This is a genomic window from Shewanella sp. Koi 1 (genome assembly GCF_052907445.1).
Window position 1 is genome coordinate 2245494 of record NZ_JBREJM010000001.1, and the last position, 57671, is coordinate 2303164.

The 57671-nt window shown below is 48.4% G+C and carries 45 protein-coding genes and 8 tRNA genes (1 of these 53 only partly in view); 28 read left to right on the top strand and 25 right to left on the bottom strand.

Features of this window, described 5'->3' with window-relative positions; genetic code table 11:
* The 6 genes from ACUZ8J_RS09920 to ACUZ8J_RS09945 form a co-directional block, all read left to right on the top strand.
* Positions 1-1281, top strand: partial view of a prolyl oligopeptidase family serine peptidase gene (locus ACUZ8J_RS09920; protein ID WP_446693727.1) — the 3' portion only. The gene continues 813 nt to the left of window position 1, outside the view; 1281 of the gene's 2094 nt are visible here — the last part of the coding sequence; its start codon lies off the left edge, out of view; the stop codon is at positions 1279-1281.
* Between the two features lie 253 nt (positions 1282-1534).
* Positions 1535-3160: a phosphoethanolamine transferase gene (locus ACUZ8J_RS09925; RefSeq protein WP_446693728.1), complete on the top strand. Its 1626-nt coding sequence runs from the start codon at positions 1535-1537 to the stop codon at positions 3158-3160.
* 155 nt (positions 3161-3315) lie between these two features.
* Complete coding sequence (locus ACUZ8J_RS09930) at positions 3316-4344, top strand: GGDEF domain-containing protein (RefSeq protein WP_109286116.1); 1029 nt, start codon at positions 3316-3318, stop codon at positions 4342-4344.
* A 428-nt stretch (positions 4345-4772) separates the two neighbouring features.
* Positions 4773-5207, top strand: coding sequence for a MarR family winged helix-turn-helix transcriptional regulator (locus ACUZ8J_RS09935; protein WP_446693729.1), 435 nt, complete (start codon positions 4773-4775; stop codon positions 5205-5207).
* Positions 5208-5263: 56 nt separating this feature from the next.
* Positions 5264-6319 carry an HlyD family secretion protein gene (locus tag ACUZ8J_RS09940; RefSeq protein ID WP_446693730.1) on the top strand — a complete coding sequence of 352 codons (1056 nt, stop codon included), beginning with the start codon at positions 5264-5266 and terminating at the stop codon, positions 6317-6319.
* Positions 6316-7899: a DHA2 family efflux MFS transporter permease subunit gene (locus ACUZ8J_RS09945; protein ID WP_446693731.1), complete on the top strand. Its 1584-nt coding sequence runs from the start codon at positions 6316-6318 to the stop codon at positions 7897-7899. Before ACUZ8J_RS09940 ends, ACUZ8J_RS09945 begins: the two co-directional genes overlap by 4 nt.
* Before the next feature lie 123 nt (positions 7900-8022).
* Here the strand turns inward: ACUZ8J_RS09945 and ACUZ8J_RS09950 are convergent, their stop codons facing one another.
* A complete protein-coding gene (locus ACUZ8J_RS09950; RefSeq protein WP_446693732.1) occupies positions 8023-10737 on the bottom strand; it encodes a GNAT family N-acetyltransferase in 2715 nt (904 codons plus the stop codon).
* Positions 10738-10990: 253 nt separating this feature from the next.
* On the opposite strand from ACUZ8J_RS09950, the gene ACUZ8J_RS09955 reads away from it, so the two are divergent.
* Genes ACUZ8J_RS09955 through ACUZ8J_RS10000 form a run of 10 tightly spaced genes read left to right on the top strand, consistent with a single transcriptional unit; the run spans position 10991 to position 21719 of the window.
* Positions 10991-12127 (top strand): methyl-accepting chemotaxis protein, encoded by a 1137-nt coding sequence (locus ACUZ8J_RS09955; RefSeq protein ID WP_374919166.1) that lies wholly within the window; start codon positions 10991-10993, stop codon positions 12125-12127.
* Positions 12128-12142: 15 nt separating this feature from the next.
* Complete coding sequence (locus ACUZ8J_RS09960) at positions 12143-12436, top strand: STAS domain-containing protein (RefSeq protein ID WP_086904268.1); 294 nt, start codon at positions 12143-12145, stop codon at positions 12434-12436.
* On the top strand, positions 12437-14134 hold the full coding sequence (locus tag ACUZ8J_RS09965) for a SpoIIE family protein phosphatase (RefSeq protein ID WP_446693733.1): 1698 nt from the start codon (positions 12437-12439) through the stop codon (positions 14132-14134).
* Positions 14135-14500 carry a response regulator gene (locus tag ACUZ8J_RS09970; RefSeq protein ID WP_011626096.1) on the top strand — a complete coding sequence of 122 codons (366 nt, stop codon included), beginning with the start codon at positions 14135-14137 and terminating at the stop codon, positions 14498-14500. It begins immediately after the preceding gene.
* Positions 14501-14518: 18 nt separating this feature from the next.
* Positions 14519-16702: a chemotaxis protein CheA gene (locus ACUZ8J_RS09975; protein ID WP_446693734.1), complete on the top strand. Its 2184-nt coding sequence runs from the start codon at positions 14519-14521 to the stop codon at positions 16700-16702.
* A gap of 14 nt (positions 16703-16716) precedes the next feature.
* Complete coding sequence (locus ACUZ8J_RS09980) at positions 16717-17229, top strand: chemotaxis protein CheW (RefSeq protein ID WP_446693735.1); 513 nt, start codon at positions 16717-16719, stop codon at positions 17227-17229.
* A 5-nt stretch (positions 17230-17234) separates the two neighbouring features.
* Complete coding sequence (locus tag ACUZ8J_RS09985) at positions 17235-19205, top strand: methyl-accepting chemotaxis protein (RefSeq protein ID WP_446693736.1); 1971 nt, start codon at positions 17235-17237, stop codon at positions 19203-19205.
* Complete coding sequence (locus ACUZ8J_RS09990; protein WP_446693737.1) at positions 19206-20036, top strand: CheR family methyltransferase; 831 nt, start codon at positions 19206-19208, stop codon at positions 20034-20036. It begins immediately after the preceding gene.
* A 3-nt stretch (positions 20037-20039) separates the two neighbouring features.
* Positions 20040-20660: a chemoreceptor glutamine deamidase CheD gene (cheD, locus tag ACUZ8J_RS09995; protein ID WP_086904262.1), complete on the top strand. Its 621-nt coding sequence runs from the start codon at positions 20040-20042 to the stop codon at positions 20658-20660.
* Positions 20661-20663: 3 nt separating this feature from the next.
* Complete coding sequence (locus tag ACUZ8J_RS10000; protein WP_374919162.1) at positions 20664-21719, top strand: protein-glutamate methylesterase/protein-glutamine glutaminase; 1056 nt, start codon at positions 20664-20666, stop codon at positions 21717-21719.
* Between the two features lie 231 nt (positions 21720-21950).
* On the opposite strand, the gene ACUZ8J_RS10005 is transcribed toward ACUZ8J_RS10000, so the two are convergent.
* Complete coding sequence (locus ACUZ8J_RS10005) at positions 21951-23585, bottom strand: diguanylate cyclase (protein ID WP_248968338.1); 1635 nt, start codon at positions 23583-23585, stop codon at positions 21951-21953.
* 312 nt (positions 23586-23897) lie between these two features.
* Here ACUZ8J_RS10005 and ACUZ8J_RS10010 point away from each other — a divergent pair, with 312 nt between their 5' ends.
* Both ACUZ8J_RS10010 and ACUZ8J_RS10015 read left to right on the top strand, forming a co-directional pair.
* Positions 23898-24977, top strand: coding sequence for a nuclease-related domain-containing protein (locus ACUZ8J_RS10010; RefSeq protein WP_446693738.1), 1080 nt, complete (start codon positions 23898-23900; stop codon positions 24975-24977).
* Positions 24978-25075: 98 nt separating this feature from the next.
* On the top strand, positions 25076-25525 hold the full coding sequence (locus ACUZ8J_RS10015) for an SRPBCC family protein (RefSeq protein ID WP_446693739.1): 450 nt from the start codon (positions 25076-25078) through the stop codon (positions 25523-25525).
* Between the two features lie 145 nt (positions 25526-25670).
* On the opposite strand, the gene ACUZ8J_RS10020 is transcribed toward ACUZ8J_RS10015, so the two are convergent.
* The 3 genes from ACUZ8J_RS10020 to ACUZ8J_RS10030 all read right to left on the bottom strand — a co-directional run bounded on the left by ACUZ8J_RS10020 (position 25671) and on the right by ACUZ8J_RS10030 (position 32286).
* On the bottom strand, positions 25671-27263 hold the full coding sequence (locus ACUZ8J_RS10020; RefSeq protein WP_446693740.1) for an ABC-F family ATPase: 1593 nt from the start codon (positions 27261-27263) through the stop codon (positions 25671-25673).
* Positions 27264-27495: 232 nt separating this feature from the next.
* Complete coding sequence (locus ACUZ8J_RS10025; RefSeq protein WP_446693741.1) at positions 27496-29433, bottom strand: phytase; 1938 nt, start codon at positions 29431-29433, stop codon at positions 27496-27498.
* Positions 29434-29457: 24 nt separating this feature from the next.
* Complete coding sequence (locus ACUZ8J_RS10030) at positions 29458-32286, bottom strand: TonB-dependent receptor (RefSeq protein WP_446693742.1); 2829 nt, start codon at positions 32284-32286, stop codon at positions 29458-29460.
* A gap of 646 nt (positions 32287-32932) precedes the next feature.
* Here ACUZ8J_RS10030 and ACUZ8J_RS10035 point away from each other — a divergent pair.
* The 3 genes from ACUZ8J_RS10035 (at position 32933) to ACUZ8J_RS10045 (ending at position 36267) form a co-directional block, all read left to right on the top strand.
* On the top strand, positions 32933-33898 hold the full coding sequence (locus tag ACUZ8J_RS10035; RefSeq protein WP_446693743.1) for a GGDEF domain-containing protein: 966 nt from the start codon (positions 32933-32935) through the stop codon (positions 33896-33898).
* The gene (locus tag ACUZ8J_RS10040; RefSeq protein WP_446693744.1) at positions 33898-35151 is read left to right on the top strand and encodes an AraC family transcriptional regulator ligand-binding domain-containing protein; all 1254 of its coding nucleotides are present in this window, start codon (positions 33898-33900) and stop codon (positions 35149-35151) included. The genes ACUZ8J_RS10035 and ACUZ8J_RS10040 overlap by 1 nt, the downstream gene beginning before the upstream one ends.
* A gap of 333 nt (positions 35152-35484) precedes the next feature.
* Positions 35485-36267, top strand: a complete 783-nt coding sequence (locus tag ACUZ8J_RS10045) for a CLCA_X family protein (protein ID WP_446693745.1) — start codon at positions 35485-35487, stop codon at positions 36265-36267.
* A gap of 10 nt (positions 36268-36277) precedes the next feature.
* Here the strand turns inward: ACUZ8J_RS10045 and ACUZ8J_RS10050 are convergent, their stop codons facing one another.
* A complete protein-coding gene (locus tag ACUZ8J_RS10050; protein WP_446693746.1) occupies positions 36278-37234 on the bottom strand; it encodes a hypothetical protein in 957 nt (318 codons plus the stop codon).
* Between the two features lie 254 nt (positions 37235-37488).
* On the bottom strand, positions 37489-38310 hold the full coding sequence (locus tag ACUZ8J_RS10055) for an MBL fold metallo-hydrolase (protein WP_446693747.1): 822 nt from the start codon (positions 38308-38310) through the stop codon (positions 37489-37491).
* Positions 38311-38539: 229 nt separating this feature from the next.
* Here ACUZ8J_RS10055 and ACUZ8J_RS10060 point away from each other — a divergent pair, with 229 nt between their 5' ends.
* From ACUZ8J_RS10060 to ACUZ8J_RS10070, 3 genes are all read left to right on the top strand, one after another.
* On the top strand, positions 38540-39709 hold the full coding sequence (locus ACUZ8J_RS10060) for a PepSY-associated TM helix domain-containing protein (protein WP_089067733.1): 1170 nt from the start codon (positions 38540-38542) through the stop codon (positions 39707-39709).
* Positions 39709-40173 carry a hypothetical protein gene (locus ACUZ8J_RS10065; protein WP_011622838.1) on the top strand — a complete coding sequence of 155 codons (465 nt, stop codon included), beginning with the start codon at positions 39709-39711 and terminating at the stop codon, positions 40171-40173. The genes ACUZ8J_RS10060 and ACUZ8J_RS10065 overlap by 1 nt, the downstream gene beginning before the upstream one ends.
* A 97-nt stretch (positions 40174-40270) precedes the next feature.
* On the top strand, positions 40271-40537 hold the full coding sequence (locus ACUZ8J_RS10070) for a hypothetical protein (protein ID WP_446693748.1): 267 nt from the start codon (positions 40271-40273) through the stop codon (positions 40535-40537).
* A gap of 177 nt (positions 40538-40714) precedes the next feature.
* On the opposite strand, the gene nth is transcribed toward ACUZ8J_RS10070, so the two are convergent.
* From nth to ACUZ8J_RS10135, 13 genes are all read right to left on the bottom strand, one after another.
* Positions 40715-41356, bottom strand: a complete 642-nt coding sequence (gene nth, locus ACUZ8J_RS10075) for an endonuclease III (RefSeq protein WP_011626118.1) — start codon at positions 41354-41356, stop codon at positions 40715-40717.
* 66 nt (positions 41357-41422) lie between these two features.
* Positions 41423-42121 carry an electron transport complex subunit E gene (locus tag ACUZ8J_RS10080; protein WP_011622832.1) on the bottom strand — a complete coding sequence of 233 codons (699 nt, stop codon included), beginning with the start codon at positions 42119-42121 and terminating at the stop codon, positions 41423-41425.
* Positions 42114-42752, bottom strand: coding sequence for an electron transport complex subunit RsxG (gene rsxG / locus ACUZ8J_RS10085; RefSeq protein WP_083757899.1), 639 nt, complete (start codon positions 42750-42752; stop codon positions 42114-42116). Before rsxG ends, ACUZ8J_RS10080 begins: the two co-directional genes overlap by 8 nt.
* 53 nt (positions 42753-42805) lie before the next feature.
* Positions 42806-43855 (bottom strand): electron transport complex subunit RsxD, encoded by a 1050-nt coding sequence (rsxD, locus tag ACUZ8J_RS10090; RefSeq protein WP_011622830.1) that lies wholly within the window; start codon positions 43853-43855, stop codon positions 42806-42808.
* Positions 43856-43935: 80 nt separating this feature from the next.
* A complete protein-coding gene (rsxC, locus tag ACUZ8J_RS10095; protein ID WP_446693749.1) occupies positions 43936-46584 on the bottom strand; it encodes an electron transport complex subunit RsxC in 2649 nt (882 codons plus the stop codon).
* Positions 46585-46587: 3 nt separating this feature from the next.
* The gene (rsxB, locus tag ACUZ8J_RS10100; RefSeq protein ID WP_011626120.1) at positions 46588-47169 is read right to left on the bottom strand and encodes an electron transport complex subunit RsxB; all 582 of its coding nucleotides are present in this window, start codon (positions 47167-47169) and stop codon (positions 46588-46590) included.
* A complete protein-coding gene (gene rsxA / locus ACUZ8J_RS10105; RefSeq protein WP_446693750.1) occupies positions 47170-47748 on the bottom strand; it encodes an electron transport complex subunit RsxA in 579 nt (192 codons plus the stop codon).
* A gap of 125 nt (positions 47749-47873) precedes the next feature.
* The gene (locus ACUZ8J_RS10110) at positions 47874-49778 is read right to left on the bottom strand and encodes an EAL domain-containing protein (protein WP_446693751.1); all 1905 of its coding nucleotides are present in this window, start codon (positions 49776-49778) and stop codon (positions 47874-47876) included.
* A gap of 203 nt (positions 49779-49981) precedes the next feature.
* Positions 49982-50057 (bottom strand) — tRNA-Asn (locus tag ACUZ8J_RS10115).
* 47 nt (positions 50058-50104) lie between these two features.
* Positions 50105-50180, bottom strand: a tRNA-Asn gene (locus ACUZ8J_RS10120).
* Positions 50181-50226: 46 nt separating this feature from the next.
* Positions 50227-50302, bottom strand: a tRNA-Asn gene (locus ACUZ8J_RS10125).
* 30 nt (positions 50303-50332) lie between these two features.
* A tRNA-Asn gene (locus ACUZ8J_RS10130) sits at positions 50333-50408 on the bottom strand.
* Positions 50409-50455: 47 nt separating this feature from the next.
* A tRNA-Asn gene (locus ACUZ8J_RS10135) sits at positions 50456-50531 on the bottom strand.
* Positions 50532-51118: 587 nt separating this feature from the next.
* Between ACUZ8J_RS10135 and ACUZ8J_RS10140 the strand changes: the two genes are divergently transcribed.
* Positions 51119-51322, top strand: a complete 204-nt coding sequence (locus ACUZ8J_RS10140) for a hypothetical protein (protein ID WP_446693752.1) — start codon at positions 51119-51121, stop codon at positions 51320-51322.
* Positions 51323-52033: 711 nt separating this feature from the next.
* On the top strand, positions 52034-54055 hold the full coding sequence (gene uvrB, locus ACUZ8J_RS10145; protein WP_248967993.1) for an excinuclease ABC subunit UvrB: 2022 nt from the start codon (positions 52034-52036) through the stop codon (positions 54053-54055).
* A 143-nt stretch (positions 54056-54198) separates the two neighbouring features.
* Here the strand turns inward: uvrB and rrtA are convergent, their stop codons facing one another.
* Both rrtA and queC read right to left on the bottom strand, forming a co-directional pair.
* On the bottom strand, positions 54199-54816 hold the full coding sequence (gene rrtA, locus ACUZ8J_RS10150; protein WP_446693753.1) for a rhombosortase: 618 nt from the start codon (positions 54814-54816) through the stop codon (positions 54199-54201).
* Positions 54813-55532 (bottom strand): 7-cyano-7-deazaguanine synthase QueC, encoded by a 720-nt coding sequence (gene queC, locus ACUZ8J_RS10155; protein ID WP_023267229.1) that lies wholly within the window; start codon positions 55530-55532, stop codon positions 54813-54815. Before queC ends, rrtA begins: the two co-directional genes overlap by 4 nt.
* A gap of 188 nt (positions 55533-55720) precedes the next feature.
* Here queC and queE point away from each other — a divergent pair, with 188 nt between their 5' ends.
* Positions 55721-56389: a 7-carboxy-7-deazaguanine synthase QueE gene (gene queE, locus ACUZ8J_RS10160; RefSeq protein WP_446693754.1), complete on the top strand. Its 669-nt coding sequence runs from the start codon at positions 55721-55723 to the stop codon at positions 56387-56389.
* Between the two features lie 181 nt (positions 56390-56570).
* On the opposite strand, the gene ACUZ8J_RS10165 is transcribed toward queE, so the two are convergent.
* The 3 genes from ACUZ8J_RS10165 to ACUZ8J_RS10175 form a co-directional block, all read right to left on the bottom strand.
* Positions 56571-56655, bottom strand: a tRNA-Tyr gene (locus ACUZ8J_RS10165).
* Between the two features lie 130 nt (positions 56656-56785).
* Positions 56786-56870: transfer RNA gene (locus tag ACUZ8J_RS10170), tRNA-Tyr, on the bottom strand.
* Between the two features lie 39 nt (positions 56871-56909).
* A tRNA-Tyr gene (locus ACUZ8J_RS10175) sits at positions 56910-56994 on the bottom strand.
* Between the two features lie 125 nt (positions 56995-57119).
* On the opposite strand from ACUZ8J_RS10175, the gene ACUZ8J_RS10180 reads away from it, so the two are divergent.
* The gene (locus tag ACUZ8J_RS10180) at positions 57120-57608 is read left to right on the top strand and encodes a VC2046/SO_2500 family protein (protein WP_109286090.1); all 489 of its coding nucleotides are present in this window, start codon (positions 57120-57122) and stop codon (positions 57606-57608) included.
* Positions 57609-57671: the final 63 nt, after the last annotated feature.

Here is a 57671-nt window from a genome sequence, read left to right on the forward strand (position 1 = left end):
CAAGACGGCAAACTCATAAAGCTGCCACTCCCACAGGATGCCGAGATTAAAGGCTATTTCCAGGGCAAGTTGTTTATTGAGCTTAAGAGTGAGTTAGCAACCCCTGCGGCGACATTCAGCCAAGGCGCAGTGGTGTACGCTAATGTGGCGGATTTGATTGCCCAAAAAGCCGCCTTTACTGAATTTGTCAGCCCAACGCCGACCGCATCAATCGCCCAGTTAACGTTCAGTAAGAGCGCGATTTTTGTTAATTGGCTCGATAACGTGAAGAGCAAACTGGTTCGCTATGAGCAAGACGCGAAAGGCGCATGGCAAAGCACGCCGGTACCCTTTGAGGCCAACGGCGCGCTTACCGTGATGGATATGGAGCGCGACAGTGATGATTTCTTTGTCAATTACACAAGCTTCCTTGAGCCATCGAGCCTGTATACAGTCAATGCTAAGGCGCTAAAACCGCAAAAAATGAAAGGTATGCCTCAGCAATTTGCGGCGGATGAATTTACCACCGAGCAGTATTTTGCGACCTCAAAGGATGGCACCAAAGTGCCGTATTTTGTGGTGATGGCAAAAGATCTTAAACTCGATGGCAGCAATCCAACACTGCTTTATGGTTATGGTGGTTTTGAAGTGTCACTGCGCCCAGCCTATTCTGCAACCATTGGTAAAAACTGGTTAGAGCAGGGCGGTGTGTATGTGCTGGCGAATATCCGTGGTGGTGGCGAGTATGGGCCTGCGTGGCATCAAGCGGCGCTTAAGCAAAATCGTCATAAGGCTTACGAGGACTTTGAAGCCATCGCCGAGGATCTCATTGCCCGTAAGATTACCTCAAGCAAGCATTTAGGTATTCAAGGTGGCAGTAATGGTGGTTTGCTGATGGGCGCCGCCTTTACCCGTCGTCCCGATCTCTACAATGCCGTGGTCTGCCAAGTGCCGTTACTCGACATGTACCGCTTCAATAAGTTACTCGCCGGCGCAAGTTGGATGGGGGAATACGGAAATCCCGATGTGCCTGAGGAATGGGCTTACATTAAAACCTATTCGCCATACCATAATCTGCACAAGGATACGCATTATCCAAAGGTGTTCTTCACCACCTCAACCCGTGATGACAGGGTTCACCCTGGGCATGCGCGTAAGATGGTGGCCAAGATGAAGGACATGGGTATCGATGTGCTTTACTATGAAAATATCGAAGGTGGGCATGCTGGGGCTGCAGATAATAACCAAGCTGCGGAACTAAATTCAATGGCGTTTGCCTACTTATTACAGCAGTTAAAATAATCGTGACCTTTTCACGCAAAAAGTGTCGCGATTAGCACCGAGCAAGTCCCTATAGGTTGGGGAGCAAAAAACGGTCGAATTCATTCAGGTTCGGCCGTTTTTTTAATCCGTATTTTAACTTGTTAATAATATTAATAATTTTATTGAGTGAGCCAAGGTCAGTTGCTAAGATGACATTCATTTTTAGGCATAAGATTACCTTAAGAAAACTAAGTTAGCTTCGGCCCACTATTTATTTGAGAGACCATTACCAGTGCTGACGAGATTTAAAACCCTAACTGTGAATCGCTTCACCTTCCTCACCGCATTATTTTACGTTTGCGTTTTTAATATCCCTCTCTTTGAAGTCATCAAAAAAGGCATTGAAAAACAACCCGATGTGGATCCGATCTTTATCGCCACTATGCCGCTGTTTTTAACCTTTGCACTGAGTTTTGTGTTTTCACTGTTTACGGTGAAGTATCTGGTAAAACCTTTTTTCATCATTCTTACGCTGCTCTCCTCGAGCGTGTTTTTTGCCGCACTCAAATACAATGTCGTCTTCGACTACGGCATGATTGAAAACACCTTTCAAACCAACAGCGCAGAAGCCTTGATGTATGTGAACTTTGCTTCCATTCTCAACATGCTGCTCACGGGGATTTTGCCCGCCTATTTAATTTATAAAGCCGATATCCAATACAAGCCATTTTTTAAAGAATTGCTGCATAAAGTCTTGTTTATGCTGGCGATGCTAGCGGGACTGGGGATTATCGCCTTCTTCTATTTTCAAGATTACGCCGCCTTTGGTCGCAATAATGATGAGATCAAGCGCTATATCGTGCCGACCTATTTTATTGGTGCAGCTTCTAAATACATTAACGTGCATTATTTGCAAACGCCGATGGAATATCAGCAACTGGGCTTAGATGCAAAAAATGTGACGACCAATGCCAACGGCAAACCTAACTTGTTAGTGCTGGTGGTGGGTGAGACTGCCCGTTCGATGAACTATCAATACTACGGTTACGATAAACCCACGAATGCTCATACTCAGGGCCAAGGCTTGATTGCCTTTAAAGATACCCATTCCTGCGGTACGGCTACAGCGGTCTCGTTGCCTTGCATGTTCTCGCGTATGGGGCGTGAGGATTACGATTCTCGCCGCGCCTATGCCCAAGACACGGCCATGGATGTACTGAATCACGGCGGGATTAAAGTGCAGTGGTTTGATAATGACTCGGGTTGTAAAGGGGTGTGCGATCAGGTTGAAAACATCACCATCGACCTTAATAGCGATCCTGAACTCTGCTCGGGCCAATATTGTTTCGATCAAGTGCTGCTCAATAAACTCGATGAAGCCTTAGCCAATGCGGAGCAGAAAGACACTGTGATTGCCCTGCATGTGATCGGCAGCCATGGGCCGACGTACTTCCTGCGTTATCCGCCAGAGCACCGTAAATTTACGCCGGATTGCCCACGCAGCGACATTCAAAACTGCAGCGCCGAAGAGCTGATGAACACCTATGACAACACGATTTTGTATACCGATTACATCATCAGTGAAGTGGTGAATAAGCTTAAACAGCAACAAGCTAAGTTTGATACTGCCATGTTCTATGTGTCGGACCACGGCGAATCTCTGGGTGAGAAAGGCATGTATCTGCATGGTGCGCCGTACAGCATCGCGCCGATTGAACAAACCAGTATTCCCATGCTGGCTTGGGTGTCTGAGGATTTCAGCCAAGACAACCATTTAAATATGGCGTGTTTGGCCAAAGAGGCCGAGAAGGGCGGCTTCTCCCACGACAATCTGTTCGACAGTCTGTTGGGATTAATGAACGTACAGACCCAAGTGTATCAGCCTAAGTTAGATATTTTTGCCCGCTGCCGCGGTTAAGTTCAGTAGGCTTGTGAATAGATGAAGGAGGATGGCGACATCCTCCTTTGTTTTTTGCGCGCCATCATAATAATCATTGTGCCCAGTATCCAAATTGAAGTAGTTGAGTTAACTTAAATGATACAAAAACATAACAACCATTGGGTGCGCGATTCATGTCTTCTTCTGCAGCAAATAAAGAGCTCGATTCGGCGGCGCAAATCCTGCGATTAGCCGTGCCACAAATGTCTGCGCTTGATATTCCCGTGACTCCCGAAAACTACACGGTTTGGTATGAGTATTTTGCCCAGTCAAACCTCGACTTAAATCGTGCCATTGATGGCTTTCTGGCAAACAAAGTGGTGTTTACTAAGGAGGTGAATACCAGCCTGTACAAGAATTTTATTCAAGAAAAATCCCCAGAAGTGATTGAGAATGTCCAAATTGAAACTCAAATATTGATCAACTCACTGATCAGTAAAATTTCTCAGTTAACCCAAGGGACGGAGGCTTTTTCTAGCACCTTGGCGGACTTTGGACTGCAATTGCAATCAACCCCCGATGTCTGCACCTTGAACCAATTAGTGGGTGGGGTGATAGATGAAATGCAAAATCTCTTAATCAACAACCAGAACATGGAGCAAAGCTTAACGGCCATGGGCCAAGAGGTGCAAAACTTAAAATCCGAGATGGAGAACCTAAGTTTAGCGGCCATGACGGATCAATTGACCTCACTGCATAACCGCCGCGCCTACGAGATTGCCATTCAAGATCATATTCACCGCGCCGAAGAGCAACAAACCCGTTGCAGCCTGTTACTCATCGATATTGACCGCTTTAAATTGTTTAACGACACCTATGGCCATCAAGTGGGGGATAAAGTGTTAGCCTATGTCGCGCTCGCCCTTAAACAATGTGTGCGGGGGGATGACTTTGTCGCCCGCTATGGCGGTGAAGAATTTGTGGTGGTGTTGCCTAACACCCATTTCCACGATGCGCTCCAAGTGGCCGAAACCTTAAGGGAGCGTATCTCTGAGCGGCGTTTAGCTATAGGCAAAGATAAAAAACTCTCACTGGGCGCGATTACTGTGTCTATCGGCCTAGCCTCGTTGCAAAAAGGGGATGATGCCGAAACCTTATTTAGCCGAGCGGATAAAGCCTTATATGAAGCCAAATCCGATGGCCGTAACTGCGTGCGCGGCTAGCAAATTGGGCAAGATAGTTTAGTGTGATGGCTTGGCAAACAGTTTCGTGAGAAGGCTTACTTATCGAGATAGTTTGGCTAGTTTTTTCAGCTGACAGGTCGCTCGAATGTAAACCGATAAGGTTGTTGATACGTGCGTGAGCTGAGGTGCAATATGAGGTGCAATAAACATATGAGCCGAGGTGCAAGTCTGTGCCATGTTGACTATTCGGCTAAGGCACTTTTGCTCTAAGGCTCTTTCGCTCAAAGACACTTTCGCTAATGACCCTGTATCAATCAATGAATAAAAATTAATCTCAACTCTTATCAATTAGTTATCAGGATCCTCCCGCAGCATTTGCATTTTGTTACCTATGTTGCCTAAATGGGCAATTGCTTTACATCGCATAGCATCCATATAATAAGCAATGCTTACTATATGGATAGCTTATGAAATCATCATCAAATACCCTAGGCGCACTCTTAAGTGATATTACCCGCATGATGCGCCGCGTATTCCAAGAAACCTACAGGCCCACGGCAGACTGCTCACTGACACTGTCTCAGGCGAGAGCCTTATTGCATATCGCGCGTAATGAAGGTCTTAAACAGATTGAACTGGCGGATCGCCTCGAGATTAAACCTATCACGGCCGCGAGATTAATTGATGTGCTGTGTGACGCAGGCTTGGTTGAACGTAGACCCGATGCCAAGGACAGACGCGCTTTTCAGTTATTTTTGACTGAAGCGGCTGCGCCCCATTTGGCCGAAATTGAACGCGCCGTAACCATAGTGTACGCCCAAGCCTTTAAAGGATTCGATGACGCCGAGTCACAAACGGTGATCCGCTTGTTGTCGCAAATTCATAAAAATTTTTCAGCCTAATCAAAGCTGATAACCCATCCCAGTGATAGAACGTGAGTGAAGTTGGAGTTGTTGTAATGAGTGACGCAAACCCTCAAGCCCCTCAAGGTAATATGCGTAAAAAACGCAGTGTGTTACTGATTGTGGTTCCCCTGTTATCTGTCTTGGCCATAGGTGCGGTTTATCTACATGGCGGCCGCTACATGGAAACCGATAACGCCTATGTGAAGGCGGATAAAGTCCCCGTGAGTGCTCAAGTGGCGGGGAATGTGGACAGCTTGTATGTGGTGGAAAACCAACGGGTTGAGAAGGGGCAAGTATTGTTTCGCCTCGACGATGCCATGTTTAAGGTGATGGTCGATAAGGCGAGCGCCAAACTGGCACAGGTCAAAACCGATTTAGCGGTACTCAAGGCGAGTTACCATGAGAAGCAAGCCGAAATTACCTTAGCTGAAACCAAATTAACCTTTGCCGAGAAAGAGCAAAAGCGCCAGGAGAATTTAATCGGTAAACACTTTGTGTCCGAATCTCAGCTTGAGGATGCAAAACAAAATACCGATATTGCGCGGCAGAATATTCAGACTCTGCAAAAAGATTTACACCGCATTGCCGAAAGCTTAGGTGGCAGCCCCGATTTTCCGATTGAACAACATCCAAGCTATTTAGAAGCTTTAGCCCAATTAAATGAAGCCAAGCTTGATTTAAGCCGCGTGGAGATTAAAGCCCCAGTATCAGGCGTCGTTAGCCAACTGCCTAAGTTGGGACAATATGTGAATGTTGGCGCCATCGCTTTAGCGCTGGTGGCCGATCATGCCCTCTGGATTGAGGCGAACTTCACCGAAACCGATTTAACCCACGTCAAACCCGGACAAAAGGTCAATATCCATATCGATACCTTTCCCGACAATCGCTGGCAAGGTACGGTCGAGAGTTTAAGTCCGGCAACGGGCGCTGAGTTCTCGCTGATCCCCGCGCAAAATGCCACGGGCAACTGGGTGAAAATCGCCCAGCGGGTTCCGGTGCGAATTGCCATTGATACTGTGTTACCCGAGGCGCCGCTGCGTGCTGGATTAAGCGCCGTGGTGGATATCGATACTGAATATCAACGCCAGTTGTTGGGTTTTAGTCTGTGAGTCAGCAAGTGATAGCAGGGCAAGACCATGCCCAATCTAAGGGCGTGAATTCGAGCGATGTTTTACACACCGATACTAAACCTAAGTCTGAGCAACACCTTGGGTTTATCACGCTTTCGGTAATGCTGGCGACCATTATGCAGGCGCTGGATACTACGATTGCCAACGTGGCCTTGCCCCATATGCAGGGCAGCATGGGGGCGACTCAGGATCAGATCTCTTGGGTGTTAACCTCCTATATTGTGGCCGCGGCGATTTTTATGCCGCTGACGGGATTTTTAACCGCCAGGCTTGGGCGTAAACGGGTATTTATGTGGGCCGTGGTTGGCTTTACGATTGCCTCCATGCTCTGCGGCGCTGCGCAAAACCTTGAGCAAATTGTGTTATTTCGCTTATTGCAAGGGGTGTTTGGTGCCAGCTTAGTACCTTTATCCCAATCGGTATTACTCGACAGTTACCCGCCAGAGCGCCATGGTTCGGCCATGGCCCTTTGGGGAGTGGGTGTGATGGTCGGGCCGATTTTGGGGCCATCCCTCGGTGGTTGGTTAACTGAGTATTACAACTGGCGCTGGGTGTTCTATATCAACCTGCCTTTTGGACTATTGGCCTGGTTTGGTCTTGCCGTCTATGTGAAAGAAACGCCGCTGGACCATAGTCGTAAGTTCGATTTACTCGGTTTTGCCATGTTGAGTCTGGCCATTGGCGCCTTGCAAATGTTGCTCGACAGGGGAGAATCCCTCGATTGGTTTTCTAGTCGCGAAATTGTTATCGAAGCCATTATTGCTGGCATGGCGTTTTATTTGTTTGTGGCCCATATCTTTACCCATAAACATCCCTTTATTGAACCCGGGCTGTTTAAGGACCGAAACTTCAGTGTGGGGCTTATCTTCATCTTTATCATTGGGATTATTCTGCTGGCGACCATGGCCTTACTGCCGCCGTTTATGCAGAACCTGTTAGGTTATCCTGTAATTGATGTGGGTTACTTGCTGGCGCCAAGGGGTGTCGGCACTATGATCGCCATGATGACTGTGGGTAAACTCGCGGGCAAAGTGGATGTTCGCTACCAAATCTTTTTAGGTTTGATGCTCACTATTTTGTCCCTATGGGAGATGACGGGTTTTAACACCAATATTACCGGCTGGGACATAGTGCGCACTGGGATTATCCAGGGCCTTGGCTTAGGGTTTATCTTTGTACCGCTCTCGACCATTACCTTTGCAACCTTAGCGGCGAAATACCGTAATGAGGGGACCGCGCTCTTTAGCCTGATGCGAAATATCGGCAGCAGCATAGGGATCTCCGTGGTGATCACCTATCTTGCCCAGCACACACAGATGAACCATGCGGTGTTTGCCGATTACATTCATCCCTTTAGTTTTGCGCTGCAACATGCTGTTGATGTTCATGCGGTAGATTTATCGACGACGCAGGGCATAGCCTTACTCAATGCCGAAGTGAATCGTCAGGCGGCTACCTTGGCCTATTTGCAGGACTTTAGGTTAATGATGTGGGTGACGTTATCCGCCGTGCCCTTAGTGTTTCTGCTTAAAGGCGTGCATAAAAAACCAAAGCTATAAAATGAGCAGTAAATCGGGGTTTAGTGGGTTCAGCTAAGCGTTAACTGCATGATAAATAAAAACGCCGCATCTTTTGAGTGCGGCGTTTTTTATTGTGTCCAGCGAAACGTAGACTGCTTCGCGCTATTGACTGCTATTGGCGTTGGGCGCCTTAAGATCCATATGCATTTTGATCAAATGTTCCTCCATATCGAAGGTGACCTTAAAGCCTAAGCTCTTGGCAAGGCTTGCCATATTACGGTTTTCAAACATGGTAAAGCCTGTCAGCACTGGAGTGTCGTTGGCTTGATAGTATTTAATCAATTTTTCGAGCAGTAATTTACCCAGCCCAATACCTTGGTGATCGCCTCGCACCGCCATGGCAAATTCGGCTTCGGTATTGTCGGGATCGATGGAGGCCCTGACCGCCCCTAAGGTAATGTCATCACCGTCCGGCCCCTTGGCGGTGGCGATAAACGCCATTTCGCGGGCGTAGTCGATTTGGGTCAGTACCGCCATTTCCTCGTGGGTCATCTTAGATCGCACGCCAAAGTAGCGTTTGTATCTATCTTCATCGGAGAGGGAATTATCGAAGGCCAAATGCTTGGGTTCATCCTCGGGCAGGATGGGGCGCAGCATAACTTTAAGGCCATTTTTAAGCTCGGCAAATTCCTCTAATTCCTTGGGATAAGGCATGATGGCAAGGCGCGAGGTGTTATCGGTATTGGCATCGTGCAGACGGATATTCACATCGAGTAGGGTGATGTTTTCCCCCGCCGCTAGCACAGGGTTAAGATCTAACGATGCTATCTCTGGGCAGTCGATGATGATGTGGGAAATTTGCGTCAGCATCACGCACAGAGCGTTCATATCCAGCCCCAGCGGTAAATGCCTGTCCTTTAACTTATGGGTCTTTAAAGCTTGGATCACCATGTAGCGGGCCAGCGCCATATTGAGTGGCGGCAAGGCGACCGCAGCATCTTGAGTCGGATCCCATTCCGAGCCACCTTCACCTAAACAGATGGCTGGGCCGAAGACGGGATCGCTTATCACGGCAACCCGAATTTCCTGCGCGCCGGCGGTCAATGCCATCTTCTGCACTATCATGCCCTCGATAATTGCGTCGGGATTGGCCTGATGCACCCGCTGGGTAATTGCATTGGCGGCATGGCGAATATCTTCTGCCGAGGTGAGGTTAAGCATGACGCCGTGGACATCGGATTTATGCAAAATATTCGGTGATTGCACCTTGAGCGCGAGGGGATAACCCGCCTCGTTAGCGATAGCGACGGCCTCATCGGCATCTTTGACAAACCAAGTGTCGATAGTATTGAGGCCATAGGCGCGTAAAATCGGGCTGGCTTCGTGGGTTTCGAGCACCGCTTTGCCCTTGGCCTGCGCCACTTGCAGCAGTTTTCGCGCCGTTTGGCTATCGGTTGGAATATTGTCGGGGATGGACTGCGGCACTTCCTGCAGCAGTTTTTGGTTACGACGATATTCCACCATATGCATAAAGGCACCGACCGCACCTTCGGGGGTGCGATAGGTGGAGATGCCACCTTTGGTAAAGCGTTTGCGGGCCTGATAGGCCGAGTCTTCACCGCTCCAATTGGTGAGGATATTTAAGCGGTTTTTCTTCGGATGCGCGTGGATCACTTTAATTAAGGCATCGGCAATTTCGACACTTTCGCCAAGGGCGGACGGCGAATGCAGCACTAAGATGGCGTCTAATTCTTCACAATCCATCAAGATATTAAGCGCGCTGGCGTAACGGCTGGCGTTGGCATCGCCGATAATATCAACGGGGTTTTGTTTCGACCAAGTATTGGGCAGCACGGCATCGAGTTTAGCTATGGTCTCTTGGGATAATTCCGCCAGTTTGCCACCGCGTAGGATCAGTTCATCGACGGCTAATACCGCAGGGCCGCCACCATTACTGATAATGCCTAATCGTTCGCCCTGCAATGGATTAGAATGGGCGAGACTTTCTACTGCGGCAAAAAGTTCAATCAAATCATTCACCCGCAGCATACCCGCGCGCCTAAAGGCGGCCTCATAGACGGCATCGTTGCCGCCAATCCCACCAGTATGTAACTTGGCGGCACGCACGCCTTCGGCGCTGCGGCCTGATTTAATCACTAATATGGGCTTATTGCGGGAAGCGGCGCGGGCGGCGGAGAGGAAATGGCGTTTTTCATTGACCGAATCGATATACAACATAATGGCGCTGGTACGGCTATCGCGGCCGAGGAAATCGAGTAACTCATCGAAGTTAATATCGGTGGCATCCCCAAGGGAGATAAAGGATGAGAAACCGATGCCTTTGTTGTTTGCCCAATCCAGCACTGTGGTACAAATGGCGGCAGATTGCGATACAAAGGCAATTTTACCGGGCAGGGCGCTGGCATGGGCCAAACTGGCATTGAGTCCTAGCGGCGGCAACAACATCCCCAAACTATTGGGGCCAAGAATGCGCATGCCATAGCGTTTAGCATGTTGCATGGCTAAGTCGAGTAGGCTGACACCTTCTTCATTGACTTCCTGTGCCATGCCGGAGGCCATGATAATCGCCACTTTACAGCCGAATTGGGCCAGAGTTTCGACGATGGCGGGCACGCGGCTGGCGCGGGTACAGATGACCGCTAAATCGGGCTTTATCGGCAAGGCTTCAATATTGGGATAGGCAAGTACCCCCATTACCGCGCGGTATTTTGGCGTCACGGGCATGATGGGGCCTGAAAATCCGCTCGAGAGCAGGTTTTTCATCAGCACATTACCGGCACGTTTCTCGCTATTGGAGGCGCCAATAATGGCTACGGATGTGGGTTTAAATAAGGAGTGTAATGTACGTTGACTCATAAATGATCCCATCCCAGTCGAAGACATCGCCAGTGTAACCTAGCCTGTGGTGGCTGCACAGCTAAGTTTATGTATCCACTAGACAAGTCTCTACATTAATCAGTCATTCGCCTGACTGCAGACCGAATGCCTGTATAGCGTAACCATTTTGCGCATGCCGTTCTGATTTTAGTGAAAAAAGTCGATTAGTTGTTTGAAAACCCCTGAATATGAAACTACTTTTTAATCACAAATCAATAATTGCGAAGTCTCTATGACATACAAGGATGGCATTGTTGCAGTGTTTGCTGCAGTAATAGGATATTTCATCGGCAGCCTAGTCAGTTTTATGCTGAGTACCTTAGTCGCCGTGATCATTATGCTTGCTTGGCAGTTTTATCGACAATCTTCAGTGTCTCAACCCATCTCCCATGCCTATGCCACATCTGGTACTCGCGCCGATTGGCAAGACCAACTGACGCTGTATCAAGAAGTGTCTGTGTCATTAAAAACCTGTGAGCAGAGTATCGATGATGTGCTGTCGGTGCAGTCGGATGCGGTCGAGCTATTGGGCGGCGCCTTTGATGGCCTAGGTAAGTTAATGCACGAGCAAAGCGAGTTTATTTCAGCCTTGGTGCATAGCACTGATGATGAAGAGATTTTCCATTCTGAGCAGATGAAGCTATTTGCCAATAACACCTCGACCACGCTGGAGCGTTTTATTCAATCGACCATTGAGATGTCAGCTTCTAATATCGATTTGCTCGAGAAAGTGAATGTGATTTATGAAGCCATGCCGCAGGCGATGAAGGCATTGAAGGATATCGACCAAATCTCTTCGCAAACCAATTTACTGGCATTGAACGCGGCAATTGAGGCCGCCCGTGCAGGGGATGCGGGTAGAGGCTTTGCGGTGGTGGCCGATGAGGTGCGTGCCCTCTCTAATCGCAGCGCTGGTTTTAGTGAAAGTATTCAAAAACAGCTCCATACAATTCAAGTACAAATTGAACAGTTAACCCATCAAGTGAGTAAAGTCGCCGCTCAGGATATGTCTTACATTATCGAGGCGAAAAAAGATCTCGATACGGCGCTAGAACAAATCATTGTAAAAGCTGAAAAAGACGCTGTGGTCATTGACCGCATCGACGCCTCCGCCCACGAATTAGAGAGCGCCATTGCCGACACGATTCGTGGCTTACAATTTAGCGATATCACCTCGCAAAGTTTAATTTATACCAATCAGAGTTTGCAGCACTTGCGTGAATCCTTAAATCGGGTCACGGCAATGTCGCCCGAAGAATTCGATGAGCAGTGTGATGGTCTAGTTTCGCAGATCAGTGGTCGGCGTACCAACACCCATAATCCAGTATCCGCAAGTCAAATCAGTTGTGGTGAGATTGAGCTTTTCTAAACAGGGAAGGTTGTGATGGCTAATATTTTTTATATCTCTTTGCCAGAACGTTTTGATTTTTATCATCATAAAAAATTCACCAGCGATTATCAAAAGGCCTTTCTCGAAGAGGACATTAAGCACTTAGTGCTGGATTTTAGCCGCGTGCTCTACATTGATAGCTCGGCACTGGGGATGATGGTACTGCTGCATCGTAAGGCGCTTGAGCGTCAGATCAGCACGGCGATTCGGGGACTGCATGGGCAAGCGGAAGAAATTATAACGATTGCCAATATGGGACGTTTGTATCTTGTTGAACGGGATGTGTAAGTGCCTAAAAGCCAACGTTATATTCTGGTCATTGATGATGACTTAGTCACAAACCAAATTATTACGGCGTTTATTCACAGTAAAGGTTGGGGGGTGATTACTTGCTGTAATCTGGAGGAAGCAAACGAAGAAATTAACCAGCAAAATATTGAGCTTATTTTATTAGACTATTATTTACCCGACGGTACCGCCCTGACGTTATTAGAAAGACTGCGATACCGAGAATCGCCCGTACCCGTAATCGTTATCAGCGCGGATAACGAATATCAAAAAATAATATCCTGCTTTAGATTAGGAGCCTTGGATTTTATTATTAAACCGATTAATTTAGAACTGTTCTGGCATAAAGTTGAAGGGTTATTAGCGCATTTTTCCTTAGAAAAACAAGTTAAGCAACAACGCTCAATATTAGAAAAAATGCTCTATCAAAAGGCCCGTGAAGAACAAATGGCAAGGCATTTATTCGAGCATCTGGTCAATATTCGCAATGTCAGTTTTGATTTCGTTAAATCCTTTACTCAAGCAAGTGCTAATTTTAGCGGCGATATTATTCTTAATACCGTTGGGCCCAACGGAAACTTTTTCTTAATTATTGCGGATTCTACCGGCCATGGATTAAGTGCGGCTGTGCCGATTTTGCGGGTAGCCAATACCTTCAGGGCCATGGTGGCGAAAGGCTTTAATCTCGTCAGTTTGATTTATGAACTTAATGCCAACGTGTATGAAGACAGCCCCGGCGATCGTTTTGTGGCGGCCGTGGTCTTAGAGATAGATTTCTTTAAAAATCAAATCAATCTATGGAATGGCGGCATGCCGGACGCATTGCTTTATCAAGATGAATTGGAAAGCGATTCGGCTTATGCCGAGCATGAGCACATACAGAAATACCGCTCTAAAAATATGGCACTAGGCATTTTGTCGCCCAGTGCGTTTATCGCGAATATTGCCTCGTTTCCCATTCCGCGGACGGGGCGGATCTGTTTACTCAGTGACGGATTAATTGAGCAACAGAGTAAAGGCGGCACATTTTTTGGCATGGACAGCGTGATTTCGTTGCTGAGTTTTTATGGTCGCGATTTAACTGAATACCTAAGAAAAAAGCTCAAAACCATTTTTGAACACGAGATCACCGATGATATTGCGGTGTGTGTACTCGATTTCGAGTTATTACATAACTGGTATCGAGAACGAGAACATAAATCGAGTCAAATTTGTATGAAAGGGGAGTTTACTTGGGCCATTAAAATGATGGGCGCCATGTTATTAAATGCCGACTATTTAAATTCACTGAATCAGTTTTTGAATATTTTTGGGTTTTCTACTACGTTTAGTCAGAGGGTATTTACTGTTGTTTCTGAGTTAGTTACTAACGCAGTTGACCATGGTGTGCTCAAGTTAGACTCTCGTCTTAAAAATGATCCTGAACGTTTTGAGTTATACCACAGCATACGTGAAAGCAGCATCGACAAGCTTAAGGCTGAAGATTGGGTCAAGGTTGAACTGGAATGGCATGCACAACTCAGTGAACTCAGGATCACTGTATCCGACAGTGGTGATGGGTATGTGCCGAAGGAGCAGGAGGAAATCGCAGATTGGTTTCAAATTTCGGGTCGTGGTCTTTTATTGGTTAAATCCCTCTCTAAGAGCTATGAGTTAGTGGCTCCAGGAAATAAAACTAAAGTCATAATGGAATGGTAAATGAGCAAAAAAATATTAATTGTTGATGACTCGGCCGCGATCAGACAGATGGTTGAGGCGACGTTAAAGTCGGCAAATTATCAAGTCGTGCTCGCAAAAGATGGTCGTGAAGCCCTGGATTTATGTGGCGGACAACGATTCGATTTTATTTTGACGGATCAAAATATGCCCCGTATGGACGGTTTGACGCTCATAAAATCCCTCAGAGCCATGACGGCGTTTATGCGTACGCCCATTGTCATGCTGACCACCGAAGCCGGTGAAGATATGAAGGCGCAAGGTCGAGCTGCTGGCGCTACGGGATGGATGGTCAAGCCCTTTGACCCGCAGAAGCTATTAGCTATCACAGCCAAAGTGCTGGGCTAACCTAGGTCGGGGTGTGCTATGTCCATTAATATGGCAGAGTTCCATCAGGTTTTTTTTGAAGAAAGCCACGAACATCTTGAAAATATGGAGCAATTGCTCCTTGCATTAGATTTAGACGCCCCCGATCCCGAAGAATTAAATACCATTTTCCGCGCTGCCCATTCGATTAAAGGGGGCAGTGGCATCTTTGGTTTTACCGCGCTTACTAGCGTGACCCACGTAATGGAGAATTTGCTCGATAAAACCCGAAAGGGCACGTTTGAGCTTTCCTCTTCTGTCATTGATCTCTTGCTTCGTACCGTAGATACCCTTTCACATATTTTAAACCTCTATCGGGAAGAGGAGCCCATCGATTGGCAGCAGGTGGAATTTGCCAAAAACCAGCTGGTGGCGGCCTTAAATGGTGAACCCTTTTCCACTCAAACCGCCAATGCGGCAAGCGCTAATGCCAATAATCAGAGCGAAGACAAACCTTTACCAGCAGCGGTTAAGCCAAGTGTAGCGACTCAATCAGTAGACGATAGCTTCGGTTTTTTTGAGGATGAAGTGGAGCTTGGGTTAGTCGATGAAACGGAACATTTCGGCTTTTTTGACGAGGCCTATACCGCAAAGGAAATCCGCGCCGAGGATATTCACGCATCTACCGCAACTGAGCAGAGTTCGACACCGCATGAACTGACGGTTGCTGATCTGGCTGCCAATCAAGTTGCGACTGTTAGCGACGATGCGCTAGATGATGAATTAGGCTACGGCTTTTTTGAATCATTAACGCCCGAAACATTCGCCACTGAAATTGATGCCTTAACGTCAACATCGGTCAAAGAGAAGTCCATCACTAATCAGGCGTCAGCGCCACGAGCAGAAGCGGACACTGCAAAGCCGCAATCGACTCGAGCCAAAAAGCCCGCACAAGAAGCCAGTAAACAGCCCGCTAAATCGGCAGCTAAAGCCGAGGCAATGCCGCCGCAATCTTCTACTTCAACCATAGGCTCGGCATCTAGCAGTAGTCAACCCGCAGCGAAAAAGGCCAGTGCCGCCAGCCAAGATGCCACGTTGAGGGTAGAAACCTCCAAGATAGATACTCTAGTTAATCTTGCGGGTGAATTGGTGATCACCCAATCTATGCTCACCCTTATCGGTAATGAACTGGGCGGCGAATTAGGTGAGCGGCTAAAAACCGCGCTTAATGAGTTAGAACGTAATACCCGGGAGATGCAGGAAGCTGTCATGTCGGTGCGCATGTTACCCGTGTCGTTCGTGTTTAACCGTTTTCATCGACTGGTGCGGGATTTATCGGATCAGCTTGGAAAAAATGTCAGTCTGGTGATTGAGGGTGGCAACACTGAAATTGATAAGGGGATGATTGAAAAGTTAGTCGATCCGCTCACCCACCTCGTTCGTAACAGTCTTGACCATGGTATTGAAAAACCAGAAAAAAGACTTGCAGCAGGCAAAAGTGAAGCCGGTGTCTTGTCCCTTAAAGCCAGTCAGCGCGGCGGCAGTATAGTGATCGCCGTCCACGATGATGGCGGCGGGTTAAACCGCGAGCGCATTTTACAAAAAGCCCGGGAAAATGGCATGGCGCTGCCCGAGAACATGACGGACAAACAAGTGTGGCAATTGATCTTTGCCGCAGGGTTCTCAACGGCGGCTGAGGTCACCGATGTCTCGGGGCGCGGTGTGGGTATGGATGTGGTGCGCAAGAATATTGAGGCCTTAGGTGGTCGGATTGATATTGATTCCGTTGCGGGTCAGGGCGCGACCTTCGAAATCCAGCTTCCCCTTACCTTAGCCATTGTCGATGGCATGAGCGTCAGCGTAGGCAATCAAATTTATATCTTACCTTTAGTACACATTATCGAATCGATACAACCGCAAACTGAGCAGCTTAAATTTTTGGCCAAAGAGCGGTTACTCAGGGTGCGGGAAGAATATTTACCCCTGCTAAACCTCTATCAATTAATGGAAATCGAACCCCAAGCCAAGACGCCAGAAGCCGGCATAGTGGTCTTGCTCGAAAGCAATAATAAACGCTTTGGCCTGTGTGTCGATGCTCTCGTCGGGCAGCAACAAGTGGTGATCAAGAGCCTTGAAAAACATTATCGGCGGATCCCCGGCGTATCGGGGGCGACCATCATGGGCGATGGCAGCGTGGCCTTGATCCTCGATGTTGAATCACTTGCACTGCATATCAAAAATTAACTAAGGATGTCGCAATGGATAACCGCACGAACACGGTGAGTAAGCAGGAGTACAGCGTCCACGATGTGGTCGAGTTTTTAAGCTTTGTGCTGGGTGAAGAACACTATGCGCTCGACATTATGTCGGTGAAGGAGATCCGTGGGTATGAACCCGTCACCAAAATCGCCAATGCGCCGAGTTTTATCAAAGGCGTACTGAATCTTAGGGGGGATATCGTACCGATTGTCGATTTAAGGATGAAGTTTGCCGTGGGCAGTGCGACCTACAACGAGTTCACCATCGTCATTATGTTGAATGTGTTTGATCGTATCGTCGGGATTGTCGTCGATGCGGTGTCGGATGTGATTAAACTCGCCGCCGAAGAAATTCTACCCGCCCCCGAATTTGGGGTGGCCTTCGATAGCCGTTACCTCAAGGGGCTGGCAACGGTAGAAGACAAGATGATCATTTTGGTAAATATACAGGCTCTGATCAGCAGTGATGAGCTGGGTCTAATTGATGCAAATAGTCTGTCTGATCAGGAGTAATCATAATGGGTATTTTCAATGTGTTTGGAAATGAAGAGGCGCGCCAGCAAAAGGAAGAAGAGCTGCAACGCTATTTCCAATTATTAGATAACAGCGGCAACAGTTTTATGATCGCCGACAGCAACCGCAATATTATCTACGCTAATAAAGCGGTATTGAATATGTTATCCGAGGCTGAGGCGGACATTCGCAAAGAGCTGCCGCAGTTCTCTGTGGCCAAGGTGGTGGGCAGTAATATCGATATTTTCCATAAAAATCCGGCCCATCAACGCAATATGCTCGAGCGCCTTACCCAATCCCATACGGCGCAAATCACCATTGGAAAACGGACTTTTAAGCTGATCCTGACGCCCATTATCACCCGTGAAAATAAACACTTAGGTACGGGGGTTGAATGGATTGATAGAACGGAGAGCATAGAGTCCGAGCGGGCGACGCAGCGCATTTTAGAGGCGCTGAATAATACCAGTACCAATGTGATGATCGCCGATGCCAACCGCACCATCATCTATATGAACCGCTCGGTGGAGTCGATGCTGCGCCAATCCGAGAGTGAGATCAGGCAAGCGCTGCCGCATTTCTCCGTCGATAAAATTCTTGGCAGCTCGATGGATATTTTCCATAAGAATCCAGCCCATCAAGCGAGTCTGTTAGACAAGCTCGACCGTAAATATGAATCGCAAATCAAAGTGGCCAGTTGTCACTTCCGCTTAACCGCAAGCCCGATTATTTCCAAAACGGGCGAGCGGTTAGGTTCTGTTGTCGAATGGCTCGACCGCACGGTCGAAGTGCAAATCGAGCAGGAAATCTCGCGTATCGTCAATGCGGCGGCGGCGGGGGATTTCTCCCAACGGGCTGAGACACAAGGTAAGCAGGGCTTCTTTTTAATGCTGGCGAACAGCCTCAATGCCTTGATTGAGACCTCGGATCGCGGTCTACAGGATGTGGCGCGGGTGTTGATGGCGCTCGCCGAAGGCGATTTAACCACGCGTATCTATAACGATTACGAAGGCACCTTTAATGATTTGAAAAACTATTCAAATCAAACCGCTGAAAAGCTCTCTTACATGATAAGAGACATTCAAAAGGCCGCCGATACCATTAATACCGCCTCTTCCGAAATCGCTCAGGGCAATGCTGATCTGTCGAGCCGCACCGAGGAGCAAGCCTCGAGTCTTGAACAAACCTCGGCGAGTATGGAAGAACTGACGGGCACAGTGAAGCTAAATGCCGACAACGCCAGCCAGGCCAATGCACTTGCCTCTAAGGCCGCCGATGTCGCCGTCGATGGGGGCGAACTTATTCAGCAAGTGGTGCAAACCATGGCATCGATTAACGAATCGGCACGTAAGATTGCGGATATTATCGGTGTTATTGATGGCATAGCCTTCCAAACCAATATCTTAGCGCTAAATGCGGCGGTCGAAGCGGCCAGAGCCGGTGAGCAAGGTCGTGGATTTGCGGTGGTGGCCTCAGAGGTGAGAAGTTTGGCCCAACGTTCAGCCAACGCAGCCAAGGACATTAAAGCCTTGATCTCCGACTCTGTGACCAAAATCGAAAGCGGTAACAGCTTAGTCGGCAAATCCGGCGACACCATGAAAGAAATCGTCATCGCTATTAAGCGGGTGAACGACATCATGGCCGAAATTGCCTCAGCCTCGAATGAGCAGGCGATCGGTATCGATGAGATCAGTAAAGCCGTAGTGCAAATGGATGAAATGACGCAGCAAAACGCGGCCTTAGTGGAAGAAGCCGCCGCCGCAGCCGAAAGCATGCAATCGCAGGCGCAGCAGTTAGCGGACAGTGTGGCCAACTTTACCGTGGACGAAGATACCACAGCTACGCCAAAACCCTTGGCGAGCCATAAGAAGTTAGCGGTTAAACCGCCATCGACTGTCACTCGCATGCCCGTTAAACCTAAGGCGATGGCGCCAAAGGTCAATAAAGCCGACCAAGATGAATGGGAAGATTTTTGATTGAGCGAACATCAACCTCTAGGAAAAGAGTTTGTTTTTACGGCGGTGCACTTTAATACGGTGAAAACCCGGCTGTACCAATTTGCCGGCATTAAGTTAGCCGACAGTAAAGACGCCATGGTGTACAGCCGTTTAGTCCGGCGGATAAGGGCGCTCAAGTTAGAGGGATTTACCGCGTATTTTGAGTATTTGCAGGCGCACGAGAGTGAACATCAGGAGTTTATTAATGCGCTAACCACTAATCAGACGGCGTTCTTTCGCGAGCCCCATCACTTTGAGATCTTAAAACAATATTTACAGGCCCATCCGCACACCAAAAGGATCTGGTGTGCGGCCAGTAGCACGGGGGAGGAGCCTTACTCCATTGCTATGGTGGTGGCCGAGCATTTTGGCCGCTTCAACACGCCCATCGAAATCATTGCTTCGGATATCGACAGCGGCGTACTGAAAAAGGCGCAGCTGGGTATTTATCCTATCGAGCGTATCGAGGCGGTAAGTGCCGAGCGCAAGAAGGCGTTTTTTCAGCGGGGGCGCGGGGCACAACAAGGCAATGTGCGCGTGGTGCCAGAGCTCAAACAGATGCTGCAGTTTACTCGGCTCAACTTAGTCGATGAGTTTTGGTCAATCAAGACGCCAATCGATGTGATTTTTTGTCGAAACGTGATGATTTATTTCGATAAAACTACGCAGGAAAGCATTCTTAAACACATGATGCTTTCCCTTGCCGATGATGGACTCTACATCGCAGGCCATTCGGAGAACTTTAATATGTTCCCCCAGATCATTAAGCCAGTGGGCCAGACAACCTACAAGGCGGTAAAGGGAGCTTGATGAGTGCCAAAGCCGAATATTGAATACCCCGTTATCGAGCCGAATCGCTATTATGACCATCATTTTGGCTGTGATGCGGTCAAAATTCTGCCGGGGGAGTTTTTCGCCACCCGCGACCAAACCATGATAGTCACAGTGCTAGGTTCATGTGTGTCCGTTTGCCTCTCCGATCCCGATTTAAAAATTGGTGGAATGAATCATTTTTTATTACCGAGTGATAATGGCAACAGTTCGGGGATCTTAACCGATTCAGCCCGTTACGGTGTGTACGCTATGGAGTTGCTGATCAATGAGTTGCTCAAACTCGGTGCGCGGCGTCGTGCCTTGGTCGCTAAAGTGTTCGGGGGCGGAAATATGCTCAATGGGATCACCGCCCATAATATCGGTGAGCGCAATGCGGAGTTTGTACTCGAATATTTACAGATGGAACAAATCCCCATTTTGGCCGCAGACTTACTCGATTATTATCCTCGGAAAGTGTATTTTTTTCCGGCGACAGGTTTAGTAAAAGTTAGAAAAATCAGAACAATGCATAATAGCACCATTATGGACAGGGAAAGTGAGTATCGCCTAAGGATCAGGAATTTGCCGAGTGGCGGAGATGTGGAACTCTTTGGTGACTAAGACATGACGATAAAAGTACTGGTGGTTGATGATTCGGCATTGATCCGTAACTTATTGGGCAAGATGATCGAAGCCGATAGCGAACTTTCCCTAGTTGGCATGGCCGCCGATGCCTATATGGCCAAGGATATGGTTAATCAGCATCGCCCCGATGTGATCACTTTAGATATTGAAATGCCTAAAGTGGATGGCTTGACCTTTTTAGACCGATTAATGAAGGCTAGACCCACGGCGGTGGTGATGATTTCGTCGTTAACCGAAGAAGGCGCTGACGCTACATTTAACGCGCTCGCCCTCGGGGCGGTGGACTTTATCCCTAAGCCGAAATTAGATTCGCCCCAGGATTTTAATGAATACCAAGATTTAATTTTGGAGAAAATTAAATCGGCCGCCCACGCGAAACTGAAAACCCAACGAGCAGCTCCTGCCGTCGTGGTGCAACCTAGCCATAAGCCCGCGCTGAGCAGCAGAGTAATCAACACCCAATTGGTGGCAATTGGCGCCTCCACTGGCGGTACCGAAGCCATTTTGTCGCTGTTACAGCAGTTTCCGGCGGTAATGCCACCGATTGTGATCACCCAACATATGCCACCGGGCTTTACTCGTACTTTTGCGGAGCGGCTAAATAAACTCACCCGTTTGAATGTCAAACAGGCCGAAGATGGCGAACGTTTGCTGCCCTGTTATGTGTATATTGCGCCGGGGGATCAGCACCTAGAAGTGATTAAGGTCGGCGGCAGTTTTAAGACCCGCTTGACCCAGGGCGACAAGGTGAGTGGCCATAGGCCGTCGGTCGATGTGCTATTTAACTCGGTTGCCGAGTGCGCGGGGGCCAATACCACTGCGGCGATCCTAACTGGCATGGGCAAAGATGGCGCCGATGGTATGGCGTTAATCGATGAACAGGGCGGTAAAACCTTTGCGCAGGGAGAGCAGAGCTGTGTGGTGTTCGGCATGCCAAGGGAAGCGATCAAACGCGGCGTTATCCATCATGTCGTCGAACTGCCGCAACTGGCGGATAAGATGCTCAATTATTTAGCCTCGCTTAAGCGAGACTAAAGCACTGACAACGTCTGTTAAGATTGCAGGCCTAGCGCGTCGACGCACTTTGTTCTTATCAATCGCAAACAATGGCAAATTACGCGCTACCTTGTCATTCCACACAACATTCTTATTTGTGCGCATTCGTGTAGTTAGTCATGCACACTACCATTGATCAATTATTTAAAGCCCTAACATAACGAGATTATCGCCGGAACATATGATCAGAGCATATCGCGAGAGTCGGGTTTATTTTATTAAGGTGGTGATTAAACGATTGCGCCCGGTACGTTTTGCCTCATACAGATTTTTATCCGCTAGCAATAGACAGTCTTGAAACTCGCTGCATTCGGTCGAGAAGGCTAAGCCCCCGCTTAAGGTGACTTTAAATTCGGCGCCTTCTTCGACAAACACAATATGGCTAAAGCTCTCGCGAATAGCATTAAGCTTGGCAATAGCTAAGGGCGCGGGGAGATCGGGCAAGACCAGCATAAATTCTTCGCCGCCGTATCGGCCCATAAAATCCACGGGACGCAGGGATTGCTGCAACAGATGGGCAAAGGCCAACAGCACTTTGTCGCCGCCAGAATGTCCGTAGGTATCATTCACTTGCTTAAAGTGATCTAAGTCCAGCATAGCAATGCACACCGAGGAGTTGATGCGTTTGGCGAGGTTAAAACAGCGGCGGGCGGCAACGAGGATCTGGGTGTGATTAAGCAGGCCCGTTAAGCTATCGCGGCTGGCGGAGCTTCGAATATCATGGCCACGCTGGGCGCGGGAAATCACTTGCGTCACAAACAGACTTGGCGCGGTTTGTTTCGAGATTAAATCGTCGGAGCCCGCCTGAATGATGCTGACCTTGTTCTGCATAGTGTCGTCGGAACTGAGCACTAGGATAGGGCTTGAGCTGTATTTATCTAATTGGCGGATCATTTTCGCCAGCTCTAAACCATTCACATCGGGCATATACAAATCGAAAATAAACAGATCTGGCTCAAATTGCTCTAGGGTCGGCAGCACTTGCTCGGGTTTGGTCATGCCTTTCACCATCAGCCCATGACTGCGAAGCAGACTGGAAAAATAATCGACCATGGATTGCTGATCGTCCACCAGCAAAATTTTAAGCGGCTGTTTTTCTGACATTTTGAGCCACTGGTGGATCTTGCGTACCAGTAGGGTGGTTTCGGCGGGTTTGACAAAATACTCGCTGACATTGGCACGGATCGCCAGCAGTCGCATCTCAAAATCACCGCGGGAAGAGAGAACAAACACTCGGGTATTGTGCTTCTCAAACTCGGTCGCCGCGGTAAATAAGGCTTCTTCGGTATAATCGGGCAAGATGAGATCTAATAAAATCAAATCGAAGGGCGAGGTATTTTGAATTTCGAGGAAGTCGGTGAAATTTAAAAAGTGCTGCACATTAAAACCAAATTCATGCAGCTGCTTCGTTATCATCGCCCCGACATTATTGTCATCCTCAATAATTGCTATTCGATACTCGTGCCGTGCTTTTGTCGGCTTATAGGGACTGTGCTGCATTTGCGCTTCAACCACGGGGGCCGCTGGCTCGCCACGGAGGTTATTTTGCAGCAGTTGGTGAAAGAGGGTATCTAAGCTTTTGATCACATTCAGCGCTGGTGCGGGCGAATCGAGTAAATTTTTTAACAGCAGTTCAAGCTTATCGACAATCTCTTTGGTGTCGGTCAAGCCAAAAGTTTCGCAGGAGCCTTTTAAGTTATGGACTTCACGGTAGACCGCCGACAGCATATGGCTCTGCCAGTTTTTCCGTAGCGAGATCCACAGGGTGATAATTTGTTTCTTCTTATCGGGTAGTGCATGTAAGTACTGACGTTTTAGTTGTTCTAAGGATTCTTCAAGACTCATAGGCTATCACCACCATCAGAATTTATAGGATAAGCTGGTGCACTGCGGGCGCGTATGCAATACCTCATAAGTATTAGTCGGCACAATTAGTGGGATTTTCTGCTTATTCGATACCCTAAGAGTGTAAACCAAGGTTGAGAAAATGCGGTGCTTGAGCTGTGATTTCACTCGATATTTATGTTGCGAGAGACCGATATGATACATTTCAGTCAAATGTAGCACTGGCTAAATCTTGTAAGATAAAAACACATGCCTATAAGTGTTCTATAACCGCCATGGGCATTAACAAAACCGTACAGGAGGACAGACAGAGTGAAGGGACGAGTAAAAGATAAGTGGGCTTATCCCGTGTTTTTTCGACCGTTAATCTTGTGGATGAGCGCTCTGAGTATCGGCTTATCTTGCTCAACGGCATGGGCGTTGGTAAAACAAGACTCTAAGGCCATCTGTATTCTTATCCAAAGTGAGATGCAAGATTGGCATCCCACTACGCCGCGCTACCAAGAGCTTAAGGCAAGATTTGACGAGCATTGCCAGCAGCCCGTCGCCAACGGTGTTAAATCCACGCTAAGGCAGCCAGCAACACCCACTACGGTTCGCCACGACGCGCCTAAACAGAAACCCAATATAATACCTGCCGTGGTAACTGCGAAACCTACGTCCGCGCCAAGCACCATTTCTCCCATCTCTTCAATGTTCGAGTCGTTGTCGATTATTTTGGTTATTCCAATCCTTTTGCTGCTGTTTGCGATAGTGACCTTGTTATTTCGTCCGTCACTTAGGCAATACAGAGATGAAAGATTAGGTCAACAGGGGGAAAAGCGAGTCGCTAAGTTACTGAAACAGGGACTCAAAGATGAGGACTACCGACTTTATCGCAATTTAATTTTGCCCATGGATGAGATAAATGAAGGTACGCCTGCTTTGACGGAAGTGGATTTAGTCTTGCTGACCCATTTCGGCGTGTTCGTCCTTGAAGTTAAAAATTACTCCGGCTGGATATTTGGCGGCGAGAAGCAATCGCAGTGGACGCAGAAAATCTATACCAAGCAAACCAGTTTTAAAAATCCTCTCCATCAGAACTATAAACATTGTTTGGCGGTTGCCCATTGCTTAGGGTTAGTCGAAGGGCTCCATTCGGTCGTCGTGTTTAGCGATGAGGCTAGCTTTAAAACGCCGTTGCCTAAAAATGTGGTGAATGAGTCGGGACTTTTGAGTTTAATCGCTCAATATAAAGGGCAAATAACGGAAACCTCTCACTGCACAAATCTGGCATTCACTGTCGCCGCAGAACGGCTGGATATTGCCCAGCAGCAGTCAGACTCTGATGCTAAATCATTGCACTTAATGCAGTTTAAGCATCGCCGTATTGAGCCAACCATCTCAAGTTAAGGGGATAATTAATATTCTCGCGCAGGTGATAACGAATGGGATTCTTGCGCTATCTTTAAGAACATCATTGGCCTAGAAGCAACTGGAAGGATAAGGATATGCCCAATAACACAGGTACAGTGAGGTTACATCGAGTGCTGCGTGCGCCAGCGGCGTTAGTCTACAAGGCATTTACCGATAAAGCGGCCCTAGAGCGTTGGTTACCACCTTACGGCTTTGTGGGAACGATTCATGAGTTTGAATTGGCCGTTGGGTCAGGGTATTCCATGAGCTTTACCCAATTAGCGACCGGACACAGTCACTCCTTTAAGGTGGTCTATACCGAGCTTATCCCCAACACACTTATTCGCCATACCGACCAATTTGATGATGAACATCTGCCTGGGGTGATGCAGGTGACTATCGAATTAACCGAGGTTTCCTGCGGCACCAATTTGCAGATCACTCAGGAGGGCATTCCTGCCGTGATCCCAGAGGAAATGTGTTACTTAGGTTGGCAGGAATCATTAACGCAACTTGCGGCTTTGGTGGAAGCGAAAACAGAATGAAGCCGTCAGTCACTGGGTGATATAAAAGGGGGATTTGAGAGGGGGATATAAAAAAGACGCTTATCTCGAGTAGAGTGAAGCGTCTTTTTATTGGGCTATTTGATAAAGCCTTTTACAAAAGGCTTATCGCACAACAGCAGCAGGATTATGCACTAGCAAGGTTTGCCAGATACTCATCAAAGGTCCCTTGGAAGTTCACCAATTTTTTATCCCGAATATCGATAATGCGGGTCGCTAACGAGGACACAAATTCGCGGTCGTGGCTGACGAAAATCAATGTGCCTTCAAAATCTTTGATGGCATTATTTAAGGATTCAATCGCTTCCATATCCATATGGTTAGTCGGTTCGTCCATAATGATGACGTTGATATCTTGCATCATTAACTTGCCGAAAATTAAACGGTTTTTCTCACCGCCTGAGCAGTTTTTCGCTTTTTTGTTGGCATCATCTTCGGTAAACAGCAAACGACCTAACATGGCTCGTACCATTAAATCGTTGTGTTTTGGCTGACGCCATTGGTCCATCCATTCAATAATAGTCAAATCATTATCAAAATCGCTGGTGCTGTCCTGCGGGCAGTAACCAATGGAAGCGTTTTCGGACCACTTAATCACGCCTTGATTATGGATTAACTCATTGACTAAACAGCGTAATAAAGTTGTTTTACCTACGCCGTTCTCGCCGATAATCGCAAGCTTTGCACCGGCTTCGAGGATTAAATCGCCGCCTTCGAATAATAATTCGCCATCAAAACCGTGGGCGAGGTTCTCAAGCACCAATGCCTGACGGTGCATTTTCTTACCCGGCGCGAAGCGAATCGATGGCGCGATACGGCTGGAGGATTTGACTTCGTCCAGTTTAATTTTGTCCATGCGCTTGGCGCGTGAGCTAGCCAGTTTTGCCTTAGAAGCGTTAGCGCCAAAGCGGTTAACGAAGTCCTGCAGCTCTTCAATCTCGGCGCTCTTCTTGGCGTTGCTCGACAGCAGTTGTTCGCGCTGCAGGGCCGATTGCTCGAGGAAGTATTCGTAGTTGCCGGGATAAATCCGCAGTTCACCGTAATCGATATCCGCCATATGGGTACAGACAGCATTTAAGAAGTGTCTGTCGTGGGAAATGATGATCATGGTGCATTTGCGCTTATTCAGCTCAGTTTCGAGCCAACTAATGGTGTGAATATCCAAGTTGTTGGTGGGTTCGTCCAGAAGCAAGATATCAGGATTAGCAAACAGGGCTTGGGCTAACAGCACGCGCAGTTTCCAACCAGGGGCGACCTGTGACATTGGGCCATAGTGGTAAGATTCTTCAATACCTGCTTCGATGAGGATTTCGCCCGCGCGGCTCTCGGCGCTGTAGCCGTCCATTTCGGCAAATTCACTCTCGAGATCGCCCACACGCATACCGTCTTCTTCGGTCATATCGGGTTTGGCATAAATCGCGTCACGCTCTTGCTTGATTTTCCACAGTTGGGTATCACCCATAATCACCGCATCGATTACCGTGTATTGCTCGAAGGCAAATTGATCTTGGCTTAGGGTGCCGACCTTCAAACCCGGCGTGATCGACACGTTGCCCGAGGTTGGGGCGAGGGCGCCGCTTAAGATCTTCATAAAAGTCGATTTGCCGCAGCCGTTTGCGCCAATCAAACCATAACGGTTGCCGTTGCCAAATTTTGCCGAGATATTTTCAAATAATGGCTCTGGGCCGAATTGCATGGTGATATTTGCGGTAGAGATCAAGGGTATGTCCTAGGAAAAAGTCGTTAATAACGGCTTAAAAAGCTGACAACCGCAAACAGTATTGCAATATCGAGCTAGTTATTGGCCAAATGATTTGGGCGCGGAGTATAGCGATTTCAGGCTCAAGATGCGAGTTTCAAGCAAAAAGGTTCAAGGCAAAAATAAACCGAGCCACTCGGACTCGGTTATCATTCCTCTCGCCAGATCATGCGGCATTCAACTGGCTCAATATTCAGTTAAGCGATAATTTCTCGATAATACTGCGCCAAGGCAGCCATTTAAAAGATTGATTATTATCGGGTAAATGATTATGCCCATCCTGTACCACTAGCATTCCCTGTTGCCAAGCTCCCGTGCCGACGCTTAAGTGAGTCACGGCTAGGCCATCGGTTTCACTGCTGCCATCGATACTGGTTTCACGGCCATTTTCCATGCCGTTAAGGTTTACCCCAAGGCGAAATTTGCCTAATTGGGCGTAGGGCGGCTGCGCCTGATACAGCAAGTAACTGTTATCGCCTTGGCTGGAGACCACCAGCAGATCCTGTTTTTTACCGTGAATAGTTGCGCCTTGGTAGAGTGAAATCCCTTCGACATCGGCGACTAAGTCGCCCTCGGCTTTAATGATGAGTTCGCCTTGAGTGCCGCCATTAGCCTTGGCATTAAAGCGCCAAATGCCTTTGTCTTCTTCACCAATAAACAGCGCGTGCTGAGCCTCATCGACCACACAACCTTCGACTTGGCTTGGGGTATGGATATCACGCACAAGCGCGATACTTGGGCCATTTGCCTGCCAATCGACGCGGTATTGGGCGATGCGGCCGGATTTTTCATTGGCGAACACATACAGGGTATCGGCATCTTGATACAGGCACATGCCATAAATATCCAGCATATTCGTGGCTTGATTGGGATACTCGTTGAGCTTCCCTTCAGCATCGATTTCATAGAAGGCGAGGCTGTCGTTATCCCTTAAGGTCGCCACGGCGATATCGCGTTTTTTACCGCCCAGCATCACTTGCTGGCGCAGATCGACGTTATTGATACGCCCCGACGGCAGGGCTTGAACCTGCTCACCACGCATATTAAAGCTCAAGAGTCCCCAACGTTTGTTGGTGCCAAGCACTAGGCTTTTTTCCGGTTGAGTTGGATGCACCCAAATCGCTGGGTCGTCCATGGTATCGCCGGGTCTATCGGATGGGGCGCTTTCAACCCAAGCAGGGATTTCGACAGTATTATCGCTGGACTCGTTATTTGACTGACTCTGGTCTATAGGTAAGACTGCTTGGCTAAATAAGTACTGATCGGTTTTATCATCATAGAGGGCAAACTGGATTGCCTTGTTGGTGCTGGTTCCGTTTAGATAACCACTGAAACCCTGTACCTTCCCTAAGTTGTAGTTTGCAATCGGCTGTTGATCTAAGGTCAGGGTACCTTTTTTATCGCTTAACAATAACTTGCCATCGATGACTTGCATGCCCGCGATATCATTATTGAGTGCGGCGAGAACCAACTTAGCGCTATTGTTGGCAAAGGGGCTGGCATCAAATTGCCAGACACCGGCTTCTGGCTCACTGACTAATAGTGTGTCGCCGTCGATGGCGCAGCTAGTACTATTGACGGGAATTGCCTGACTGCGCAGCTTTTTCGGCATAAAGTGTCCGGCATCGCCTAACAGCCATTGCTCGCTATAACCGTCTTCGCCGCCAAACCACGCGTAGATATTGCCATCCTGCGGCCTTGGTTGAATGCAGATCCAATTGATTTCAAACGATGTCATCGGCAGCAGTGGCAATACATTAGTCGCGACTTTGCCTTCTATCTGTTTGACCATGATAGGGCGAATGCGATCGGCGCGGCGATCCAGCGTTAAAGCATAGGGATCGCTAAAGGCGAACAATTCAAACTCGCCTTTGACTAAGGTTTTAGCTGCGGGCAGGGTCGTTTTATCCGCGCTTGGCATGCTTTGTAGCATCAAACCTTGCTTTTCACTCACCCACAGCCAATCGGCGGCAGGGAGTACTGCGTGGTTATCGTTGTTAAACAGCAAGGCTTGGGCTTGGCTGCCTTTATAAGCTTGGGCTGAGATGGGTTGAGCGAATGCGCTCAAGGGCGCACTGATAAGGCCTAAGGTCACAGCTATGGCACTAATTTGGGTAAATGGTGTTGTCATATCTTCGTTCTTTTCAATGGGTGATTAATAGTTGGTGTACTGCACGCCTAACTGGAAAGTGCGGCCATAGGCTTCGTATTGGGCGTTGTAGCTGCTGTCACCCGTGTAGCTGTAGTAGGGCTCGTCGGTCAGGTTCACCCCTTTGAAATACAAGGTTAAATTGCTGGTTAAATGGGCCTTGGCGACAAAGTCCCACTGCAAGTGATTGTCTTGATAGAGATCGTAGCGCTCATCACTGAGCTCTGTGACTTCCTGTAAATATTCGGATTTATAGGCCGCCGATAACCAGACACTGGCGTAGCTGTTTTCATAGCCAAGGGACAGGTTTGCGGTGAGATCCGATTGGCTTGGCATCGGAATATCACGGCTCAGTAATTGGCCATCCTCCAGCCAACTGATCTTGGCGCTGGAATCTGTGTAAGTGAGGTTAGAGTTGAGCACCAGCGCATTAAAGGGCTCGGGCAAAAAGTTAAACTCTTGCACATAACTGAGCTCGACGCCGTAGATGTCGGCGCTATCGCCATTAACAAAGGTGACGGCGCTATGGGCATCGATATAATCGCCACGGCCAGCTAAATCCGCCTGATAGATAAAGTTGTCGATATCTTTATAAAACAGCCCCGCCGAAATTAAGCCGATATTGCCAAAATAGTGCTCGAGGCTTAAGTCAAAGTTCATCGATTCGAGCGACTTTAGTTTTGGATTGCCAAAGGTTAAATCGATATCGCCATCATCCTCTTCGAGCAAATATCCCGGCGCCAATTGGCCGAATGTTGGGCGCACTAAGGTGTTGGTCCAAGCGGCGCGCAGCACGGTATTGTCGCTATAGCGGTAAGTGAGGTGCAGTGCGGGCAGCCAATGATCCTCATCGCGGGAATGCTTGATATCGATAAATTCGCCCTTGGCACCATCGTAACCGTAGCCACTAGAATCCCATTGATTTTGCTCGAAACGCAGCCCTGTTAGGATACGCAGTTTATCGATATCGATGTGGCCCATCAGGTAGGCGGCGTTGATATCTTCGCTGATATCAAAATCGTTAATGGTGGACTCGATATCATCGCGATTGCTGTCGGCATCTAGGCTGTCGATTAGCTGCCATAGCGGCGCAGCATTGATGCCGCTGCCAAAGCGGCCGAGGTCATAGTCAAGCTCATTGCCTGCATATTGACTCAATAACAAGTCTTCATCACTTACCCCTTGATCGCCTAAGTCGCTGTAGATCCAAATATCTTCGCGATTGGATTTATCGCGGCGGCTTAGCTTGACCCCAGTTTTTAGCTCGACACTGTAATCCGCAATAGTTAACTGGCGGGTAAGATCCAGTTGACCACTGTTGATGGTGTCTTCGGCCTTGGAGGCGGCGATTTCTATCTCATCTAATTCAAAATTGTCGTTTTGGTAATAGTCTTCGGGGGCGATAATTTGTGGCTGTTTGGTATTGCTAAAGCCCGTGTTATCAATCTTGGCGACAAAGTCGGCGCCGGCGATATCCCGCGGTTTGTCGGCGCTGGCGGTGCTGTGGCTCGCTTGATAGTCGAAGGTCCAGCGTTCGAAGCGGGTTTGGCCTCCGAGCACAAAGGAGGTGATGTTTTGGTTTTCGGTGCGTGATTTTAGTGAGCGAGTGGTTTTGCCTTGGCTGAGGGCATTTTCTTGCTGCGGCGATTTCCACTTGGTTTTAGCGCTGTTGCGGGTTTCGGTATCATCAAACTCACTGTAAAGGGTGCGTAGATATAGATCGGTATCATCGCTCGGCCGATAATCGAAGTTCACGCCTATGCCTAAACGCTCACGATTGATTTCATAATCCCGTGCATCGACGGATTCAAGCGCTGCATCCTCAAAGCCGTTATCCCCGGCAAATTCCCATTTACCGCCGGTTTCGACGTTGTCTGAGCCAAAGTCACGGTTATACCAACTGGCACCTATGGCTACCCCTAGCTTGTCGGCAAAGATATCGCTGTAGCTGGCGGCAAGTTTGGGATTGGTATTGTCGGTTAAGGTATCTTGGCTCGCCTCGGCGTTGAGGTTGAGATAAGTATCATCGCGATCGAAGGCCGACAGACTTTTGACCTCAATGGCGCCGCCCAGTGCATCGGCATCCATATCCGGTGTTAAGGTTTTACTCACTTCTACCGATTGCAATAGATCCGATGGCACCACATCGAGGGCAACCGCACGGCGATCGCTTTCGGGTGAGGGTAAGCGCGTGCCGTTCATCGACACTGAGTTATAGTCAGGCGCCATACCGCGCACGCGCACAAAGCGACCTTCGCCCTGATCCCGCTCGATAGACAGCCCTGGCACCCGTTGCAGTGATTCACTGATATTGCTGTCGGGGAAATTCCCCAGCACATCGGCACTGACCACGCTCAGCACGTTATCGGCGCCGCGTTGGCGGTTCATGGATTTACTTAATGCGCCTTGTTGGCCGACCACGCGGATATGCTCCACATCATCTTGGCTGCTTAAGTTGATATCTTGCAGTGTGGTTTGTTTATCGCGAATGCTGATCCTATGCTCGTTTGGCATCGCCCCTAGGTAGTTGACCACTAAGGTGTAATCGCCATCCTGCACACCGACAAAAAAGAAACGCCCATCACGGCCTGCCTGCTGGCTAAGGTTGAGCTCTTTTAAGGTGACGGTCGCACCTGCAAGGGGTTGTTGGCTGCTGTTATCGCGAATTTGCCCCTCAAGTTTGCCTATGGCCAGAGCATTGTGACTCAGTCCAGCGAGCACCAGGGCTAAGCTTAAGGCTGAGAGACGCGACGTGAGACGTTTGTGGACCCTAGCGACAGGATGCGCTTGTTGTGGCGGCAGAGAACCTAATTGTCGAGCGATTGGAGATTGCATCTTGAGTTCCGTTTCAGTTGTTTCAGTTGAGTGTTATTGCAAGCCTTGTGGGAAGGCTGATTTGTAATGGCGGCCAAGTTAGGGGAGCAAAATGTCAGATTTGTGACGGGATAGTTGAGCCGTACGGTTTGGCTCGCTTTTACCCACTGAAATGGCGATTTTGAGCTAAGGCTGAGCCAAAATGACGCTTACAGAATCAGCGTCATATAAGAAGGTGTTGGCTGTTATAGGGCGCTTGCATGATTCAATCATTCAATCCCGTTTGAAGTGAAAATAACGCAGTTTTAGAATGGGTTAGAGAGTGTTTGTTTAGATTTTGGCTCGTTACTTTATGGCGGGATGCGATGTTTTTGGGGCCGCGAATACGGCGTAGATTGAGTTCAAAGGGACTCAAATTAAGCGAAGATGGCACTTTTCTCGACTCAGCGGAAAACTGCCTGAGCTAATTTGCCGCAGTAGCAGTGCTTATTGTGAGCTGAAAAGGTTGTTTTTTGCTTTAAATTTAATTAGTTATAGATATATCCTGCATTTTCTATCGTAACGTCGCGACAAGTGACGTCACCGAGTTGTCATAAAAGCCCGCTAACTTGCGTCCCCATAGTATCAAGGCTTAATTCTCCCTTTAGGGCTAAACAAGGTGTGTATTTTGGAAACTCCTGCAAAATCATTACGACTCGCCAGCGTCTATGGCGTGAGTCTGCTGATCATCTTTATAGTGCCATTACTGCTTTGGCAGAGCACCACGGCCAAAACCGTAACGGGGGTGGATTGGTTTGATGTGGTCACCGAGGGCGCCTTATTCGTGCTCGGCATGTGCTGGCTGATGGTGATGGTCTCGGTGCGCCCCTCGGGTAGAGTGACAAATCTGTTGATCTCGGGCCTCTCAAGCTATTGTTTGGGGTGTTATTTGGATTTACTGGACGAGATTTTTATCGTCAAAACCATTCCTGTATATAACTGGTTTGAAAAAATGCCCACGCCTGTCGGGCTGCTGGTGCTGACCTACGGTTTATGGTTATGGCGCGATGAGCAGACCGTCGTGAATCGCCAGCTACAAACTCGGGAGCAGTTTCACCGCGAACATCAGTTAACCGACGGCTTGACCTTACTCAATGATGCCAAGGCATTTGAACAGCATCTCATTAGACAAATATCGCAAAATCAATCATTTGGTCTGATTATGCTTGATGTCGATAATTTTCATCAATACAACACATCAAACGGCGTCGAAGAGGGCGATAGGCTGTTGTCCCAGTTGGCATTGTGGCTAAGCGCGAGCCTAAGAAGTCAGGATTTAGTCTGCCGTTATGCTGGCGATCGCTTTATCATTCTGATGCGCGGCGCCATTCCGCCATTAGTGAGTGTGATGGCAGAGCAGATACAGCAAGGGGTGAGGGAGTTTGGCTGCTCTGTTTCTGTGGTTTGGACGCTGCCCTCTCCTAAAGCATTGGATAGGCAGGACAAGCAGAATAGTCCAAAGGCTGAGGCTGCAACGCTGTTGCAATCGTTGAATCAAAAAATATCACAGCAAAAAGCGGATCGCGCCTCAGCGGCGCCTATCACTCAGCCGTTTCATTCGAGCAGCACCTCGACTGAAAGCGGGCTTAACTGATGCGCGCGCTCGCCACATGGCAGGATAAATGTATCGATAGCCAATTGCTGGTGGCAAGTTTAGTGATGTTGTTTAAGCAGCGTGAACTGGATACTGATAAGTTACTGCGCGGGACAGGGATTTTTATCGCGGATATTCGTAAACCCGATCACCTTATTAGTCCCAAGCAATTATCACGACTGCTGGATAATGCGCTCTCCCTGTGGCCAAGCGGCGATTTAAGTTTTTTATTGGGTCAGCGTTGGTTGCCATCCCAAAGCGGCGCGCTGACGGCGGCCATGTTTTGCGCGCAGGATTTACAGGCATTAAGCCGCGTTTGGCATAAGTATCATTGGCTCACTCAGCCTTGGCTGCAAACTTGGTGCTGCCAAGGCGAGCATGAGTGGCATTATCTCTTGAGTCTCGACTTAGGTATGCAGCGCCATCGGCAATTTTTGATTGAGCTGAGTCTGTCGTCGCTCACCGCAGCCTGTAAGCAGCTGCTTGGGCAAGCTTGGCGCGGCAGTCTGTGTTTTCCCTACCGCGCGCCGGATAATTTGGCCCATTACTATAAATACTTTGGTACCGACTTAAGTTTCGATGCGCCCCTTTGCCGAATTTCAATGACTAAAGCCCAGTTACGCCAACCCTCATTATTTGCACGCCAGAGCGCGGCCTATGCCGTATCAACTGGGGAAGAGTGGGATGACAATCTCATTCATGATGGTGTCATCCATGATGAATCACACCATCATGGCGCTAGTCATTCTGTGGGTGACTCTCCGGCCATGGTATCTCAAGCCATAGCGCCGCAAACTATCGTAACTCAAGCTACATCGTCTCAACCTATCGTATCTCAACAGAATAGGTTGAGTGAGGCGCCAAACATAATGTCAGTGCCGAATATCGCTCCAGCGCCGAATATGACCCACGCGGCTCGCCAAGCGTTGTTAGCACATGAGTTTCGCCTTGGGTTGGCGGGAGGGATCCGCCTTAAACTGATGCGCAGCACTCTTTCCTTGCCAGAGATGGCACAATCGCTGGAGATGAGCCCTGCAACCTTAAAACGCCGCCTGACGGAGATGGGCTTAAGTTACGGGCAACTTGCCGACGAAACGCGTTTGATCCGGGCGCTGTATTTTTTAGCCGAACCCGAGCAAGATGCGCACACGATTGCTAATTCTCTATCCTTTAGTGATGCCAGTAATTTCAGGCGTTCCTTTAAACGTTGGACAGGTCAACTGCCTGCGTATTTCCGCTTTTGGTTAGCCTAGACCTCAATTAGCCTAGATCCCATAAGCCAGGTCCCAATTAGCTTAAACAACAGCTCCCCGCGATTTCCCTCCAGACTGATGATAAATAAGCCACCTCAATCCATTTCTGAATGACTATTCGTTGATTTGCATATTTGTTAGAAAATTCCCGGGGGTTATATTTTTATTTATGCAAATGCGCGAATAAATACTCAAAATGGATTTTGTGTCTGTGCCATTAGGTATGTGAGTATTAAAGCGCCTTGTATCGTTGAGGGGCTGGGCTATAAATGCTGTTTTGTTTCACTTAGAATAACCGTCCTCGACCTTTCACTTGCCGTTTTAAGGGATCGCGTGCTAATCCATAAGCAATACCATCGTCATGGCCCCGATTATCGCTTTGGGGAGCAAATGACCTTTCTCGATGTGAAGCAAACCTTTGGTTTTAGCCATGTACGTGTGGGACGTTGGGTCACGCGCGAGGAGTCATTAATTGCCGCGAATTTGGTATTTGATTCGCTGGCAGATCTTGCCTTTATCCTCAATTTACCGCCGTTGACCTTAGGGCTAAGGCAAACCTTAAGGCTTGCCTTTGGCCATGGTGGGCAAAAGGGTGTGCAGGCACACTATGCGCCAGGTGCGCGAGAATTGGCATTAGCGAAAAATGCGGGTGCTGGGGCGCTGGCCCATGAGTTTTGGCATGCGTTTGACCACTATGTTGCCCCTAAGGCGTTTTCGCGCGCCACAGGACGTTTTAAGTGCGCCAGCGATCTCTGGCTTGCGGATCAGCCACTTATCGAGCATCCCCTTAATCTCCGTTTAGCTGAGATCTTTCGGGTTACCTTGCTCTCCGAGGACAATTTGGAGCCAAGTGATTACGTGCGCCGCGCAATTGCCTTGGATAAGCGTTATGGCGCGCAGTATTTTGCTAAACCGACGGAAATGATGGCGAGGGCCTTTGAGGCCTGTATCGAATCCTATCAAGGGATCCAAAATCCCTATTTAGTCTCTGGCACGCGCTATTCAGCGCTGGCAAAGGAAGGGGCCTACCCCGATGAGCCACATAGACAACGTATCTTCAATGCCTTGATTGCCTACTTTGAGCCATTAGGTATGGCGTTAGGGAAAACCGGATAAACCTGAGGCGCTAGTCCGTGTGTTGCTGCTGGCAATAGGCGAGCTGGTGGCGAATGGCATCGAGGGTTTGCGAGGCGGCATAATCCATCAGATACCAAGGGCTGATTTGGCTCTCGGGCTGATGATTGAAAAACAGTGACTCCGATGCTTTAAGCCTCGATTTTTCAGCAAATTGTTGCCAAATCGCACTGGGTGTAAGGGCGAGTTTGGCTAACTGTTCACGTAGTTGTTGTTTTGTTTGCTCACTTACGTTTGGCGTAAGTGTGGATTGTCTGAGTAAATCCAGTTGGCCGAAGGGATCTTCAAATCGTTCGTTTCGGTCAGTGTGGCGAGTTGGTTTACTCTCTGCGCCATCAGTCTCACAGGCCTTAGGCATGCTCTCCCACGGCGTTAAGGTAAATTCAGGCCAATCGATACGCTCGCAAAGCAGCGTTTGGGCGATTCTTCTCTCTCCAAGCCAGTTGTGTACCATACAAGGCAAATGAATGTTGTCTGGCAGGTCCATACTGCGCTGTAAGCTCGGCAACAGCGACATCCGCTGAACTTGTACCTTTTGGGCTAATGACATCATTAGCACGACTGTGGTTAGGCCCGATGACGGCCAGCAGCCGAGGGAAGGGGTGAGATCGGTCGCGATTTGGGTCAGAGCCTTTGCCAGTTGTACGCCTTGGGGATGACCTTGCACTTCGAAGGCATATTGAGATTCGGCAAAGCCACCATTGGCAATATTGACCACTTGGCCATGGGCGGATACATCTTCGGGGCATTGGGTGCCATTAAAGATAAAGGTGAGTCCTTTGTTTGCGGGTTGCCAGTCGCCCGAAGCGTTACCGATAATGGTGGCCTGCTCAAGCTTGAGCTGCTCGGCTAATGCGCTTAAAGAAATCCTGGGTTGTGGCTCAGCCAATTGACGGTGCATATGCGTATGTGATTGAGGCGCATCGGCTAAGGGCTGTGGATAGGGCATACTCGCAAGGACTCTGTAAAACAAAGAGGCTAATTGTACTGGAACTTCCCCGCTGACTAAAGGGCTATTCCCTATCGATGCCCTGTAGATTCATGAATAAAATTTCACAATAACAGTACGTTAGACTGTTTTATTAAGGTTTGATGGGGAGCTTCAAGTTTAAACAGACACTTGCAACCTGATGCCATCGAACGCCTTTTTGAACTCATTATTTAGCGTTTTTAGTGAGTTAACTAAATGGCTCACTGAATGATTTAGTTGCTATTGGTTGGCGTGCTAAGACGCGCTTTTTCAATCACGCTAATGGTTCTTTCGATAAATTTCCTTAAAGCCTTTGGCGGTAGAAAAGGGGATTTATCCTCCTGATTAAAGCGTGCAATAAGAGTCGCGACCTGTTGATGTTGAATGATGTCCTCCACACTTTTACCCGCATCTAGCTGGGCTTCAATCAATTGTACCCACTCGTTGGTGTTTTGCTGAAAGCTGCGAAGTGATGCTTTATTACTTGGCTTACCATGTCCCGGCACGATAAGGCTGTCTTCATCGCCGAGACGTAAAATGTGGTTAATTGCCGCATTAAAGCCGCGTATGCCACCAGCATAAAATGTGGGGTGCCAGCTGTTATCGACAATATCGCCGACAAATAGGCTGTTGCTTTGCGGATGAAAATAGATCCTGTCGGCGGCAGAATGGGATGAAACTTGAATGGTCACTATCTCTGCCAAGAATGGCTGTGCTGCCGCGAGGCTTTGTGTTGGCGCTAAGCTGGCACCTTGTTGGATAAAATATTGATTACCGCCGGTATGATCGGCGTGTTCATGGGTATTCAGGATAAATTTAACGGGTTTGTCATAGAGGGATTGAACGGTGCGACTTAAGGCATCTAAGTACTCATCCCCAGGCATAGGGTCGATAAGCACTAAGCCCTCGCTCGTTGATAGCACACCGATATTGGTTCCGTAGTCCACACCTTTCAACAGCTGTAGTTGATCAGAGACTTTTTCAACACTGATAGTATCGGCGTTGGCTGTAAAACAGCATGTAACAAAGACGAGGGGAGCTAATGCTTTATACATGTAGGCAAGCCTATGATTAAGTGTGAGTGTTGAAAACTATGCGCATCAAATCTTTTCGCATTCAATCTATACGCATTATTAGCGTCAGTCAGCTGTCTCGCCAACTCTCACATCTGCTTAATTTGTGACAAATCTTATAAACCTATCGTATTATCAATATGTCGTATTGATAACAATTCGTATTAACCTTACACTATCGGGATTCAAAAAGAGGTAGGAACAATCCCCCATGGCGAAAATAAGTAATCGCTTCTGGTTTATGTTACACGGTTGGGTATCTTTGCCCATCTGGATTTTATTCAGTTTTATCTGCTTAACGGGCACGGTTGCCGTACTCAGTCATGAATTGACTTGGCTGACCAACCCAGCCGCCCGTGCGCTCAATCCAGATGAGCTACCCGCGAAACCCGTCGATGAATTAATGCTGGTGGTCGAAAAGGCCTATCCGAATGCGCAGGTGATGGGTGCTATGACCTTTGAGCCTTACTTAGTCAATGCGATTACCTTTACTGATGCCGATAAACCTTATGCTATCGCCTATGTGAATCAATATACGGGACAAATTCAGCAGATCAACGAAGGCCTAACTTTTATTGGCTTTATGCGTTCCTTACATGGTTGGTTATTGTTTCCTTGGCAGAGCGGTTACAGCGTCGGCTATTACCTTGTTTGCTCTATGGCACTCATGATGCTCGCCTCATTGATTACTGGGTTAATCGTTTATAAGCGTTTTTGGCGCAGCTTTTTTGCACCCAAACTTAGACTTACCCAAGGGAAGAAGACCTTACTCTCTGATTTGCATAAATTATCCGGCGTCTGGTCGATTTGGTTTATTGCGATTATGAGCCTGACTGGGCTGTGGTATTTAGTTCAAGCTATCTTCTGGCATGCGGATATTGATATCGAGCCCCATGCGCCTATGATTGCCTCCGAGCAAGTGCCGCTGATGCAAGCGGGTGATACGCAACTGCCAAGCGCCAATGTTTCTTTTACTGAGGCCTTAAGTTTAGCTAAGCAGCGCTTTCCCGATTTTCAACCAAGTTATGTGATGCTGCCTGAGCATCAACGGGATATGTACCATCTGAGCGGTAGTGGCGATCATATTTTCTACGATCAATATTCCTACAACCTCAGTATCAATCCGTGGACGGGTGAGATTGCTAGCGCGACCTCGCCAGACACCATGACAGGCATGCAAACCTTAATGCATATTGCCGATCCGCTGCATTACGGCACCTTAGGTGGGATTTGGACCAAATTGATTTGGTTCTTCTTTGGGTTAGTGCTTTCGGGGATGTCGATCACCGGTTTTATGATGTGGGGATTGCGCCATGTCCGTGCCTTTAAACAGGCCGAAAGCAAAGACTTAGCCGCAGATATGTTAGGGGAGGCACGCTAATGGCATCATCGGTATTTTGGTTAAAACATAAATACAAGCTCAGTGGTTTGATTTTGATCTTACCCTTAGTGTTTCTCTATCAGTCGCTTAACCCGAGTTTTCCCCCCGCGTGGCCGAGCCAGCAATTAGGTGAATTTAAAATCGCGCCAATGCCGTTAGATTTAAAGGCACCTTATAAGCACCACGATGATTACGTAAAAGATTTTATGTTGATCTTTGAACAGGGCAATGTGGCCCATATTCGCCAAGGTTATGCCAATATCGGCCCAGAGGCTCTGCCTTTAGAAGCCCTACAAAAAGGTGAAAACGGGGTTCTGCATGGCAGCAAACATGGCCAGCATGTGCATGCGATTACTGGCGCTAAGTTAGCGGCAACGGACAGCTTGTGGGTGTCGATTCAAAATTGGCAGGGCGAATGGTTAGTCAGCCAATGGCCCGTACCCGAGGCGGTGTTAGTTCAGTAATACCGCTCGTTAATTGTTTGCAGTAAAGTAGCCCTCAGGTGCAAACTGTGTCTGAGGGTTATTTTTTATCGGATAGGCTGACTGCAAAGGATTAGATATGGAATTTACGAATGCAGAACTTGCGCTAATCACTGCCGCGAAACAAAAAGTGCAAATGGCGCAGCGGGTGCGAGTTGGGGTGATTATTTTGCTTATCTTAGGCACGCTTACGCTGCTAGCAGGATTTTGGAGTCACTCTTACGCGATTTACATTGCCTTTGCGCTGGTGGTCTTTGCGGTCGCGCTACCTCAGTTTGGCCAAGGGCCCAAATATGAAGAATTGCTCGCCCTATTGCAGCAAAAAGCTGCTCAGCAAAACGATTAATCTGCACCACAGTGCTAATCACAGTGCTAATCACAGTGCTAATCACAGTGCTAATCACAGTGCTTAGAACGGTGCTAAAACAGCGCTAATAACAAAAGGGCTTTCAGCAAGACTGAAAGCCCTTGTTACTTGTTCATTCCGTTAGTTAAAGCGTTGAACGACAGTCTTGTGGCGCTTTTATTCTTCGGGATAGACCTTTTCCTTAAATTCGCAAAGGTCCTCAATAATGCAGCTACCACAACGGGGTTTGCGGGCCAGACAGGTATAGCGGCCATGCAGAATAAACCAGTGGTGCACATCGACTTTAAATTCGGCGGGAACAACCTTTAACATGCGCTCCTCGACTTCGACCACATTTTTACCGGGGGCAAATTTAGTGCGGTTTGCCATGCGAAAGATATGGGTGTCGACGGCGATGGTCGGCCAGCCAAAGGCGGTATTCAGCACCACGTTAGCGGTTTTACGGCCGACACCAGGAAGCGACTCTAGCGCTTCTCTGTCCTCTGGGACTTCGCCATTGTATTTTTCAATCAAGATCTCACAGGCTTTAATCACATTGATGGCCTTGTTGTTATACAGGCCAATGGTCTTAATATATTCCTTTAATCCATCCACGCCTAAGGCATAAATACTGTGGGCGGTATTGGCCACCGGAAACAGTTTATCGGTCGCCTTATTTACGCTCACATCGGTTGCCTGCGCCGATAAAGTCACCGCCACCAGTAATTCAAAGGGACTGGAGAAATTCAGCTCGGTTTCGGGTTTGGGATTGTTTTCGCGAAGGCGGGTGAGGATTTGGATGCGTTTTTCTTGATTCATAGTGATCCTTGTAAGTAGTGGGTTTAACGCTAAACCCACCACTTAAGCTGTTATCTCAATAAGGGCTTAACTCACTTTGGTGATCCGTGCCCGTGTCACGCTTGGTTGTACAGCCGCTTCGGGTTGACGCTCTTTAAGCTTTTTATCGATAACGTTTTTCAGGGCGATAAGTAGGCCCATCACAATAAAGGCGCCGGGCGGTAACATCGCCAGCAGGAAGGGGGTATCGACTTGCCATACCTGAATCGTTAAGGCTTTAGCCCATGGGCCGAGTAGTTGGTCGGCGCCATCAAACAGGGTGCCTTGGCCGAGAATTTCGCGCGTTGCGCCAAGAACCGCTAAGACTAAGGTAAAGCCAAGCCCCATCATCAGTCCATCGAAGGCGGCGCTAAAGGCATTATTACGGGAGGCAAACGCTTCGGCGCGGCCAATGATAATGCAGTTGGTCACAATCAGCGGCAAGAAGATCCCTAAGGACAAATACAGACCATAGGCGTAGGCGTTGATCAGTAGTTGCACCGCCGTCACCAGCGCCGCAATGATCATCACAAATACTGGGATACGGATTTCCTTAGGCACATAGTCACGTACCAACGAGACTAAAATGTTGGAGCCTATCAGCACCAACATAGTGGCGACCCCAAGCCCGAGGGCGTTGGTGAGGGTGGCCGTTACGGCTAACAGGGGGCACAGACCCAGTAATTGCACTAAGCCAGGGTTGTTTTTCCACAGTCCTTGCCAGGCAATTTCGCGATAATTAGTCATGGTTGGCCTCACAATTCAGAGGTTGGCTGAAAATCTCTGCTTGATGCTGAGTAAAGTACCATACGGCGCGCTTAACCGCTTTCACATAGGCGCGTGGTGTGATTGTCGCGCCGGTAAATTGGTCGAAATCACCCCCGTCTTTTTGCACTTGCCATTGCTTATCATCTTCTGATTTAAGCACTTTACCGACGAATTGCGTCACCCAGTCGGATTTACGTAAATCGATTTTATCCCCAAGGCCTGGGGTTTCTTGGTGGGCGAGTGTGCGCACGCCTAATACTTCACCTTGGGTATTGATGCCCACAATCAGCTTAATATTGCCGTTGTAACCATCGGGGGCAATGGCTTCTAGGGCGATAGCAACGGGTTTACCAGCAGCGGTAGCGATATAGGCAGGCATGGCATCTTCGGTGCCGAGCGCCTCTTTATCCTGCAACAGGGTACATTGCGCGGTCAGCTCATTGTCATGGAGCTCATCAGGGATCAGCTGATGCAGCACGCGCATCAATTCCTGCTGCTCTTGCTGCTTAATTTTGTCTAAGGTCTGTTGATTGACCACTGCGACTAAGCCCGTGCAGAGCAGGGCAAATAGGGCAAGTAGCAGACCATTTTTAATCATTGGATTATTCACTTTTATTCCTCAAGAATCTTTGTTCAAGCATGCTTGATTCTTTTGCCACAGGCCTAGGGCGCTGAATGGCCATAGGTGCGCGGACGCACATAGTAGTCAATAAATGGCGCGCACAGGTTTGCGAGCAGCACGGCAAAGGCGAAGGCATCGGGGTAGCCACCTTGGGTACGAATGACATAGACCAAGACGCCAATTAATGCGCCGAAAATCAAACGGCCGCGCGGACTGGTCGCCGCGGTGACAGGATCGGTTGCAATAAAGAAGGCGGCGAGCATGGTCGCGCCCGAGAATAAATGGAACAGTGGGCTTGCCTGAGTATCGGGCGACAGTAAAAAACCAATGCTCGATGCCACAAATAATCCCGCCAATACGCCGGTGCTGATATGCCAACGGATGGCTTTTAATTTAAGTAGCACTAAACCGCCAGCAAGATAAGCCAAATTGACCCAAAACCAACCAACGCCAGTGCCGCCATCGAATATGCTTTTAGCCATACTCTCAGTGGTGGTGAGCCCTAAGGACAGATCGGTTTTGAGGGTATCGAGTGGTGTCGCCATACTGATCCCATCGATACCGAGGCGGAATTGCTCCATGCCACCATGGGCGCCGACATTGAAGATCAATTGCAAACTATCGATCACACTTGGGGTATTGAGCGCAACCGTACTTGGCGCAATCCAACTGGTCATTTGCACAGGGAATGAAACCAGCAGTAACACATAGGCGGCCATCGCGGGGTTGAACAGGTTATGGCCTAGGCCACCGTAGAGGTGTTTGACGATAACAATCGCAAACACTGTGCCCATAACGATCATCCACCAAGGTGCCAGCGGCGGGATCGCAACCCCGATTAAGATCGCCGTTAACATAGCGCTGTTATCGCTTAAGCTCGCTTTGATGCTGCGGTTACGCAGTTTCATTACCGCGGCTTCACAGCTTAGGGCAACGATAATCGCAAGTAACACTTGAATAAGTGTGCCCCAGCCGAAAAAGGCGCATTGCACCACAAGGCCGGGTAACAAGCATAAAATGACCCTTTGCATAACCGTTGATGTATGCAAATTACGGGTAACATGGGGTGATGAGGCTATTTTAAACGCCATTGTGATCCCTTTTATCTAATCTTGAGTCACTGATTTTTAAGCTAATCATTTTTAAAGCACTGAGGTTAAAACCCGCAGTGCTATTCATTTGCGTCGCTGATCGCATTCGCTTCTCTGGCCGCTTTTTTGGCTTTCGCGCGGGCAACAGCAGCAGCGACCTTGGCTTTCTTCTCATCTTCAGGACTGAGTGGTGCGTTTGGTTCAGCGACTGAGCTTGATTCATTTCCTGATTCAGAGTCTGGTTCAGAGCCTGGTTCAGCGTCTGGTTCAGAGCCTGAATTAACGTCTGATTCAGGTTTAGCGTCTACGGCTAACTTGGGCTGAACTTCGGCAACCTCAGTCGATTCAGCCTGCTGCGTGGCGGCTTTTTTGGCTTTCGCGCGGGCAACGGCCGCAGCGATCTTGGCCTTTTTCTCATCTTCAGGGCTGAGTGGTGCGTTTGGTTCAGCGACTGAGCTTGATTCATTTCCTGATTGAGAGTCTGATTCAGAACCTGGCTTAACGTCTGATTCAGGCTTAGCCTCTGCTGCTAGCTTGGGCTGAACTTCGGCAACCTCACTCGAATCCGCTTGCTGTGCGGAGGCCTTTTTGGCTTTTGCGCGAGCGACCGCAGCTGCGACTTTGGCTTTCTTCTCATCTTCAGGACTGAGTGGCGCGCTAGGAATAGAGCCTGACTTTGATTCTGGCTTAGCGTCAGCTACTCGCTCGGGCTGAACTTCGGCAACCTCACTCGATTCAGCCTGCTGCGCGGCGGCTTTTTTGGGTTTAGCACGGGCAACGGCTGCAGCGACCTTGGCTTTTTTGTCATCGGCTTCTGCGTTAGCCGTAGTCTCTGTTGCTGACTTATCTGTGTTGCCTGTCGCGGCATCAGTGTCGTCATTGGCATCCGAGTCGGACTTTAACGCCGCTTTTTTCGCTTTGGCACGAGCGATGGCAGCGGCGACTTTATCTTTTTGCGATAACTTCTCAGCCTGCTCAGTTGGTTCGTTTTGCTCAGCAGATACCGTTTGTTCAGAAGAGACTGATTGCTTAGATGATTCGGCATCATCCGCACTTTGAGCTGCAGCGGCCGCTTTCTTGGCTTTAGCGCGGGCAATCGCGGCGGCTACGGCTGCTTTACCCTTAGGCGCCTCAGTGCTGTTTGCATCAGCATTCACGACTTCGGCTGGCGCGTTATCGGCTGTGTTTTCTGCCGCAGCTGCTTTTTTGGCCGCGATCCGCGCCATGGCTTCGGCAACGGCATTTTTATCCGTTGAGGTCATGGTCGCTTGACGACGCGCAGCGGCTTCCTTAGCCTTGGCTTCGCGGGCGAGCTTTTCTTCTTCGAGGCGTTGAATACGCGCCTCGAAACGCAGTTTGGCGCGCTCGGCTTGATGTTTCTCATCGGCGGCTTGTTTTAGTGCCGATTTAGCGATGCGGTAGTATTCCACCAGTGGAATATCACTGGGGCACACATAACTACAGCAACCGCATTCGATACAATCTTTAAGGTTGTAGCTGGCCGCCTTGTCATATTCTTCGGCTTTTGCATGCCAAAACAGCTGTTGTGGTAGCAAGAGTGCTGGGCAGGCATTGGCACATTCGCCGCAGCGGATACAGGCCTTTTCCTCTGGAGTGGTTCCAATCTCTTGACTGCTTGGCACCAAAATACAGTTTGTGCCCTTTAAAATCGGCACTTGGATGGTGGGTAACGCATGGCCCATCATAGGACCGCCAATAATCACTTTTTGATCGGCTTCGGCGTTAAATTCAGTGTGTTTGAGCACATGTTCAACGGGCGTGCCTATGGGTAACCAATAGTTGCCGGGCTTACCGACATTTTGCCCGGTAACGGTAACCACTCTCTCAATCAACGGCTTACCTTGGGTCACGGCTTGGTGAATTGCAAACGCGGTGCCCACGTTATGCACGACAATCCCAAGCTTAGCGGGGATGGAGCCAGAGGGTACTTCACGCCCCGTGATGATCTGAATAAGCTGCTTTTCGCCGCCAGAAGGATACTTGGTTGGTATCGCCGTCACCCGCGTGCTGCCCGCTGGGAGCGTGGATTGACTCACCGCCTGTTGCATGGCTTTGATGGCTTCGGGCTTGTTGTCTTCGATAGCAATCACAATACGCTTGGGCGCGAGGAGGCGATGGATAATCCCAATACCTGCCAGAATGTCTTGGCTGTATTCGCGCATTAAGCGATCGTCGGCGCTGATATAAGGCTCACATTCCACGCCGTTGATAATCACTAATTCGATTTCACTGACAGGATTCAGCTTGATATGGCTTGGGAAGGCGGCGCCGCCCATACCGGCAATGCCTGCACCATGGATTTTGGCAATCATCTCTTGATTGCTAAGCTCAATTGAGCCTGGCGTTAACTCGCACCAGCGATCTTCACCATCGGCGGCAATCACGCAGGTATTGACCGGCAAGGCCGAGGCGTGGTTGCTGGCTCTTGGCTCAATGGCGACGACAGTGCCAGAGGTTGGCGCATGCACGGGCAAATGCCAAATCGAGGTGCCTTGAGTTAATGGAGCGCCTTTTAATACTTTGTCACCCACTTTGACAGCAAGGGTGCAGTTTTCGCCCACCTGTGGCACAGGTACAAGGTATTCCTGCGCTAAGGGCAGTTGGCTAATCGGTGTGGTGTTGGAGAGGAATTTGACTTCAGGCGGATGAATGCCACCGGGTGAGCGCCAAAGGGTTCCTTTATCTAATTGATCTAATAAAGTCAGCACCGCTTATCCTCTCTTTTCTTCGTGCGGGGTCTCTTGGATAAGAGTTACGGGAATGGCATTTAAGCGCCAGTTCCAGTTTTTCAGATTTTGGCCCACAGGGATCATATCGATACAGTCAACGGGGCAGGGCTCGACACAGAGATCGCAACCTGTGCAGTCTGCCGTAAGCACGGTATGCATGAGTTTGCCCGCACCAATAATGGCATCGACTGGACAGGCCTGAATACATTTAGTGCAGCCAATACATTCATCTTCGCGAATGTAGGCGACTTTTTTGACTTGGGATTGGGCCTCTGCATTGAGCGGCTCTGGCTCTACACCCATTAAGCTGGCGAGCTTTTCCATGGTCGCAGTGCCGCCAGGCGGGCACTTGTTGACTTTATCGCCATTGGCTATTGCTTCAGCGTAAGGGCGACAACCGGGATAACCACATTGACCGCATTGGGTTTGTGGCAGAATCGCTTCGAGTTCATCGACAATGGGATTGCCTTCAACCTTAAATTTTAAGGCGGCAAATCCGAGTAATACCCCAAAGAACAATGCCAATAGGGTTAATAAAATAACGGCAATTAACATGGTGGACATCTATTTAACCAATCCTGTGAATCCCATAAAGGCCAAGGACATCAGCCCTGCGGTGATCATGGCAATCGCGCCACCTTTGAAAGGCATAGGCACGTCGGCCGCAGCTAAACGTTCACGCATCGCGGAAAACAGAATTAACACTAAGGAAAAACCCACCGCAGCACCAAAACCATAGATAGCAGATTGAATAAAATCGTGTTTTTCGTTCACGTTTAACAGGGCAACCCCGAGTACGGCGCAGTTAGTGGTGATGAGCGGCAGATAGATACCGAGGGCGCGGTGTAAAGCCGCACTGGTTTTTTGCACCACCATCTCAGTAAATTGCACCACCACGGCAATCACCAGAATAAAGCTCATGGTTCGCAGGTAACCTAATTCAAAGGGCAATAACAGATATTGGTTGACGAGGTAACTGAGGATCGACGCTAAGGTCAACACAAAGGTCGTGGCCATAGACATGCCGATAGCGGACTCCAACTTGCTGGAGACCCCCATAAATGGACATAAACCTAAGAATTTCACTAAAACGAAATTGTTAACCAGCACTGTGCTGATCAACAACAGGAGATATTCACTCATCTGAATACTTGTCTAAACGGATCTTGGCCGTATTATCGACTTTTCCGTTTGCATAAACAACATATAGAATGCAGGGTTAACTATCTTTACTGTAAATTTGCGCGCTCCGTTAACCCTGCGCTGGCTTAAATTTGGTCAGTTAAGGTAATGGCTTGCGGCTGGGCAATATAATAGCCCTGCAGCCCATCGACGAGGAGTTTTTCGAGGGTCAGTTTTTCCTCCTGACGTTCGACACTCGTCGCGATAACACGAATGCCGATACGTCTTGCCACATCCACCATCATCCGCACGAAGAACTTATTATTGCTGTCCTCATCGATTGATGAGGTGTAGCTGCCATCGAGCTTAATGTAGTCTGGGCGCACTTCGCTGAAGAATTTGAAGGAGGTAAAGCTCATCCCAAATCGCTCAATTGAGACCCGCGAACCGACACTGTGAACCTCACGGACGAACTTATAGCTGGCACCTAAATTGGCTTGCATACCGGACTCGTTGATCTCAAACACTAGACGTGAGGCGATATATCTGTGCTTGCCGAGAACATCTCGCAACCAGCCGACAAACAGTTCTTGATGGGCCGAAAAAGCGCTGATATTGATGCCAAAGTTACCGCTAATGGTCGGATTTTCTTTAAGCATTCTTAATGTGCTGATCACCACGAGTTTATCTAACTCGGTGCTCATGCCGTGGCGCTCGGCCATGGCGATAACTGTGGTGGTGGGTAAAAACTTGCCTTCGCTGTTGTAAAAGCGTGCCAGTAACTCGCGGTAGACCTCGACATCATTGCGGCAAGGTTGAATGGGTTGTTGAAAAAATTTCAGCGCTTGGCGGCTAATTAAGTCGTTGATTGCCACTTTCCAACGGTCGTCGCCAAACTGCTCGTCACCATTGAGTTTCTCTTGAATATGGAAACTGTTGGGGCCTAAGGTTTGCGCTATGCTCACGGCGGTGTCCGCCAAGGAGAGCAAGTTAATGGGATCTGTGCCCTGTTGGTAAGGCACTAAGCCAATGTGCGCCACGGATTCGGCTCTCGTCATCTGCTGGTATTCATCGAGGAATACTTTAAGTTGCTCTAAAAACTTGGGGCCGTCTTTTAACACTAAATCGGGTAAAAAGATCGCAAAATCGGCGCTGGAGACGCGGTAACATTCCGAATCGGGATATTTTGAACAGGCTTTACGAATGCAATTGGCGACACTGGCTAAATAATCATCACCGGCGGAGCGACCTTGTAATTGGTTCACATGGGAAAGCTCAGTCGCTTTAACCATGGCCAGCAGCCCAAGTTGCGGCACGCTGCGGTTACTAATACTTTCTAACTTTGTGGTAAAACGTGGGCGACTGCCAAATCCGGTGATCGGATCCTGATAAGCCACCTTATGCAGTTTCTGGTTTTCTTGGGTGAGGGTATCCATTTGCGATTTGAGCTGCAGCCGGCAGTCTTCGAGTGCCAATCTCACTGGCGTCATTTCACCATTGAGTTTGGAGGACTCAATGGCGGAAAAATTCATCTCTGGAATGTGGGAAATATACTCAGCCGCATAACGGATAGCCGATCTTAACTTGTTGTTAAGCAATACAAACACAACCAAGAGTATGATGTAGGTGAGTATCAATACTAAGCCGAGTTGCTGAGTGCTGCCGATAGCAGTCTCAATCGCTTGGTCGGCACTGAGTTTTACCTGCAAACGACCCGCGGCCAGTTTTTGCGTATGAGCTAAATCTAAGGCAAATAATCCAGACAGTGGATGCGAACCCTGGGAATTGAGCTCACCTTGGGTGTAATTGAGCTGTCCATCGGTATCATCAATATATTGAAAAAACTGCAGCGGGTAATGGGCAGAAATAGTTTGATAGAGCTCGGCGCCATTGCCTTGCCACTGGGAAAAATTACCCAAGTATTGTTTGAAGCTACTGAGCTCTTGTTGTTGCTGGACCTGGAGCTGGTTATTTTCGTTGTGATAAATCCAACCAAACAGCCCTAAAAAAATCAGCAATAAAAAGATGGGATATGATTTAGACATCGCCATAAAAATCCGCTCTCAAAGTGTCTCAGTATTACGGACAGAATATTAAATGAATGCTCAGTCAATATCCCTATCTGCGTGATGATACTCAAAATTTTGGTTAACAAGCAGATCACAGTGTAACTGTATTTGAGGCAAAACAGAAATGAAAAGCGATTAGTTTAACGGAGTCACAAAGGAGGGGATTGTGTATTGCGATAATAAAGTGGCTCCCCTGACTGGACTTGAACCAGTGACATACGGATTAACAGTCCGCCGTTCTACCGACTGAACTACAGGGGAGTAGAGGGTGCGATATTGCTATCGACTTGAGATATCATCTTTTAAAGTGGCTCCCCTGACTGGACTTGAACCAGTGACATACGGATTAACAGTCCGCCGTTCTACCGACTGAACTACAGGGGAGTAGATGATGCAATATTACTATCGACTTTAAGTTGTCTTGCGTTAGTGGCTCCCCTGACTGGACTTGAACCAGTGACATACGGATTAACAGTCCGCCGTTCTACCGACTGAACTACAGGGGAATCGTTTAACGCAACAGCTTGATAATTAAGTGGCTCCCCTGACTGGACTTGAACCAGTGACATACGGATTAACAGTCCGCCGTTCTACCGACTGAACTACAGGGGAATCGTTAGTTACCTAACTGCATCCTCACTTTTATCGAGATTGAAATTTGGCTCCCCTGACTGGACTTGAACCAGTGACATACGGATTAACAGTCCGCCGTTCTACCGACTGAACTACAGGGGAATCGTTTCTCTCGTCTCGATGACTCGTTGAGAACGGAGCGCATAGTAAAACGCTCTGTGGGATGAGTCAACTCGAGTTACTAAAAAAAGTGTAATTATGCTGTTAAGTGCTCATCTAATGTGCATCGTGGTGCCAAAATCAGCATTTTGATGAAGAAATAACTTATGTTTTCGTAAGATAGCGTGTCTTCATCTTAAAAACACTTGGGATTTTTAGCGGAGACAAAAAGCGCAAATAGACCTAGTTGGTTAAATTCTCAGCATTATTCTGGCGGGAGACCCATTTGATATTTCAAAAACCTCAGGCTTAAATAGATAAAGTTTATTTGAGTGGCAACGAATCGATGCTTTTGTGGTCAAAACCTTTACGCAGTCATGCTGCCACTCGCTTGGTAAGCCTTAACCTGATGCATTAATTACTGAGCTCACAATATAAGGTGCTAATAATGAGGTGCTGACAATTTATAAAGTGCACATTATGCGGTACGTATATTAGGCAGCACTGTAGCTTCCACTGGTTATCCCTAAAGCGACAGCGGGAAGCCCATCTCAGCCGAGTGGCAAAACACTTATCGAGAGGTGAAAACAATGGCAATGAGTCGATTAGAACAAGCAGAAGCGTTACTCGAGCAGCCCATAACCTTAGATGTACTGCGTCAGTACCGTGAGTTGTCCATGCATTTAGATGATCCTGATTTTCAAAAAATCCAAGATTTAGCCGAAATCCTCTTTGTGGTTGCCTCTACGGACGAAGCGCTTTTTGCGGCCGCGCTTGCAGAAGACTTAATTTAAGCGCTAATCAAGTTATCCCTCGGTCATGAATATTCACTTTCTACTATTTTCTGCGAACAGATAGCCCTAATTCTACTGACTGATACGGATAAAGCGGAAAACGCTGTCATTTTATGCTGTAAAACACGAATAAAGGCGTAACAGCAGGAGATCAATCAGATTTTGTGAATGTTATCGGTTGTAACAAGTAGTAACATTTATCAAATGTAATAAAATTACCAAACCCGACGAGCGCGCGGGCTAAGGGTGGAATAGTCCTCAATCCCGCATGGTTTCTCACTAATTTCGACTTATCAACAAATTCTGTGGATAACCCTGTGAGTTGCGGCTTGAAACAGGCGGCAAAGCCTTGCTGCACGTGCGATGGACTTAAATTGCACTATTTTGGCGATAAAAATTTAATAATATATTTATCAAATAGATATGAATTGCAAGCCTTATCTTTTTGGGTCTTCTTTGAGGTTGCAATTTTGTAAGCAAGTGAAAGTCAACTCTTGTGTATTAATTTGGCATTTCCCCTGTGTTTTTGGGCGTTTTATCGCCAATTTGAGCATTAAAAGCTCGTGGTCAAAAAGTTTCATTTTCTGTCCATCAAACTGTCATTCAGATAGTTTAGGGCTTAATACTCCCTTTGACTTCTAAAGGAGAACTGCTGGAGCTTAAAGGATGAGTTGATTAGAATGGGGCGACTAACCACAAGGATATGTTCGCGTGTCAGAATCTGTTTTTCAGCTTGAATCTCAATTTGCTCCCGCAGGGGATCAGCCCACGGCCATTGCCAAGTTGGTCGATGGCTTAGAATCGGGCCTAGCTTGCCAAACCCTATTGGGGGTCACAGGCTCGGGCAAGACATTCACTATCGCCAATGTGATCGCCCAACTGGGGCGCCCAACCATTATTATGGCGCCAAACAAGACGCTGGCGGCGCAGCTTTATGGCGAGATGAAAGAGTTTTTCCCCAATAATGCGGTGGAATACTTTGTTTCCTATTACGATTATTACCAGCCAGAAGCCTACGTGCCCGCATCGAACACCTTTATTGAAAAGGATGCGTCGGTTAACGCCCATATCGAGCAAATGCGACTCTCGGCGACGAAAGCCTTGTTGGAGCGTAAGGATGTCGTCTTGATTGCCTCTGTATCGGCAATTTACGGTCTGGGCGATCCCGATTCCTACATGAAGATGCTCTTGCATCTACGCCAGGGCGATACCATGGGGCAGCGGGATATTCTTAAGCGCTTGAGTGAGCTGCAATATACTCGCAACGATCTCGAGTTGCAGCGCGGTACTTTCCGCGCCCGTGGTGAAGTTATCGATATTTTCCCCGCCGATTCTGACCGCTACGGGATTCGAGTCGAACTCTTTGACGATGAAATTGAACGCTTAAGCGAGTTTGACCCGTTAACGGGGCAGATAGTTAAGCGTATCGCGCGCACCACAGTGTATCCGAAAACCCACTATGTGACGCCACGGGAAAAAATCCTCGAAGCGACCGAGTTAATTAAAGAAGAGCTGCGCGAGCGTAAGCAGTATCTGCTCGACAACAATAAGTTGATTGAAGCCCAGCGGATCCATGAGCGGGTGCAATACGATATCGAGATGATGGTTGAACTGGGCTATTGCTCCGGTATTGAAAACTACTCCCGCTATCTGTCGGGCCGAGCACCGGGTGAAGGACCGCCGACCTTGCTCGATTATTTACCCGCCGATGGTTTGTTGATTATCGACGAGTCCCACGTCACTGTGCCGCAAATTGGCGCCATGTATAAGGGTGACCGCTCCCGTAAAACCACGCTTGTGGAATATGGCTTCCGTTTACCCTCGGCGCTGGATAACCGGCCGCTGAAGTTTGAAGAATTTGAGCAATTGATGCCGCAGACCATTTATGTGTCGGCAACACCAAACCCGTACGAGCTGGATAAGAGTGGTGGTGAGATTGTTGAGCAAGTCGTGCGGCCAACGGGTTTGCTCGATCCAGAGTTAGAAGTGCGCCCGGTCAGCATTCAAGTGGATGATTTACTCTCAGAGGTGGCCAAACGCGTCGCCGTCAACGAGCGAGTGCTTGTCACCACCTTAACCAAGCGCATGTCGGAGGATTTAACTGAATACCTCGATGAGCATGGCGTCAAAGTCCGTTATTTGCACTCGGACATTGATACCGTGGAGCGGGTGGAGATCATTCGCGATTTGCGCCTCGGTAAGTTTGATGTGTTGGTCGGTATCAACTTGCTGCGTGAAGGTTTAGACATGCCCGAAGTTTCCTTAGTCTGTATTCTCGATGCGGATAAGGAAGGCTTTTTACGTTCGGAACGTTCGCTTATTCAGACCATTGGTCGCGCTGCGCGTAACGTCAATGGCAAGGTTATCCTCTATGCGGATAGGATCACCCAGTCGATGGCCAAGGCGATGGGTGAAACCGAGCGTCGCCGCGAGAAACAACACGCCTACAACCTTGAGCATGGCATAGTGCCAAAAGGCGTGGTCAAGCGCATTACCGATGTGATGGATATCGACGATGGCAGAGACACTGAAAAGGGCTATAGCCCATCGTCACTGGGTAAAGTGGCTGAACCTAAAGCCAAACGTTATCAAGCCGATGCGGCGCAGCTTAGCCATGATATCGATAAGCTCGAGAAGCAAATGCATGAACATGCGCGTAACTTGGAGTTTGAACAGGCTGCGGCCTTGCGTGATGAGGTGAAACGGTTACGGGAGTTGCTGATCACAGCCTAACAAAATCTAAGTCTTAGCTGAGGTAGACTCAGGACTTTGATGCTAATTAAACTGATCCCAAGCTTCTCTACCTAATAAAAAGCCGCCAATACAATAATGTAAGGCGGCTTTTTTATTGTATGGATTAATCAAACTTTGAGGTATTAGCGCTGCGTTTCCTTGGCGAATCTGCTTCGTTGGTACACAAACACCATAAGCGCGCAGACTAAGCCGCAGATCAGGCCGACTAAATGCGCCTCGGTGGCCACGCGTGCACCAATCATTGCGGTCACATCATCACTGGCGCCATAGAACTGTTCATGGCCGACTTTGACTATCACCCCGATCAGCAACAAATAACCCGAGCGCATTTTGCGGCGTATATCCTGCACTGCACCAAAGGTGAATAGGCCGTGTAACATGCCGCTCAGCCCGACATAGCCTAAGAGTTGCGGATAACCCAGATACAGGCCAATGCCTTCAAACAGACAAAGCAGGATAAACAGCGCGGTTACTCCGTTAAGTCGGTAATGAAAGTGGTGCAAAAACAACACTACCCATAATCCCGCTAGGTTCATCAGCAGGTGCCAATGATTGGTATGCAGCAGATTGCCTGTGATCAGACGCCACCACTGGCCGTCACTGATAGCGCTGCGGCGATAGGCGAGCAGGTTATCTATGCTCGGGGTAAAAAGTCCCGCAATATACAAGAGCGCGCAGAGCAGACTGACGATAAACGCCAGCCAATAGGGGCCGAGTTTTTTGAACGTCACCAGTCTCACGCCTGCGGTTTACCCGTTTCTGTTGCCTTGTCGAGCGAGGCCATCACCTCTGCTTTATTTTGCAGGTAATCCTCTAGGCCTCGTTTGCGTAGATGGCAGGCTGGGCAGTCACCACAACCATCGCCGACAATGCCGTTATAACAGGTTAGGGTATGGTGGCGAACTAAATCGAGTTGCTGGTATTTATCGGCCAGCGCCCAGGTTTGGGCCTTGTTGAGCCACATTAATGGGGTGATGATCTCAAGCTTTTTATCCATGCCTTGCACCAGTGCCGATTCCATCGCGCGCACAAAGTCGTGGCGACAGTCGGGATAACCGGAAAAATCGGTTTCGCAAACACCAGTGATAATCGCCTCGGCCCCTAATTGATAGGCGTAGATCCCCGCCAAAGTCAAAAATAGGATATTACGGCCGGGCACAAAGGTATTGGGTAAGCCATTTTCCATTAATTCGTGGGATACAGGGATCGCATCACGGGTGAGCGCAGAAATAGCTAACTCATTGAGTAAACTCACATCCATCACTTTATGGCTAGTGATCTTTAAGCGCTTGGCGAGGGATTTAGCAACTTCAATTTCTTCACGGTGACGCTGACCATAATCGAAGGTGATCCCGTGAACTTCATCAAACTGAGTTAAGGCTTGAATAAGACAAGTCGTCGAGTCTTGTCCGCCACTGAAAACCACTACCACCTTTGAAACTGATGCTGCTGACATAGGATCCACTTAAATTGACACATAAAATAGGGCGTAAGTGTAACTCAGGCGCTAGGGCTTGCAAACTCTTTGCTGGCGCGTGGCGACGGGGATGCGGCACTTGGTATCACAATGGCTGAGGCGGTAAAAACTTGCAGCTGCAGCTAAAATCCTCTATAAATGCCGCCCCAGAAAAACGGAACGCTAGCATGAATTACCCAGTCAACGAAGTCTTTGAAACCATTCAAGGTGAAGGTGTCTTTACCGGAGTGCCCGCCATTTTTGTACGTTTACAGGGTTGCCCTGTGGGATGTGCTTGGTGTGATACGAAACAGACTTGGGATCTGCTTGAGGAAAATAAGGTGTCACCCGAACAAGTGATCACCGTCGATGGCTCCGTGGGGCGCTGGGCTAATCATACGGCGCAGAGTCTTATTGAGGCGTTCAACGCTAAGGGATACACGGCGCGCCATGTGGTGATCACTGGTGGTGAGCCTTGTATGTACGATCTGAATGAACTAACTCACACGCTTCATGCTTCCGGTTTTGCCACTCAAATCGAGACCAGTGGCACCTTTGAGGTGAAGTGTGATGCTGATACTTGGGTGACAGTCTCGCCCAAGATCAATATGAAAGGTGGTTATAAGGTGTTAGCGCAAGCCTTGATCCGCGCCAACGAGATTAAGCACCCGATAGCGACCGAAAATCATATCGACGAACTCGATGAGTTACTCAAAGGGATTGATGTGTCAGCGAAAACGATTTGTCTGCAACCGATCAGCCAAAAACCAAGGGCGACGGAATTAGCCATGAAGGTGTGTATTGCCCGCAACTGGCGTTTATCGATTCAGACCCATAAGTACTTGAATATCGATTAATCGCCACTTAGCGCTATACACTCTTCTTGAACGCTCCGAATGGGGCGTTTTTTATCAGCTAAATCTACGGATTACAGACAATTGTTTTAAGTAAGCGATAAAAAATAACTTTGGATAAGCTGCAATGCTAGAAAGAAAACTTGGGGAATAAAGCGGTATAAAGAGTGAGATGAGAAAGAAGTGGTGGAGGGAGAAGGATTCGAACCTTCGAAGGCGGAGCCGTCAGATTTACAGTCTGATCCCTTTGGCCACTCGGGAACCCCTCCACATATTTTCTTCAACTTTTAAGTCCGACTCATCGAGTCTGATTTAAAAGTTATCTTAAATCTTGGCCGGATTTAAGGGTAAAGCAAGTCTACAGCGAACTAACGATTGACGAACCACATGAGATAAAAGTGGTGGAGGGAGAAGGATTCGAACCTTCGAAGGCGGAGCCGTCAGATTTACAGTCTGATCCCTTTGGCCACTCGGGAACCCCTCCACGAGTATCTTTTATAGCATCGCTAATTGTTAGTGCAAATGGTGGAGGGAGAAGGATTCGAACCTTCGAAGGCGGAGCCGTCAGATTTACAGTCTGATCCCTTTGGCCACTCGGGAACCCCTCCTCAATTGCGGCCGCCATAGTAGTCAGAAACGTTTGGCATGTAAAGTCTAAATATGAAAATTTTCCTAAAGTTCTGGTTCAACTGGTCGATTAACTAACAACGAGTTGTTTTAATGATGTTTTTTTATGCAGATCGATGTTCCTTTAATCAACGAAGCCCAAATTGGCTCCCGCTTAAATGCGGCAATCGAACACAACAGGCGAGGTGAGTTCGCCCTGTTGCTGTCGCTATTGTCTGCAGACGCGAGGGACATGGCGCAGTTTCAATGGAAAAAAGAGCTCGATAATGCTGAAAAATTACAACGCCAGTTTGAGTTACCCCCAAAGCAAGCGCTTGTGGCGGATTTATCGACGGATAACAAGGTTACCGACAATAGTGCTGTTTTTGCCGAGCAAGGGGCGAGGGCGTTTCAACTGCAACAGGCATTGCGCCCAGAGGCATTAGTGATCCGCGGTGGTGAGCCTATCGCGATGGCCGAAGCCTTAAGCAATTGCGATCTCACCACACGTCTGCGCCAACGTGGCCAGTTGCCATCCCCGAAAATGGACGTCATGCATTTTGCCGATCAACTGGCGATTCAACGTAACTTAGTGCCGTTATTGGCCAGCGCCTAACGAGTATGTCGTCTTGATTTCTAGTCGCTATCGGGCTATTAAGCAAGATGCTGTCTTTAAAAG

Bases quoted from the DNA above. Each gene is read 5' to 3' on its own strand.
- ACUZ8J_RS09930 (WP_109286116.1), top strand. From the start codon at position 3,316: ATGTCTTCTTCTGCAGCAAATAAAGAGCTCGATTCGGCGGCGCAAATC.
- ACUZ8J_RS09935 (WP_446693729.1), top strand. From the start codon at position 4,773: ATGAAATCATCATCAAATACCCTAGGCGCACTCTTAAGTGATATTACC.
- ACUZ8J_RS09940 (WP_446693730.1), top strand. From the start codon at position 5,264: ATGAGTGACGCAAACCCTCAAGCCCCTCAAGGTAATATGCGTAAAAAA.
- ACUZ8J_RS09950 (WP_446693732.1), bottom strand. From the start codon at position 10,737: ATGAGTCAACGTACATTACACTCCTTATTTAAACCCACATCCGTAGCC.
- ACUZ8J_RS09955 (WP_374919166.1), top strand. From the start codon at position 10,991: ATGACATACAAGGATGGCATTGTTGCAGTGTTTGCTGCAGTAATAGGA.
- ACUZ8J_RS09960 (WP_086904268.1), top strand. From the start codon at position 12,143: ATGGCTAATATTTTTTATATCTCTTTGCCAGAACGTTTTGATTTTTAT.
- ACUZ8J_RS09970 (WP_011626096.1), top strand. From the start codon at position 14,135: ATGAGCAAAAAAATATTAATTGTTGATGACTCGGCCGCGATCAGACAG.
- ACUZ8J_RS09975 (WP_446693734.1), top strand. From the start codon at position 14,519: ATGTCCATTAATATGGCAGAGTTCCATCAGGTTTTTTTTGAAGAAAGC.
- ACUZ8J_RS09980 (WP_446693735.1), top strand. From the start codon at position 16,717: ATGGATAACCGCACGAACACGGTGAGTAAGCAGGAGTACAGCGTCCAC.
- ACUZ8J_RS09985 (WP_446693736.1), top strand. From the start codon at position 17,235: ATGGGTATTTTCAATGTGTTTGGAAATGAAGAGGCGCGCCAGCAAAAG.
- ACUZ8J_RS10000 (WP_374919162.1), top strand. From the start codon at position 20,664: ATGACGATAAAAGTACTGGTGGTTGATGATTCGGCATTGATCCGTAAC.
- ACUZ8J_RS10005 (WP_248968338.1), bottom strand. From the start codon at position 23,585: ATGAGTCTTGAAGAATCCTTAGAACAACTAAAACGTCAGTACTTACAT.
- ACUZ8J_RS10015 (WP_446693739.1), top strand. From the start codon at position 25,076: ATGCCCAATAACACAGGTACAGTGAGGTTACATCGAGTGCTGCGTGCG.
- ACUZ8J_RS10025 (WP_446693741.1), bottom strand. From the start codon at position 29,433: ATGACAACACCATTTACCCAAATTAGTGCCATAGCTGTGACCTTAGGC.
- ACUZ8J_RS10030 (WP_446693742.1), bottom strand. From the start codon at position 32,286: ATGCAATCTCCAATCGCTCGACAATTAGGTTCTCTGCCGCCACAACAA.
- ACUZ8J_RS10040 (WP_446693744.1), top strand. From the start codon at position 33,898: ATGCGCGCGCTCGCCACATGGCAGGATAAATGTATCGATAGCCAATTG.
- ACUZ8J_RS10050 (WP_446693746.1), bottom strand. From the start codon at position 37,234: ATGCCCTATCCACAGCCCTTAGCCGATGCGCCTCAATCACATACGCAT.
- ACUZ8J_RS10055 (WP_446693747.1), bottom strand. From the start codon at position 38,310: ATGTATAAAGCATTAGCTCCCCTCGTCTTTGTTACATGCTGTTTTACA.
- ACUZ8J_RS10060 (WP_089067733.1), top strand. From the start codon at position 38,540: ATGGCGAAAATAAGTAATCGCTTCTGGTTTATGTTACACGGTTGGGTA.
- ACUZ8J_RS10065 (WP_011622838.1), top strand. From the start codon at position 39,709: ATGGCATCATCGGTATTTTGGTTAAAACATAAATACAAGCTCAGTGGT.
- ACUZ8J_RS10070 (WP_446693748.1), top strand. From the start codon at position 40,271: ATGGAATTTACGAATGCAGAACTTGCGCTAATCACTGCCGCGAAACAA.
- nth (WP_011626118.1), bottom strand. From the start codon at position 41,356: ATGAATCAAGAAAAACGCATCCAAATCCTCACCCGCCTTCGCGAAAAC.
- ACUZ8J_RS10080 (WP_011622832.1), bottom strand. From the start codon at position 42,121: ATGACTAATTATCGCGAAATTGCCTGGCAAGGACTGTGGAAAAACAAC.
- rsxD (WP_011622830.1), bottom strand. From the start codon at position 43,855: ATGGCGTTTAAAATAGCCTCATCACCCCATGTTACCCGTAATTTGCAT.
- rsxB (WP_011626120.1), bottom strand. From the start codon at position 47,169: ATGTCCACCATGTTAATTGCCGTTATTTTATTAACCCTATTGGCATTG.
- rsxA (WP_446693750.1), bottom strand. From the start codon at position 47,748: ATGAGTGAATATCTCCTGTTGTTGATCAGCACAGTGCTGGTTAACAAT.
- ACUZ8J_RS10110 (WP_446693751.1), bottom strand. From the start codon at position 49,778: ATGGCGATGTCTAAATCATATCCCATCTTTTTATTGCTGATTTTTTTA.
- ACUZ8J_RS10140 (WP_446693752.1), top strand. From the start codon at position 51,119: ATGGCAATGAGTCGATTAGAACAAGCAGAAGCGTTACTCGAGCAGCCC.
- queC (WP_023267229.1), bottom strand. From the start codon at position 55,532: ATGTCAGCAGCATCAGTTTCAAAGGTGGTAGTGGTTTTCAGTGGCGGA.
- queE (WP_446693754.1), top strand. From the start codon at position 55,721: ATGAATTACCCAGTCAACGAAGTCTTTGAAACCATTCAAGGTGAAGGT.
- ACUZ8J_RS10180 (WP_109286090.1), top strand. From the start codon at position 57,120: ATGCAGATCGATGTTCCTTTAATCAACGAAGCCCAAATTGGCTCCCGC.